The sequence below is a fragment of the Morganella psychrotolerans genome, assembly GCF_001676155.1.
GTDB classification, from domain to species: Bacteria; Pseudomonadota; Gammaproteobacteria; order Enterobacterales; family Enterobacteriaceae; genus Morganella; species Morganella psychrotolerans.
On the sequence record NZ_LZEW01000003.1, the window covers coordinates 1 to 57,671 of the forward strand.

44 protein-coding genes and 7 pseudogenes (1 of these 51 running past the window's edge) are annotated in these 57,671 nt (G+C 47.8%); 18 read left to right on the plus strand and 33 right to left on the minus strand.

Features of this window, described 5'->3' with window-relative positions; all coding sequences use genetic code 11:
- Nucleotides 1–373: 373 nt before the first annotated feature.
- The 4 genes and pseudogenes from hemG to pepQ form a co-directional block, all read right to left on the minus strand.
- Nucleotides 374–899, minus strand: a pseudogene (gene hemG, locus AYY16_RS08740) (menaquinone-dependent protoporphyrinogen IX dehydrogenase).
- 12 nt (nucleotides 900–911) lie between these two features.
- Nucleotides 912–2,364: pseudogene (trkH, locus tag AYY16_RS08745) on the minus strand (Trk system potassium transporter TrkH).
- Nucleotides 2,365–2,383: 19 nt separating this feature from the next.
- Nucleotides 2,384–3,010: an IMPACT family protein gene (locus tag AYY16_RS08750; RefSeq protein ID WP_067365171.1), complete on the minus strand. Its 627-nt coding sequence runs from the start codon at nucleotides 3,008–3,010 to the stop codon at nucleotides 2,384–2,386.
- Nucleotides 3,010–4,344, minus strand: a complete 1,335-nt coding sequence (gene pepQ / locus AYY16_RS08755) for a Xaa-Pro dipeptidase (RefSeq protein WP_067365174.1) — start codon at nucleotides 4,342–4,344, stop codon at nucleotides 3,010–3,012. The genes AYY16_RS08750 and pepQ overlap by 1 nt, the downstream gene beginning before the upstream one ends.
- A gap of 299 nt (nucleotides 4,345–4,643) precedes the next feature.
- Between pepQ and fadB the strand changes: the two genes are divergently transcribed.
- Nucleotides 4,644–6,821, plus strand: a complete 2,178-nt coding sequence (gene fadB / locus AYY16_RS08760) for a fatty acid oxidation complex subunit alpha FadB (RefSeq protein WP_067365177.1) — start codon at nucleotides 4,644–4,646, stop codon at nucleotides 6,819–6,821.
- A 7-nt stretch (nucleotides 6,822–6,828) separates the two neighbouring features.
- Entirely contained in the window at nucleotides 6,829–7,995 is a 1,167-nt protein-coding gene (fadA, locus tag AYY16_RS08765; RefSeq protein ID WP_067365179.1) for an acetyl-CoA C-acyltransferase FadA, read from the plus strand.
- A 117-nt stretch (nucleotides 7,996–8,112) separates the two neighbouring features.
- Here the strand turns inward: fadA and fre are convergent, their stop codons facing one another.
- The 3 genes and pseudogenes from fre to pepE all read right to left on the minus strand — a co-directional run.
- Nucleotides 8,113–8,814 carry an NAD(P)H-flavin reductase gene (gene fre / locus AYY16_RS08770; protein ID WP_067365182.1) on the minus strand — a complete coding sequence of 234 codons (702 nt, stop codon included), beginning with the start codon at nucleotides 8,812–8,814 and terminating at the stop codon, nucleotides 8,113–8,115.
- A gap of 8 nt (nucleotides 8,815–8,822) precedes the next feature.
- Nucleotides 8,823–10,295: a 4-hydroxy-3-polyprenylbenzoate decarboxylase gene (gene ubiD, locus AYY16_RS08775; protein WP_067365184.1), complete on the minus strand. Its 1,473-nt coding sequence runs from the start codon at nucleotides 10,293–10,295 to the stop codon at nucleotides 8,823–8,825.
- 76 nt (nucleotides 10,296–10,371) lie between these two features.
- A pseudogene (gene pepE / locus AYY16_RS08780) lies at nucleotides 10,372–11,088 on the minus strand (dipeptidase PepE); the annotation flags it as partial.
- A 217-nt stretch (nucleotides 11,089–11,305) separates the two neighbouring features.
- Between pepE and rfaH the strand changes: the two are divergent.
- Nucleotides 11,306–11,797, plus strand: a complete 492-nt coding sequence (gene rfaH, locus AYY16_RS08785; RefSeq protein ID WP_067365295.1) for a transcription/translation regulatory transformer protein RfaH — start codon at nucleotides 11,306–11,308, stop codon at nucleotides 11,795–11,797.
- Nucleotides 11,798–11,873: 76 nt separating this feature from the next.
- On the opposite strand, the gene tatC is transcribed toward rfaH, so the two are convergent.
- From tatC to metE, 11 genes and pseudogenes are all read right to left on the minus strand, one after another.
- Nucleotides 11,874–12,629 carry a Sec-independent protein translocase subunit TatC gene (gene tatC, locus AYY16_RS08790; protein ID WP_067365187.1) on the minus strand — a complete coding sequence of 252 codons (756 nt, stop codon included), beginning with the start codon at nucleotides 12,627–12,629 and terminating at the stop codon, nucleotides 11,874–11,876.
- Between the two features lie 22 nt (nucleotides 12,630–12,651).
- Nucleotides 12,652–13,188 carry a Sec-independent protein translocase protein TatB gene (tatB, locus tag AYY16_RS08795; RefSeq protein WP_067365190.1) on the minus strand — a complete coding sequence of 179 codons (537 nt, stop codon included), beginning with the start codon at nucleotides 13,186–13,188 and terminating at the stop codon, nucleotides 12,652–12,654.
- A gap of 3 nt (nucleotides 13,189–13,191) precedes the next feature.
- A pseudogene (gene tatA, locus AYY16_RS08800) lies at nucleotides 13,192–13,471 on the minus strand (Sec-independent protein translocase subunit TatA).
- Nucleotides 13,472–13,576: 105 nt separating this feature from the next.
- Nucleotides 13,577–15,214 (minus strand): ubiquinone biosynthesis regulatory protein kinase UbiB, encoded by a 1,638-nt coding sequence (gene ubiB, locus AYY16_RS08805; protein WP_067365193.1) that lies wholly within the window; start codon nucleotides 15,212–15,214, stop codon nucleotides 13,577–13,579.
- Nucleotides 15,201–15,875, minus strand: coding sequence for a ubiquinone biosynthesis accessory factor UbiJ (locus AYY16_RS08810; RefSeq protein ID WP_067365196.1), 675 nt, complete (start codon nucleotides 15,873–15,875; stop codon nucleotides 15,201–15,203). Before AYY16_RS08810 ends, ubiB begins: the two co-directional genes overlap by 14 nt.
- Before the next feature lies 1 nt (nucleotide 15,876).
- Nucleotides 15,877–16,632 carry a bifunctional demethylmenaquinone methyltransferase/2-methoxy-6-polyprenyl-1,4-benzoquinol methylase UbiE gene (gene ubiE, locus AYY16_RS08815; protein WP_067365199.1) on the minus strand — a complete coding sequence of 252 codons (756 nt, stop codon included), beginning with the start codon at nucleotides 16,630–16,632 and terminating at the stop codon, nucleotides 15,877–15,879.
- 61 nt (nucleotides 16,633–16,693) lie between these two features.
- Nucleotides 16,694–18,118: a DNA recombination protein RmuC gene (rmuC, locus tag AYY16_RS08820; protein WP_067365202.1), complete on the minus strand. Its 1,425-nt coding sequence runs from the start codon at nucleotides 18,116–18,118 to the stop codon at nucleotides 16,694–16,696.
- Nucleotides 18,119–18,256: 138 nt separating this feature from the next.
- Nucleotides 18,257–18,790, minus strand: coding sequence for a DedA family protein (locus tag AYY16_RS08825; RefSeq protein ID WP_067365205.1), 534 nt, complete (start codon nucleotides 18,788–18,790; stop codon nucleotides 18,257–18,259).
- Between the two features lie 24 nt (nucleotides 18,791–18,814).
- A complete protein-coding gene (locus AYY16_RS08830; protein WP_067365207.1) occupies nucleotides 18,815–19,594 on the minus strand; it encodes a tyrosine-protein phosphatase in 780 nt (259 codons plus the stop codon).
- Nucleotides 19,595–19,909: 315 nt separating this feature from the next.
- Nucleotides 19,910–20,665, minus strand: a complete 756-nt coding sequence (udp, locus tag AYY16_RS08835) for a uridine phosphorylase (protein ID WP_067365298.1) — start codon at nucleotides 20,663–20,665, stop codon at nucleotides 19,910–19,912.
- Between the two features lie 154 nt (nucleotides 20,666–20,819).
- On the minus strand, nucleotides 20,820–23,102 hold the full coding sequence (gene metE, locus AYY16_RS08840; RefSeq protein ID WP_067365210.1) for a 5-methyltetrahydropteroyltriglutamate--homocysteine S-methyltransferase: 2,283 nt from the start codon (nucleotides 23,100–23,102) through the stop codon (nucleotides 20,820–20,822).
- Nucleotides 23,103–23,211: 109 nt separating this feature from the next.
- On the opposite strand from metE, the gene metR reads away from it, so the two are divergent.
- Nucleotides 23,212–24,174, plus strand: coding sequence for an HTH-type transcriptional regulator MetR (metR, locus tag AYY16_RS08845; protein WP_067365212.1), 963 nt, complete (start codon nucleotides 23,212–23,214; stop codon nucleotides 24,172–24,174).
- On the opposite strand, the gene AYY16_RS19695 is transcribed toward metR, so the two are convergent.
- From AYY16_RS19695 to AYY16_RS08860, 3 genes are all read right to left on the minus strand, one after another.
- Nucleotides 24,059–24,958 carry a carboxylate/amino acid/amine transporter gene (locus AYY16_RS19695; protein ID WP_082970666.1) on the minus strand — a complete coding sequence of 300 codons (900 nt, stop codon included), beginning with the start codon at nucleotides 24,956–24,958 and terminating at the stop codon, nucleotides 24,059–24,061. The genes metR and AYY16_RS19695 overlap by 116 nt on opposite strands.
- Nucleotides 24,959–24,961: 3 nt before the next feature.
- Complete coding sequence (locus tag AYY16_RS08850; RefSeq protein WP_067365215.1) at nucleotides 24,962–26,611, minus strand: Na+/H+ antiporter; 1,650 nt, start codon at nucleotides 26,609–26,611, stop codon at nucleotides 24,962–24,964.
- 347 nt (nucleotides 26,612–26,958) lie between these two features.
- Nucleotides 26,959–28,305: an NCS2 family permease gene (locus AYY16_RS08860; protein WP_067365221.1), complete on the minus strand. Its 1,347-nt coding sequence runs from the start codon at nucleotides 28,303–28,305 to the stop codon at nucleotides 26,959–26,961.
- Between the two features lie 265 nt (nucleotides 28,306–28,570).
- Here AYY16_RS08860 and AYY16_RS08865 point away from each other — a divergent pair, with 265 nt between their 5' ends.
- On the plus strand, nucleotides 28,571–29,404 hold the full coding sequence (locus AYY16_RS08865) for a M15 family metallopeptidase (RefSeq protein WP_235846263.1): 834 nt from the start codon (nucleotides 28,571–28,573) through the stop codon (nucleotides 29,402–29,404).
- Here the strand turns inward: AYY16_RS08865 and AYY16_RS08870 are convergent.
- The gene (locus AYY16_RS08870; RefSeq protein ID WP_067365224.1) at nucleotides 29,385–30,134 is read right to left on the minus strand and encodes a sulfite exporter TauE/SafE family protein; all 750 of its coding nucleotides are present in this window, start codon (nucleotides 30,132–30,134) and stop codon (nucleotides 29,385–29,387) included. The genes AYY16_RS08865 and AYY16_RS08870 overlap by 20 nt on opposite strands.
- A gap of 296 nt (nucleotides 30,135–30,430) precedes the next feature.
- Here AYY16_RS08870 and AYY16_RS08875 point away from each other — a divergent pair, with 296 nt between their 5' ends.
- Nucleotides 30,431–30,988, plus strand: a complete 558-nt coding sequence (locus tag AYY16_RS08875) for a helix-turn-helix domain-containing protein (RefSeq protein ID WP_067365227.1) — start codon at nucleotides 30,431–30,433, stop codon at nucleotides 30,986–30,988.
- A gap of 222 nt (nucleotides 30,989–31,210) precedes the next feature.
- On the opposite strand, the gene ilvN is transcribed toward AYY16_RS08875, so the two are convergent.
- The 3 genes from ilvN to ivbL all read right to left on the minus strand — a co-directional run bounded on the left by ilvN (nucleotide 31,211) and on the right by ivbL (nucleotide 33,418).
- Nucleotides 31,211–31,495: an acetolactate synthase small subunit gene (ilvN, locus tag AYY16_RS08880; protein ID WP_067365304.1), complete on the minus strand. Its 285-nt coding sequence runs from the start codon at nucleotides 31,493–31,495 to the stop codon at nucleotides 31,211–31,213.
- 17 nt (nucleotides 31,496–31,512) lie between these two features.
- On the minus strand, nucleotides 31,513–33,204 hold the full coding sequence (gene ilvB, locus AYY16_RS08885; RefSeq protein ID WP_067365229.1) for an acetolactate synthase large subunit: 1,692 nt from the start codon (nucleotides 33,202–33,204) through the stop codon (nucleotides 31,513–31,515).
- 109 nt (nucleotides 33,205–33,313) lie between these two features.
- Nucleotides 33,314–33,418: an ilvB operon leader peptide IvbL gene (ivbL, locus tag AYY16_RS20230; protein WP_150385191.1), complete on the minus strand. Its 105-nt coding sequence runs from the start codon at nucleotides 33,416–33,418 to the stop codon at nucleotides 33,314–33,316.
- A 1,256-nt stretch (nucleotides 33,419–34,674) separates the two neighbouring features.
- On the opposite strand from ivbL, the gene AYY16_RS08890 reads away from it, so the two are divergent.
- The 3 genes from AYY16_RS08890 to AYY16_RS08900 all read left to right on the plus strand — a co-directional run bounded on the left by AYY16_RS08890 (nucleotide 34,675) and on the right by AYY16_RS08900 (nucleotide 36,602).
- Nucleotides 34,675–35,127: a hypothetical protein gene (locus AYY16_RS08890; RefSeq protein WP_067365232.1), complete on the plus strand. Its 453-nt coding sequence runs from the start codon at nucleotides 34,675–34,677 to the stop codon at nucleotides 35,125–35,127.
- Between the two features lie 361 nt (nucleotides 35,128–35,488).
- Nucleotides 35,489–35,980: a mobile mystery protein A gene (locus AYY16_RS08895; RefSeq protein WP_067365235.1), complete on the plus strand. Its 492-nt coding sequence runs from the start codon at nucleotides 35,489–35,491 to the stop codon at nucleotides 35,978–35,980.
- Nucleotides 35,981–35,990: 10 nt separating this feature from the next.
- On the plus strand, nucleotides 35,991–36,602 hold the full coding sequence (locus tag AYY16_RS08900) for a mobile mystery protein B (protein ID WP_067365238.1): 612 nt from the start codon (nucleotides 35,991–35,993) through the stop codon (nucleotides 36,600–36,602).
- Between the two features lie 70 nt (nucleotides 36,603–36,672).
- Here the strand turns inward: AYY16_RS08900 and AYY16_RS08905 are convergent, their stop codons facing one another.
- Nucleotides 36,673–37,200 (minus strand): single-stranded DNA-binding protein, encoded by a 528-nt coding sequence (locus AYY16_RS08905; RefSeq protein ID WP_067365240.1) that lies wholly within the window; start codon nucleotides 37,198–37,200, stop codon nucleotides 36,673–36,675.
- A 276-nt stretch (nucleotides 37,201–37,476) separates the two neighbouring features.
- On the opposite strand from AYY16_RS08905, the gene uvrA reads away from it, so the two are divergent.
- Nucleotides 37,477–40,311, plus strand: coding sequence for an excinuclease ABC subunit UvrA (uvrA, locus tag AYY16_RS08910; RefSeq protein ID WP_067365243.1), 2,835 nt, complete (start codon nucleotides 37,477–37,479; stop codon nucleotides 40,309–40,311).
- Nucleotides 40,312–40,454: 143 nt separating this feature from the next.
- The gene (locus AYY16_RS08915) at nucleotides 40,455–40,721 is read left to right on the plus strand and encodes a DksA/TraR family C4-type zinc finger protein (protein WP_067365246.1); all 267 of its coding nucleotides are present in this window, start codon (nucleotides 40,455–40,457) and stop codon (nucleotides 40,719–40,721) included.
- A gap of 49 nt (nucleotides 40,722–40,770) precedes the next feature.
- Here AYY16_RS08915 and AYY16_RS08920 read toward each other — a convergent pair whose 3' ends face one another.
- The 3 genes and pseudogenes from AYY16_RS08920 to dnaB form a co-directional block, all read right to left on the minus strand.
- On the minus strand, nucleotides 40,771–41,967 hold the full coding sequence (locus AYY16_RS08920) for an amino acid aminotransferase (protein ID WP_067365249.1): 1,197 nt from the start codon (nucleotides 41,965–41,967) through the stop codon (nucleotides 40,771–40,773).
- Between the two features lie 54 nt (nucleotides 41,968–42,021).
- Entirely contained in the window at nucleotides 42,022–43,101 is a 1,080-nt protein-coding gene (gene alr / locus AYY16_RS08925; RefSeq protein WP_067365307.1) for an alanine racemase, read from the minus strand.
- Between the two features lie 79 nt (nucleotides 43,102–43,180).
- A pseudogene (dnaB, locus tag AYY16_RS08930) lies at nucleotides 43,181–44,586 on the minus strand (replicative DNA helicase).
- A 256-nt stretch (nucleotides 44,587–44,842) separates the two neighbouring features.
- Here dnaB and AYY16_RS08935 point away from each other — a divergent pair.
- A complete protein-coding gene (locus tag AYY16_RS08935; protein ID WP_067365251.1) occupies nucleotides 44,843–45,826 on the plus strand; it encodes an NADPH:quinone reductase in 984 nt (327 codons plus the stop codon).
- Between the two features lie 195 nt (nucleotides 45,827–46,021).
- Entirely contained in the window at nucleotides 46,022–46,333 is a 312-nt protein-coding gene (locus AYY16_RS08940) for a hypothetical protein (protein WP_067365254.1), read from the plus strand.
- A 47-nt stretch (nucleotides 46,334–46,380) separates the two neighbouring features.
- Here AYY16_RS08940 and dusA read toward each other — a convergent pair whose 3' ends face one another.
- Entirely contained in the window at nucleotides 46,381–47,427 is a 1,047-nt protein-coding gene (dusA, locus tag AYY16_RS08945) for a tRNA dihydrouridine(20/20a) synthase DusA (RefSeq protein ID WP_067365257.1), read from the minus strand.
- Nucleotides 47,428–48,418: 991 nt separating this feature from the next.
- Here dusA and AYY16_RS08950 point away from each other — a divergent pair.
- Nucleotides 48,419–50,677, plus strand: coding sequence for an autotransporter domain-containing protein (locus AYY16_RS08950; RefSeq protein WP_067365260.1), 2,259 nt, complete (start codon nucleotides 48,419–48,421; stop codon nucleotides 50,675–50,677).
- Nucleotides 50,678–50,767: 90 nt separating this feature from the next.
- Here the strand turns inward: AYY16_RS08950 and AYY16_RS08955 are convergent.
- Nucleotides 50,768–51,959, minus strand: a pseudogene (locus tag AYY16_RS08955) (multidrug effflux MFS transporter).
- A gap of 898 nt (nucleotides 51,960–52,857) precedes the next feature.
- Here AYY16_RS08955 and AYY16_RS08960 point away from each other — a divergent pair.
- The 3 genes from AYY16_RS08960 to zur all read left to right on the plus strand — a co-directional run bounded on the left by AYY16_RS08960 (nucleotide 52,858) and on the right by zur (nucleotide 54,115).
- Entirely contained in the window at nucleotides 52,858–53,004 is a 147-nt protein-coding gene (locus AYY16_RS08960) for a helix-turn-helix domain-containing protein (RefSeq protein WP_235843677.1), read from the plus strand.
- A gap of 51 nt (nucleotides 53,005–53,055) precedes the next feature.
- Entirely contained in the window at nucleotides 53,056–53,388 is a 333-nt protein-coding gene (locus tag AYY16_RS08965; protein ID WP_067365263.1) for a helix-turn-helix domain-containing protein, read from the plus strand.
- 283 nt (nucleotides 53,389–53,671) lie between these two features.
- Nucleotides 53,672–54,115: a zinc uptake transcriptional repressor Zur gene (gene zur / locus AYY16_RS08970; protein ID WP_235846265.1), complete on the plus strand. Its 444-nt coding sequence runs from the start codon at nucleotides 53,672–53,674 to the stop codon at nucleotides 54,113–54,115.
- Between the two features lie 83 nt (nucleotides 54,116–54,198).
- Here the strand turns inward: zur and lexA are convergent, their stop codons facing one another.
- Together lexA and AYY16_RS08980 are read right to left on the minus strand one after the other, a co-directional pair.
- Complete coding sequence (gene lexA, locus AYY16_RS08975; protein WP_067365269.1) at nucleotides 54,199–54,813, minus strand: transcriptional repressor LexA; 615 nt, start codon at nucleotides 54,811–54,813, stop codon at nucleotides 54,199–54,201.
- Between the two features lie 117 nt (nucleotides 54,814–54,930).
- Nucleotides 54,931–55,302, minus strand: coding sequence for a diacylglycerol kinase (locus tag AYY16_RS08980; protein ID WP_067365313.1), 372 nt, complete (start codon nucleotides 55,300–55,302; stop codon nucleotides 54,931–54,933).
- A gap of 138 nt (nucleotides 55,303–55,440) precedes the next feature.
- Between AYY16_RS08980 and plsB the strand changes: the two are divergent.
- Nucleotides 55,441–57,671, plus strand: a pseudogene (gene plsB, locus AYY16_RS08985) (glycerol-3-phosphate 1-O-acyltransferase PlsB); it runs 287 nt beyond the window's last position.

Here is a 57,671-nt window from a genome sequence, read left to right on the forward strand (position 1 = left end):
CGAAGCTGCTGTTTTGGTCACTCTTCAAGACTTCTCAAAAATAATATTTTGCGATATGTCCTGTGAGTGCCCACACAGATTGTCTGATAAATTGTTAAAGAGCGTTGCAAACACACGCTGCCGTTGCCGGTCTTCTGCGTTGTTGCGAGGCTGCGTATATTACGCTTTTCACCTCTGAAGTCAAGCATTTGTTTTTCAACTTCCTGCTGTTCTTCTCACTGTCGGCGCGCTTGTCAGCGTGTTGTTCCGTGTCAGTGAGGGCGCATTATAGGGAGTTTCTGTCTGACCGCAAGGAGTAATTTCAATTTTTTTTCTGTTTGCAGAGAAATCACCCAATCCGGTTGTATTCCGGGCAAAAATACCGGGTTCTGGTTTAAATATGAGCAAACTCAGTTGCAAAGGCCTCAACCTGATCCCAATCTGTATACTCGATTTCTTTTGTAGTATCCGTTTCCCCTTTTGTCATCTTCATTATAAGACGGATCATTACGCGATCTAGCCAGCGATAACGGGGGTACAGCAGTGCTCCGGCAAATACAGCACTGACTGTCGGCTTCCATGGAGTCGCTTCCAGGAACTTGCGAACATACAGGTTTGTCTGTGGTGTTCGTTTTTCAGGTTTACGCGCTGTCAGATTTACGCCGAAGAATGCTGTTTTCATCTGATTCATTTGCGCAGCATGCAAATTCGCAAACCGGTTCAGAGCACGATTAAAATGTCCGTAACGGATAGATGCACCAACCAGTATCTTTTCATAGGGTGCCAAATTCAGTGCATGTCCTTCCTGTAAGGAGCGGACATCGCACTGCATTCCGGCCTTACGCAGATGTAAGGCAATCTGTGTGACAATTTTTTTTAGTTTGTCCGTCATGACTGGAGTAAAGCAACAAATACGACATGGAAAAACTCCGTTAATCACGCCAGAAGGTTGGCGTCAGCAAAACAAGTAAGGTAAAGACTTCCAAACGACCGAACAACATTGTCACAACGAGGATCCATTTCCCGGCAGGATTCAGTGTTGTGAAGTTTTCGCCTAATGTGCCAAGGCCCGGCCCGAGATTATTCAGTGTGGTCGCAATAGCAGAGAATGCAGAGAATTCATCAACACCTGTTGCGATAAGAAGCAGCATGCTGACAACAAAAACCAGTGCATAGGCCGAAAAAAAAGCCCCAGACTGCTTCAATAATCCGTTCCGGTAACGCCCTTCTGCCAAGCTTAATAGTATAAACAGCATTCGGATGAACCAGCCGCTTCAGTTCACGCGCTCCCTGCAGGAACAAGAGCATAATACGGATAACCTTCAGCCCGCCGCCGGTTGATCCTGCACATCCCCCTACAAAAGCTGCGCACAGAAGTAACATCGGCAAAAATAACGGCCACTTATAGAAGCTGTCTGTTGAGAACCCGGCAGTCGTCGCCATGGAGACTACCTGGAAAAAAGCCTGGTTGAGGGTTTGCCCCTCCGTAGCATAAACACCGAATCGCCATAAAACCAATGCGCAGATCACGACCAGCACAAACTGAATCGAGATAAACATCCTGAACTCAAGATCCCGCCAGTAAACACCCAGGCTTCGCCCGGTCAGTACCGCAAAGTGCAGACCATAGTTACAACCGGAGATCAGCAAGAATATGGCAATAATCGTATTAATTGCGGGACTGTTAAAATACCCGATGCTGGCATCGTGAGTTGAAAAACCGCCGATTGCGATCGTGGAAAAACTGTGTGAGATCGCATCAAAGACATCCATGCCGGCAAACCACAGTGCAATGGCACAAACGATGGTCAGGAAAACATAGATAAGCCAGAGTGTTTTCGCCGTTTCAGCAATTCTCGGCCGCATTTTGTTGTCTTTCAGCGGGCCGGGCATTTCTGCACGGTACAACTGCATCCCCCCGACACCTAAAAGCGGCAAAATAGCCACAGCCAGTACAATGATCCCCATCCCGCCAAGCCATTGCAGCATCTGGCGATAAAACAAAATCGCCTTGGGCAGAGTATCCAGCCCGACCAGCGTGGTCGCTCCCGTTGTGGTCAATCCTGAAAACGATTCAAAAAACGCATCTGTCACAGAAAGATTGGGACGTTCTGAAAATATAAACGGCAGTGCCCCGACACTCCCCAGCACAGTCCAGAAGAGAACAACAATCAGAAAACCTTCTTTCTGTTTTAATTCACTTTTATTATTCCGTGTCGGAATCCAAAGCAGTAACCCGATAATTAATGCTGTCAGAAACGTCTGGCTAAACGCTTTACCGGCGCCATCTTTATAAATAAGTGCCACGATCCCGGGAATGATCATGGTGACAGAGAACATAATGACAAGTAACCCGACAATACGGGTTATGGCACGAAAATGCATGCAGCAGTGTCCTTAGAAATCAATTTCCGGGAATGTCATCAAGACATGTCAGTTCGAGCATTCCCCGGCTCAGGTCACGTAATTTATCACCAACCTCACTCAGTAAGGTAGCGGGAATCGATATCCGTAACGTTACATCTGCACCAAAATCACTGGCAATGACGGTGCCTTCCACCTGGCGGACCAGAAGCTCTATCTGATTAATAAAGCTGTAATCACAGGTTATTTCACATAATATCTGTGGGACTTTCATTTTTGTTATCAATAACTTTAATGATTGCTGGACACCATTCCCGTATGCACGAACCAGCCCGCCCGTTCCCAATTTAATTCCGCCGAAATAGCGGACAACCACCGCCGTAATTTCGCCGATTTCACTACCGAGTAACTGAGCAATAATTGGCTTCCCTGCTGTTCCGGTTGGTTCTCCGTCATCAGAAAAGCCCAGTTTTTGTGAATCATCCGGGCGCCCTGCAACAAATGCCCAGCAATGGTGCCGGGCATCAGGGTACTCATCTTTAACAGACTGAATAAATTGCTTTGCGTCATCCACCCCGTCCGTGTGCTGCAACAGGGTGATAAAACGACTCTTTTTTATTTCTTCAGTAAACATGACCGGCTCAGCCGGGATAAGATACGATTTCATTACGACAGATTCAGATCCCGCGTCATATTTTCCACACTATTGTTATGGATAATAATATTATCTTCAATGCGGATCCCGCCGTATGGCTTAAACATTTCAATACGCTTCCAGTCAAAATGCTGGCTGAATGCACTTTCCCGCCACGGTGCCAGTAACGATTCAATAAAATAGAGCCCCGGTTCAATAGTCAATACCATGCGGGGTTCCAGGATACGGGTGCAGCGCAGGAAAGGATACATCTGTGGGGCTGCCAGGTGCTCACCCTGATCATTTTGCATAAATCCGGCGGCATCATGTACCTGTAAACCGAGAGGATGACCTAAACCGTGAGGTAAAAATGGCGTTGTCACACCTTCACTAACCATAGCCTCTTCAGACATTCCGTTAATAATCTTGTGTTTTTTCAGTAATTTTGCGATTCGGTGATGCATCTGAACATGGTAGTCCGTATAGCGAACCCCTGCTTTAATATTACCGATAAGCCCCTGCTGCTCATTATTAAGGTCATGAACCAACTGCGCAAAATCACTATCCGCCTTAGCCGCATAAGTACGGGTCAAATCCGCTGCATAACCATGATATTCCGCACCGGCATCAATTAAAAAACTGCGGCGCTCACGCGGGGGGCTTTTATTCAGTTTGGTGTAATGTAAAACAGCGGCATTTTCATTGATGGCAACAATATTATCGTAAGGAACATCAGTATCACGATGTCCGGTTGCCATCAGATACGCCATATTAATATCAAATTCACTCAGGTCGGATAAGAACGCCTCGTGCGCGGCCTGATGACCATTCACTGCCATTTTTTGTGCTTCACGCATACAAGCCAGTTCATAATCTGTCTTATATGAACGGTGAAACGCGAAATAATCCAGTACCGCTTTCGGGTTAATATTGTTGTCATTGATACCCAGGGATGCCGCACGCTCAATATTTGGTCCGATATACGCCGTATGGGTTTTATTCAGTGATACCAGGTGTTCTGCGATATCTCCGGCATTCTTCAGATGAATGATCTCTACATCGTTTGTCCAGAATGATGATGGTAATGCTTCAACACTATGCCAATAGTCAACAGGTGAATAAAACCATACTTTTGGTTTGTTCACGCCATCCGTCCACAGCCAGCAATGAGGGACATCCGTTACCGGCACCCATGCTTTAAAATGTACATTACTTTTAAAAGGATAATCACGGTCATCAAGAAATATTCTCAGTGGTTCACCGGAATGAATCAGTAACGAATCCAGTTTCTCACGCGCAAGAATATCCCGCGTACGTTGTAACAGAGTTGCGATGTGCTCACGGTAAAGAGATGCTGGTTTTTCCATGGGAAATGACCTTTTTTCATTATGATAGTGATAAAAGCTTAGCATGATCTCCGTGATCATGGATATGCCGACTATGACACGCCCTGTCAGAGCGTCAATCACTTCGCCCGAATCTTCGGCACATCACGAAAAATTATTGTTCTGTTTCTGTCTGATAAAACATTTACCGTGATCTTTAGCGCAAAAAACCATCATTTCGTTTGCTTTTATTAACAAAAAAAATCACAATTGCCTTAGCTGGTCATACCACATGTTATCTTCATTCTTCCCCGGTAATGATACTGATTAAGGAGAATCGTATGCTCTATCACAGTGAATCAATTAAGATTAGTTGGGAAAAAGAGGGAATTGCAAAACTTGTTTTTGATGCGCAGGATGCGATAAATAAGCTGGATACCCGTACGATTGCTTCATTACATGATGCCGTTGCCTGTCTTGAAAAAACAGAACATCTGAAAGGGCTTATCGTCACCTCATCAAAGGAAAGCTTTATCCTCGGTGCGGATATCACTGAGTTTATTGCGCTGTTTGATGCCCCGGAAGAACAGCTCGCCACCTGGCTGAATTTTGCTAATCAGTTATTTAACCGTCTGGAAGATCTCCCCGTGCCGACTGTTTCCGCACTGCGAAAATTTACACTTGGCGGAGGATGCGAATGTGCACTAACCACTGATTATCGCCTGGCAACAGAAGATTTACGTATCGGTCTGCCGGAAACCAAGCTTGGTATAATGCCGGGTTTCGGCGGATCTGTCCGCCTGCCACGGCTGGTTGGTTGTGATAATGCACTGGAACTCATTACGCAGGGAAAAACAGTTACCGCCTCTGAGGCCCTGAAACTCAGGCTGATTGACGGTATTGTTCCTGATACTGAACTGATAAGCAGTGCGCTGACACTGCTGGAACAGGCAATTTCCGGTTCTCTGAACTGGCACGCCAGGCGCCTGCAAAAAATATCGCCGTTACAACTCAGTCCGGCGGAGCAACAAATGAGCTTCATCCCGGCAAAAGGTCTGGTCCGGCAGAAAGCCGGAAAACACTATCCGGCACCGATGGCAGCAGTGAATGCTATTGAGGCCGGTGCAGGAATGTCCCGTGATGGCGCACTTACCTGTGAAGCGGCACACTTTATTCCTCTGACAAAAACATTAAGCGCGCGGGCACTGGTTTCTCTTTTTCTGAATGAGCAATATGTCAAAGGGATCACCCGCCGGCTGATAACCCGGCACGATGCGCCAAAACAAGCCGCCGTCATCGGTGCGGGGATCATGGGTGGAGGCATCGCTTATCAGTCTGCCTGTAATGGTATTCCTGCAATATTAAAAGATATTCAGCCGGCAGCGCTTCAGGCAGGCGTTGATGAAGCAACAAAACTACTGGAAAAGCAGTGTCAGAAAGGAAAACTGACATTGCCGCAAGCGGCGACGATACGGGCAGCTATCCGTCCTGTTCTGCAATACGACGGGATAAATGAATGCGATATTGTTGTTGAAGCCGTCATTGAAAATATATCCGTCAAACAGCAGGTACTTGCTGACGTTGAGCAGCAGGTCAGTACTGATTGTATTCTTACGTCAAATACATCCTCTATTCCGATAAACACACTGGCTCAGGTACTGAAACGTCCGGAAAATTTCTGCGGTATGCACTTTTTCAACCCGGTGCCAAAAATGCCGTTGGTCGAAGTAATCCGCGGAGAAAAAACATCAGACAGTACCATTGCCGCCGTTGTTCATTACGCCCACAAAATGGGGAAAACACCGGTTGTTGTCGGTGATTGTCCGGGATTTTTTATTAACCGGGTACTTTTTCCGTATCTGAATGCCTTTTCCCGGTTGGTGTCTGACGGTGCTGATATTCAGATAGTTGACCAGGTTATGGAACAGGAATTCGGCTGGCCGATGGGACCTGCGCTGCTGCTGGATGTTGTCGGGCTGGATACGGCAAGTCATGCACAGAAAGTCATGGCTGAAGGCTATCCGGATCGGATGACAGTATCATCACCGGATGTTATCAGCCTTCTGGCAGACCTGAAGCGACTCGGGCAAAAAAATCGTCTCGGGTTTTACCGACATATTGATGACGCTAAAGGACGGCTGCAAAAGCAGCCCGATGAACAGCTTGACTCTATACTCGCCCCTCTCGGGCGCACTCCCCGTACGTTTTCCGCAGACGATATTATTGACCGTCTGATGATCCCGATGGTGAATGAAGTCGTCCGCTGTTATGAAGAAGGTATTATCAACAGTCCGGCTGAAGCTGATTTGGCGCTGGTTTACGGGCTGGGATTCCCGCCGTTCCGGGGAGGTATTTTCCGTTATCTTGACGATACCGGTACGCGGACATTTTGTGAAAAAGCTGATCGCTTCCTGGCGCTCGGACAGCTCTACGCCGCACCTGACAGTTTGCGGGCACATGCTGTCAGTAACACATCCTATTATCCGCAGCCGGGTAGTAATCCGATTGAGAAACAGTGAGGTTTATATGGAAAAAGTCATGATAGTTGATGGTCTCCGCACCTCAATGGGGCGTTCAAAAAACGGAATTTTCCGGCATGTACGGGCAGAAAACCTCTCCGCTGAGGTGATGAATGCCATCATAAACCGCAATAATATCAATGCAGAAGATATCGATGACATTATCTGGGGCTGTGTACAGCAAACGGGGGAACAAGGTTTTAATATCGCCCGCAATGCTGCATTACTGACCGATATCCCGCAACATGTTCCTGCGGTAACAGTTAACCGACTGTGCGGCTCGTCCATGCAGGCACTGCATGATGCCGCACGGCTGATTCAGACTGGTGATGGTCGGTTAGCATTAGCCGGGGGGGTGGAACATATGGGTCATATCCCGATGACGCAGGGTATTGATTATAATCCCGCCTCGGCAATTCATACGGCTAAAGCATCCGGTATTATGGGACTGACAGCCGAAGTTCTGGCACGGCAATTCTCGATAAGCCGGCAGGCTCAGGATGAGTTTGCACTACGCTCACATCAGCGGGCTGCCCAGGCTTTCAGAGAACAAAAATTTTCCCGTGAAATTCATCCGGTATCCGGACATAACCCGGCGGGCATACCAATCGCCGCCGTGCGGGATGAAACCGTCCGCGAAAACAGTAATCTTGCCGAACTCGCCGCACTACGTCCGGTATTCGACCCGGTAAACGGCAGTGTGACGGCTGGTAATTCATCAGCAATCTCTGATGGTGCATCCGTTATGCTGCTTGCCGGTGAGCACTACGCACAAGAACAGGGATTAACACCCCGTGCAGTAGTCAGATCAATGAGCGTTGTCGGTTGTGAACCGGCGCTGATGGGATATGGTCCGGTTCCGGCGACACATCTTGCGCTGAAAAAAGCCGGACTGACACTGGATGATATTGCTGTCATTGAACTGAATGAAGCCTTTTCCGCACAAGCACTTGCCTGTCTGAAAGGACTCGGACTGGCAGAGAACTATGATGACAGAGTTAATCTTCACGGCGGGGCTATTGCACTCGGGCACCCGCTGGGCTGCTCCGGTACACGGATTATCACCTCACTGCTGACGGTCATGGAACAACAGGATGCGCAGTTCGGCCTGGCAACCATGTGTATTGGCTTCGGTCAGGGGATAGCGACCGTAATCGAACGACTCCCCGGCTGACAAGCAGACCGGAAACAAAAACGACCCGCCACAGTACAATGTGGTGAGTCGTTAAAAATATAAAATTCAGTCATTTTCCCGGCGGTTACTACCGCATTTCCGCTGTCAGGAATTTTTTTAAATAAACTCGAAAGCATCACCAAACAAGCGGTTAATATCAGCAGCACGCTCCTGACAAAAACGCTCACGGGCAATTTTTGCCATTTCAAAACGACCGGCAATATAGATATCTTTTCCTGCCAGCGATCCGAAATCATCGAGTACCGCACTGAGTACGGTACCGGTTCGTCCCCGCCATGATTCATCAGGCTGTTCAACAACCGGGATAATTTTCAGGTTAGGGTGTGTCTCTGCCAGAGACTGAAGTTCGCCGAGATCATAGAGATAGACATGTTCTCTTGCACCCCAGTAAAACGTAATATCACGCGCAGGATTTTCTTCCAGTGCCGCCAGCAAAACTGAGCGGGTGTAAGAAAAACCGGTTCCGCCTGCCACCAGCAACATCGGCGCCCGGCTATTTTCGCGAAACCATGCTTTTCCGTGTGGTAAATCGATCGTTACCTGACGGTTATCCAGGATCCTGTCCATTACCGCCATGGCATAAAGGTTAAATTCTGATGCGCCAATGTGCAGTTCGATTTCTTTCTGTGATGACGGTGCAGATGCCATAGAAAACGGGCGCTTATCCCGTTCATCCATGACCACCAGTAAATACTGACCGGCTTTAAATGAATAATCACCATCAGGTAATAATTTTATGCGGTATACCGTATCCGTTATAGATTCAACAGAGGTAACTTTGCAGTTTAGCGTTGCCATGTGCTCCCTCAATTATTGAGAATATTCAATTCATCCCATAAAGCGTCAACCCGTTGTCTGACTTCGTCGGTCATCACAATCGGTTTTCCCCACTCGCGCGAGCTTTCGCCGGGCCATTTATTTGTTGCATCCAACCCCATTTTTGAGCCCAGCCCTGATACCGGCGAAGCAAAATCAAGATAATCAATCGGGGTGTTTTCTATCATGACCGTATCACGCGCCGGGTCCATCCGGGTCGTAATCGCCCAAATTACATCATTCCAGTCGCGGGCATTGATATCATCATCGCAGACTATGACAAACTTAGTGTACATAAATTGCCGTAAATACGACCAAACTCCCATCATTACCCGCTTAGCGTGACCCGCATACTGTTTTTTCATGGTCACAACGGCCAGACGATAAGAACATCCTTCCGGCGGCAGATAGAAATCCACAATTTCAGGGAACTGTTTTTGTAAAATAGGCACCAGCACTTCGTTAAGTGCCACACCTAATGTTGCCGGTTCATCCGGCGGGCGCCCCGTGTAGGTCGAGTGATAGATGGGTGAATCCCGCTGTGTAATATGAGTGACAGTAAAGACCGGAAAATCATCAACTTCATTATAGTAACCCGTATGATCACCATAAGGTCCTTCAGGCGCCATTTCACCGGGTTCAATGTAACCTTCAAGAATGATTTCAGCACCCGCCGGGACTTCCAGATCATTGGAAATACATTTAACCACTTCTGATTTATTACCGCGCAGCAAACCGGCAAAAGCATACTCAGATAATGTATCCGGAACAGGCGTGACCGCACCAAGGATAGTCGCAGGGTCAGCACCCAATGCCACCGCAACAGGAAAACGTTCACCGGGATGCGCCTGACACCATTCCTGAAAATCCAGTGCGCCACCACGATGAGATAACCAGCGCATAATCAGTTTATTTTTCCCCAGCACCTGCTGGCGGTAAATACCGAGATTCTGCCGCTCTTTAAATGGCCCGCGGGTGACTGTCAGCCCCCAGGTAATCAGCGGTGCCGCGTCATCCGGCCAGCAATGCATAACCGGAATCTTTGTCAGGTCAACATCGTCCCCGGTGAACACATTCTCCTGGCAGGGCGCTGAACTCAGGCGTTTGGTCGGCATATTCAGTACCTGCTTAAACTTCGGCAGTTTGTCGATCAAATCCCGAAAACCTTTCGGCGGTTCAGGCTCTTTAAGAAACGCCAGTAATTTCCCGACATCACGCAGTGAATTGATATCCTCCTGCCCCATTCCCATTGCAACCCGCTTCGTCGTTCCGAACAAATTGCAGAGCACCGGCATTGAATACCCTTTCGGATTTTCAAACAGCAAAGCAGGACCACCCGCACGCAGTGTGCGATCCGCAATTTCTGTCATTTCGAGGTAAGGATCGACTTCTGTCCTGATCCGCTTCAGTTCGCCTTGTTTTTCCAGAATGGAGAGAAAATCTCTCAGGTCCCGATATTTCATTGTGTTATCAACCTGTCCGCAGCAGAGGAATGGGCTTCCATTATAGGAATCCCGCACACTGTTACAAGCACGCGAATTACAAACACTTAAATGGTACCCATTCCGTCAGTGCTTTCGTGTCAAATTGTTCAGGAAATGTTTTGTTGTGCTGAAAGATTTTAAACCCTTCATTTTTACCGCTGAAATACTGTAATTCATTGCCGGAAATATGCAGACCACTGCCTTCACGCAGCGCCACAACAATCTCTTGCGGATTGACGGCACAAAATTCAGCAATGCGCTCGTCACGGGTTTCACCCATGTGTCCGCTGATAGCCGCATCAATATAGTGAGGATTAATTTGTACAGGGAATAGCCCCAGAGACGGCATAATCACGCTGTTACGTACCGGCATATCATTTGTGGTTCTGATACTCGGCGTGGCGACATTGCACCCGGCACTCCAGCCGATATACGGAATATTTCGCTCGCGTACTGCACGCTGAATCGGCACAATCAGTCCGTTTTCATGCAGCATCTGATTCAGCAGCCAGGTATTTCCGCCGCTGACCAGAATACATTCTGCATTTTCTATCGCCTGAACAGCTGAATCAAAATGTTCGATACAGGTGACATCAATTCCCAGCGCATCAGACAATTCACGTGCGCGCTGGTCATGATCGCCGCGGATAACCGCATAGGCTATCAATACCGCCGAGCGGATCCCACGGGTATCGATCATCGCTTTGATCCGCTCCTGTGCATAACTAAGCCACTGAGGATTACCGGAAAGCTTGCCATTGCTGAGTAAAAAAAATGTTCATCAATATTACCTTTATTGTTCTGAATTTATAAATCTGCTACGTATTTTGCATATCCATTAAATGACACTATTTTATGGTGAAACGTAATTTGTATAAGGGTAGAAACTCATACTCATTTATCTTAAAGCATCATTTATTGCATAAATAGTAAAACAAATTTGTTATCATCTCAGCTATATATGTACACCATCTGTGTTGGATATGACAATGAAGGATTGGTATTTATTATACTGCAAACGCGGTCAGCTTCCGCGGGCAATGGAACATTTGCAGCGGCAACAGGTGGAATGTCTGACCCCTATGGCCAATATAGAAAAGGTAGTCCGGGGCAAGCGGATCATTGTGAATGAACCATTATTTCCGAATTATCTTTTTATCTCTTTTGAGCCGGAAATTATTCATACAACAACAATTAACTCAACTCGCGGTGTTAATCACTTTGTCCGGTTTGGTACATTACCGGCGGTTGTTCCTGCCTCATTAATTGATGAACTGAAACTTGCTGAATGCATCAATATGTCCGAGCAGGATGTTCCGCAACAGGGCGATATTGTTGAGATAACTGAAGGTATGTTCAAAGGGTTAGAGGCTATTTATCAGGAGCCTGACGGCGAAACCCGTTCTGTTCTTTTGCTGACGCTGATAAGTAAAGAGCTGACAAAAAAAGTGGATAATACCAGCTTTGTGAAGAAAGACTGATTTTACTGTCACTGCGGGCAGAAACAAAAAACCACCATGATGAATGGTGGTTTTTTGTTTTACATCGCTGTTTTAGTTACTCTTCAGCTTCTTCATCCTGTGGTGCTGTTTTATTTCTCGGCGCGTAGAAACGGGCAAAGAAAACACCAACCTCAAACAGAAGATACATCGGAATAGCCAGCAGTGTCTGTGAGAACACATCAGGTGGCGTCAGCAGCATTCCGACAACAAACGCACCAACCAGGATATAAGGGCGCTTCTGTTTTAATGATGCAACGGTTGTAGCACCACTCCAGCACAGCAAAATAATTGCAATCGGTACTTCAAAAGAGATCCCGAATGCCATAAAGAGCGCCATGACGAAACTCAGATAGTTATTAATATCTGTCGCAATGACCACATCGGCAGGTGCTGTGGATGTAAAAAACCCGAATGCCAGCGGGAAAACGACAAAGTAAGCAAACGCCATTCCCATATAGAATAAAACCGTACTAAAAAACAGTAACGGCATTAACAACCGGCGTTCGTGCCGGTACAGTGCCGGTGCAATAAAAGCCCAGACCTGATACAGAATGTACGGCGCTGAGATAAAAATAGAGACCATAATGGTCAGTTTTATCGGCGCGAGGAACGGTGATGCAACATCTGTTGCAATCATGTTCGAGCCTTGCGGCAATTTACTTACCAACGGCGATGATACCAGCTGATAGATATCATTTGAGAAATATGCCAGCGCAACAAAAACAACAAAGACCGCAATCAGAGCGTTGAGAATGCGCTTGCGTAATTCAATTAAATGAGTGATCAGCGGTTGCGTTTCTTCAACAGCCATAACATGCTTTTACCATAATCATTTAATGTTTCTGTGAATCTGACACCGGAGATACAGATAACGGTGTATGTTCCGTTTCATTTACCACCGGAGCCGGAGAAACCGGCACTTGCGCATCAGGTATCTTCGTCAGTGTCACCGGAGCAGGGCTATCCGCAGACGGTTTGTCAGCAGAAGGTGACGGCGCTGAATTAATCGCAGAAAGATCGAGTTCCCTGTCAGCCAGGGCTTCCGGATCAAGCTGTTTTTTCAGAGAATCCACCGGCTCCAGATAAGATCGGCGCAGTGTATCCGCAGCCCCTTTCAGCTCATCCATCGACGCCTTCAATTCAGGTGAAATAATGGTACCGGCCTGCTCTTCCATCTTCTTCAGATTATCCTGCAATTCCTGAAGTTTCAGTTCCTGGGTAAGCTCATTCTGCACATTGGCAGCCATTGAGCGTAAAACACGAACCCAGCCGGCGACTGTTTTCACAGCAACCGGAAGGCGTTCCGGCCCCAGAACAACAAGCCCGATGACCATTACTAAAATCAGTTCACCAAAACCGATGTCAAACACGGGTTATACCTGCTCTTTGTTTTTATTCTCAGACTGTTCAGACGAGTCAGCTTTCTTTTCAGCGATATTTTTTTTGTTCAAAATCAGCGTCTTTACTGGCCGTCGTATTTTCTGTTTTGTCTGTTTTGTCTGTTTTGTTCTGATCTTCATCACCAATGGCTTTTTTAAAGCCCTTGATTGAAGCCCCTAAATCAGAACCCAGTGAACGAAGTTTGTTGGTTCCGAACAGGAGAACAACAATTACAGCAATAATTAACAATTGCCAAATATTAATACCAGCCATTAGTTTTACCTCAATTTGATATGGACTTGCTACCTTCATTATATACAACGACAGGTATATACGGAAATACGCAACACCTGTTGAAACTTTGTTTTAACTCAATCTTTACTTCATTTTACCTGATTGCCACCATCCTGTTACCCAACTCACAGCACCAAAGGACATCAGAACCCAGGGTGCACGCGGAGCGCCGGCAAGATAAAACAGGCTTGCACAGATAAATAAGGTTGCGCCGACACCGAGAGCAAAATTGACTTTCCGTTGTGTCGCCTGCTGTTGTTTCATCTGCTCAGTCAGCCGTTCAACGCCTGACAACAAACGGCGCTGCTGCCTGAGACTGTCATACACCAATTCAGGTAACTCAGGAAGTTTTTCAGCCCAGAAAGGTGCTTTCTCTTTTATCCCTCGGATCACGGCTTTAATGCCAATCTGACTTTTCAGCCATGACTCCAGGAACGGTTTTGCTGTTTTCCACAAATCCAGCTGCGGATAAAGCTGACGTCCCAGACCTTCGACATACAGCAGTGTTTTCTGCAATAAAACCAACTGTGGCTGTACTTCCATATTAAACCGGCGGGCGGTATTAAACAGGTTCAGCAGAACATGTCCGAATGAAATTTCCGCCAGCGGTTTTTCAAAAATCGGTTCACAGACAGTACGGATGGCAAATTCAAAATCTTCAACATTCGTATCCGGCGGAACCCAGCCGGAATCGACATGTAATTCAGCCACTTTCCGGTAATCGCGGTTAAAAAAGGCGATAAAATTTTCAGCCAGATAGCGCTTATCTTCTTTATTCAGTGAGCCGACAATGCCACAGTCGATACCGATATACTGCGGATCGTCCGGATGCTCCCGACTGACAAAAATATTGCCCGGATGCATATCCGCATGGAAAAAACTGTCACGAAATACCTGGGTAAAAAAGACCTGTACGCCACGTTCGGCTAACAGCTTCATATTAGTCCCCTGCGCATTCAGTGCGGCAATATCAGAGACAGGGATCCCGTAGATCCGTTCCATCACCAGCACATTTTCACGGCAGAGATCCGGATACACTTCCGGAATATACAGCATCGGGCTGTTTTCAAAGTTGCGCCGCAGCTGAATCGCATTTGCCGCTTCACGTTGCAGATTCAGTTCATCCAGCAGCGTTTTTTCATATTCACGCACTACTTCTTTCGGGCGCAGGCGCCGTCCGTCCGGTAACAGCGGGATCATCCCTGCCAGCCGGTACATCAGATGAATATCGGCCTGTATAACCGGCAGAATATCAGGGCGGATCACTTTAAGGACGACTGCCTGCCCGTTTTCTTTCAGAACGGCAGTATGCACCTGGGCTATCGAGGCTGATGCCAGAGGAGTGATATCGAAATCATCAAACCAGGTTTCAACCGGCCCTTCCATCGCATCTTCAATTGTTTTCTTTGCCAGCGCACCATCAAAAGGCGACACACGATCCTGCAACTGAGCCAGTTGGTCAGCAATGGCAGGCGGAAACAGATCCCGGCGGGTAGAAAGCATCTGCCCGAATTTGATCCAGACCGGCCCCAGTTCCTGTAATGCAAGGCGCAGGCGTTCACCTAATGCCTTGTCTTTATGCTTATTCGGCATCCAGAAAAGTGAGCGGCGCCAGAGGCGGATAGCCCAACTCAGCCGGTTTTTCGGGACGAGTTCATCCAGACCGTAAGCAAGGAGAGTACGGATAATAAAATAAAGGCGTTTAATCTCACTCGGTCTCATGCCCTGTTCCTGCTCTCTTTTTCAGACGGGAAAGCCGCGCATCAAGTTCTGCGGCGGCTTGTGCCGCTGAGGACACTTCATCACAGAAATGAGCGGCTTCCAGTGCCGACGGTGCTAATGCCCATTCGCGGGTCACCGCACCTGACAGATAATCTTTCTGACGACAAACTGCGTTGCGGATAAACTGCCCGCCTTTCGCGGCAATCTGTGTCAGTGTTTGTGCAACAACATCACCCAGATACGGTGCAAGATAATGTGCAGGGTCCCACTCAGCCATATCCAGCAATGCTGAAAAATGCTGAATAACCTGCATATCTCCGTCAATAGTGACATCACCACTGCGGATCAGCGCTGAAAGCTGTTGTTTATCTCTCAGTTTCAGAAGGGTTACAAACCGGGTTTGCAGCACACAGTCTGCCGAACCTTCCCAACGGGAGATAACATCCAGCTGTTTTTCACTGAAAATCAGTGTGAATTGCATTTCCGGCTCAGTCAGCCGGAGAGCCAGCGTTTTCCCTGTCAGCCGGACACGAGCCTGTTTCAGGACAGCTTCCCGGTAAAGAAGCTGATTCAGTACGGTTTCCAGAAAGCCGGCAATGACAGGATAAAGCGCGTGCGGACTGACGGAAGACGGTGCGTTTTCAGCAAACGTATCAGTCATATCAGAATTTGAACCCTTTATGCAGTGCGACAATACCGCCGGTCATGTTGGTATAGGACACCTGTTCAAAACCGGCATTTTCCATCATCCCTTTCAGCGTGCCCTGATCGGGGTGCATGCGGATAGATTCGGCCAGATAACGATAGCTTTCGGCATCATTTACAACCGCCTGTCCGATGCGCGGCAGAATATGGAATGAGTAGGCGTCATATACTTTGCTCAGCGGCTCAATAACCGGTTTGGAAAATTCCAGCACCAGCAGGCGCCCGCCCGGTTTTAATACGCGGAACATAGAACGCAGTGCTTTATCTTTATCCGTGACATTGCGCAGCCCGAACGAGATGATAATGCAGTTGAAGTAATCATCCGGGAACGGCAGTTCTTCTGCATTGGCCTGAACATAATTGACGTTACCGATAATCCCGTTATTACGCAGTTTTTCGCGGCCCATTTTCAGCATGGAATCATTGATATCCGCGAGAACAACCTGTCCGGTTTCACCGACCATACGGGAGAATTTTGCGGTAAAATCACCGGTTCCCCCGGCCAGATCAAGCACCCGCTGACCACGGCGCACACCACTGGCATCTATGGTAAAACGCTTCCAGATACGATGGATGCCGAAAGACATCAGGTCATTCATCAGGTCATATTTTGCAGCAACAGAATGAAAGACGTTTGCCACCATACCTTCTTTTTCGCTCTTGTTAACAGTGCGAAAACCAAAATCGATTTTATCCCGGGATTGCTCTTCCATTCTTTATATTGCCTGTTTTGCCTGTGCACACGGTTTAATAATCGCAAAAGTGTATCAGCCTTTACCGCAAAACCCTATGCGCATTGTGTTGTTCTGCGAAATTAGCCGGATCTCCGGAGGACGCATACTGCTGCGTTTCCTGCTCTTCACTCAGCCGTGCTTTTTTTACCAGATTTTCATCCAGCGGGCGTTTTACTTCCACTCCCAGTTCACGGAAATTTTCTGCCTGTAGCAGTAGATTCCCCCTGCCGGTGGTCAGTTTTTTCATCGCGTCATGATAGGTGCCCTGTGCTTTATCCAGGGCGCTGCCGATACCCTCCATCTCCTCAACAAACAGCCGGAGTTTGTCATATAACCGGGCAGCACGCTGCGCGATGGCCTGACTGTTTTCATTCTGATGTTCATAGCGCCAGAGATTGGATATTGTCCGCAATGCCACCAGCAGTGTCGACGGGCTGACTAACATAATGTTACTTCTCAGCGCATCATCCAACAGTGTGCTCTCCTGCCCGATCGCTGCCAGAAACGCAGGTTCGACAGGGATAAACATCAGCACATAATCCAGTGAATTTATCCCGTTCAAATCCTGGTACGCTTTGTGGCTCAGCCCGCGAATATGCTGGCGGACAGAGTTAATGTGCTCCGTCAGTGCTGCTCTGCGGGCATCTTCTGTATCACTGTTAAAATAGCGCTCGTAAGCAACCAGCGAGACTTTTGCATCCACAATAACCTGTTTATTCTGCGGCAGATAAATCACCACATCCGGCTGATAACGGTTTTGCTGCTCACTTTTCAGATTTACCTGGGTGGCAAATTCATGACCTTCGCGCAGACCGGAAGCTTCAAGGATACGGGCGAGAATGGTTTCCCCCCAGTTTCCCTGCATTTTATTGTCCCCTTTCAGGGCATTGGTGAGATTCACAGCTTCCTGTGCCATATGCAGATTCAGCTGTTGCAGGCGCTGGATCTCATGAGTCAGCGTATGCCGTTCACGGCTTTCCTGGCTGTAGCTCTCCTGTACCTGACGATTGAAATTATCCAGTTGTTCACGAAAAGGGTGCAGAAGCAGGGAGAGGCTCTGCCGGTTCAGTTCATCTGTCCGGCGGCCGTTTTGTTCAAAAATACGGGCGGCAAGATTTTCAAACTGGGTATTCAGGCGTTGTTCGCTGTTCAGCAGCAGGCGCTGTTTTTCTTCTGCCGCCAGACGGCTCTCTTCCAGCCGGGTGCTCAGTTCACGGATTTCAGCTTCCTGTTGCGCACTGATATTGCGGGCATTTTGTAATGCCTGTTCACTTTGCTCATGTGACTGCTGCCAGTACACAGCCTGACGCCTGGTTTCTTCCAGTACCGCAAGCTGCCCGGTATTTTCATTCAGTATGCGGTTTTTTTCTGCCAGCCGCTGTTGCAGACTGAACCAGACAATACCGCCGCCCAGCAGAACCCCACTTAAAATACCGATAAAACCATAAAGCCACTGAATATCCACGATGGCTGTCTCCTCTGCGTATAACTTACGCCGCTTACGGTAAAATACCACTGTACAGATGTCCACCCTATTTTATCAGGTAGACTATTTTTTCGGCGCGTCACGCAAAAACGGATGTAAACCGATGAAAACGGAGAATTATGTGCCCATCAGTTTTGCTATCCAGTGCAGTCCGAACGCCCCGGGGGCTAATAATCCGAACGCCCAGACCATAGCGGAAAGCAGATTGGCTATCTGAAAATAGCGCTGAGGCATAGCACAAATCCCCGCCACCAGTGGGATCACAGCACGGAGAGGACCAAAAAAACGTCCGATAAATACGCCCCATACACCCCATTTTTCAAAGAACTGATGCCCTTTGACCAGCGTTTGCGGGGATCGGGATATCGGCCACATTTTACGGACACCATCTTTATAATAGTAACCGACGTAATAGGAGATCCAGTCGCCGAAAAACGCACCGGAGGCCGCCATCAGCCAGACTGACCAGAAGCCCAGCCCGCCTTCACCAATCAGTGCGCCGACCCCCAGCAGGATCACGGTTGCCGGAAACAGCAGAGAGAGAAACGCGAGAGATTCACCGAACGCCAGCACAAAAATGACCGGTAACGCCCAGTACTCGTGCTCACGGACAAACGCGGTCACGATAGTAATAATGTCAGTCAGTGTCAGAAAAACCCCCTTTCCCTGCGGGTATTATTCGAGGAAGTGGTTGCGGATTTTATCACGGACCGCCGTTGTCAGACCGATGTCTTTCGCAAGCCAGGTATCAATGCTGCCATAATTCGCGTGAATGCTTTTGAGTGCCGTATTCAGGAAATCAGTCTGAACAGAGTACACATAGGCGAATTTTTCCACCACATCGTCCGGCATGGTTTTTGCGTGTTCAGATAACAGTTCATCGCGGTACGGTGCCAGGGTGTCATTGGTCAGCAGGTAATCTTCCATCACCATGTCAGTATCCGCACCCAGCGCAAACAGTACCAGCGCAGAGCCGACACCTGTTCTGTCTTTACCAACGGCACAGTGCTGCACAATACCGCCTTTTTCCGGCTGACGCAGCATGTTGCCGAGTGCATGGTAAGCGGGGTTGTTCAGTGGCAGCAGCTCATACAGGCGCAGCATAAAGGCTTTCGGATCAAATTCAGTCAATGCGTCGTCACCGAGTTTCTCGAGGTTAGCATCCACTTCTTTTGACATCGGATTTGCCGGGGCGTTAGTGTACAACGCGCCATTCCACAAGCGATCCGGTTTATCCGTGATTTCACCGCGATCACGGTAATCGAGGATCTGAAATAAATTCTGTTCCGTCAGGCGGGTTAAGTCATTGTCACTCAGGCGATCCAAAGCCCCTGCGCGATACAGAAGTCCCGGTTTAATTTTGCTGCCGTCCGGCAGAACTTTGCCACCCAAATCACGGAAATTGATCCCGCCGTCAAGCGGCAGTACCGACGGATGTAGTGTTTGTCTGGTCATTAATTCCTCTTTATACCCTTATTCATTCAAACCGCAGATTCGTTGGCTGCACTCAGCCAGCCAGGTCACATACTGATGTATGCTCCCCGTCTATCTTCCTTTGCCGCCTGCCTGCATCTTGAATGATGTTGGCTATATACCCTTATTCATTCAAACCGCAGGTTCGTTAGCTGCATCCTGAATGACGTTGGCTATACCATTATTATCAGTGTGATCAGAGCAATTACTTTATCAGATTTGCATTATGAAAGATGAATAAAAAACCGCAGCCCCGGAAAGACCGGAGATGCGGCAGATTGACTGAAAGCTGGCTGATTAAATAAGATGACGGGCGGCTGCCACCACGATATCCAGGGTGTTTGCTTCCGTTTTCTTCATCCGCGCTTCATCAGGAATTTCCTGCTGAGTGCGGTTGACGATAACCCCTGCGACCATCCCGGCGCGCAGCCCCTGGCTGGCACACATGGTCAGCAATGTGGCTGATTCCATTTCAAAATTCATCACGCCCATTTCCTGCCACTCTTGCATCGAGCCTTTGAAACGGCGGGTTACACGACCACTGAAGGTGTCATAGCGCTCCTGACCCGGATAGAAGGTATCGGAAGAGGCGGTTACACCAATATGCACAGTTGCGTTTGCGGCTTTCGCGGCATTAACCAGCGCGGTGGTACATTCAAAGTCCGCCACCGCAGGGAATTCCATCGGTGCAAAGTGCAGGCTCGCGCCATCAAGACGCACAGCAGCTGTCGTGACTAGGACATCTCCGACATTAATATTTTCCTGAATCGCCCCGGTGGTGCCGATACGCAGGAAGGTGCGGATCCCCAGTTGCGCCAGTTCTTCCACCGCAATAGAGGTTGAAGGGCCGCCGATACCGGTTGAGCAGACAATCACGGCTTTGCCGTCAATCTCGCCGCGCCATGAGGTAAATTCACGCAGGGAAGCGAGGTGAACAGGGTTGTCCATCAGGCGGGCAATTTTTTCAACCCGGTTAGGATCGCCCGGCACGATAGCCAGTGTTGCACCTTGTAAGTCACCTTTGGTCAAACCTAAATGAAACACATCAGCCATCCTGAACTCCTTATTGAAAAAATGATTATTAAACACACTGTAACGTGCTGTCGCATGTAATTTAGTGATTATTATCACCACTTTGAAATTCAAAAATGAATCAATTACATAAAAACGTGACATAAATCACTAAATTACAGTGTGTAACCTATCATTAAGTATAGTCCGGATTTGCCCGCAGGCGGCGCGCTGCTTCCACCATGTTTGCCAGGGCTTTGCGGGTTTCATCCCAGCCACGGGTTTTCAGACCACAGTCTGGGTTGACCCACAGGCGCTCAACGGCAATTTTATCCGCCGCTTTGCGCAACAATGCTTCCATCCATTCCACTTCCGGGACATTCGGTGAGTGAATGTCATAAACACCCGGTCCAATCTCATTCGGATAGTCAAAATCTTCAAATACTTCCAGCAGTTCCATATCGGAGCGTGATGTTTCGATAGTGATCACATCCGCATCCAGCGCAGCAATTGAGTCCATAATGTCATTGAATTCGCAGTAACACATGTGGGTGTGGATCTGGGTATCATTATCTGCAACTGAGGCATTCAGACGGAATGCATCCACCGCCCACGTCAGATAATCCGCCCATTCTGCGCGGCGCAGCGGCAAGCCTTCGCGCAGTGCCGGTTCGTCGATCTGAATAATGCCGATCCCCGCTTTCTGCAGGTCATCCACTTCATCACGCAGTGCCAGCGCAATCTGTTTGGCGATAGTTTCACGGCTGATATCTTCACGCGGGAATGACCAGCACAGAATGGTGATAGGTCCGGTTAACATGCCTTTTACCGGTTTGCTGGTGAGGGATTGTGCATAAGTCGCCCATTCGACGGTGATTGGCTCCGGACGGCTGATATCACCGATGATTACCGGCGGTTTAACACAGCGGGAGCCATAGCTCTGTACCCAGCCGTTTTGAGTGAAAACGTAGCCGTCGAGATGCTCCCCGAAGTATTCCACCATGTCATTGCGCTCGGCTTCGCCGTGTACCAGCACATCCAGCCCGAGCCGTTCCTGCTCATTAATTGCCTGCTTAATATGTTCTGAGATATTAGTGCGGTAGAACGCTTTATCGATATTCCCTTTTTTGAAATTCAGCCGCAGCCCGCGAATTTCCGTGGTTTGCGGGAAAGAGCCGATGGTAGTTGTCGGCCACAGCGGCAGATTAAAACGACTGCGCTGGGCTTTTGCCCGCGCTTCATAAGGCGCATCACGCTCACTGTCCCGGGCTGTGATGGCTGCCAGACGTGCTGCCACATCCGCATTATGCACACGTTTTGAGTAACGCCGCGCTGTGATTGGCGCACTGTACGTATCCAGTGCGGCAATATCATTCGCTGAACCACTGTTGACTGCGCGGGTCAGCAGTGCCAGTTCCTCACATTTTTGCTGTGCGAATGCAAACCAGCTTTTTACTTCTTCATCTAATTTTGTCTCTTCGCGCAGATCAATCGGGCTGTGCAGCAGAGAGCAGGAGGTGCCGATCCACAAATCCCGCTTGCCGGTGATCGCCTGCACTGAATCATATTTAGCACGGAGATCCGTACGCCATACATTGCGCCCGTTAATCAGTCCCAGAGAGAGCAGCCAGTCTGCCGGTAATGCATTATGGATAGCCTGAATATCATCATTGCCCGCAATAAAATCGACATGCAGCCCCTGCACTGGCAGTTCGCGGATTAGTGGTAAGTGATGACTGACACTGTCAAAATAGGTGGTCAGGAGTAATTTACTGTGTCCCTGTAATGCATCGTATGCCGTACGATAAGCATCCTGCCACTCTTTTGGCAAATCCAGCACCAGTGCGGGTTCATCAACCTGAACCCATTCAATACCGCGCTCTGCCAGTTTTACCAGCACCGTTTTATAGGCTGCTAACAGTGACGGCAGTAATGATAGGCGGTCAAATGATGCACCTTTCACTTTCCCCAACCACAGATAGGTTACCGGTCCGAGCAGTACCGGCTTGATATTAAAGCCCTGCGCCAGTGCTTCATCCACTTCGTCAAACAGTTGCTGCCAACTGACACTGAAGGTTTGCCCGCGCTGAAATTCCGGCACAATATAGTGATAATTGGTGTTAAACCATTTGGTCATTTCTGATGCGGCTGCCGGTTCGCCGGTTGGCGCACGACCACGGGCGATACGGAACAAGGTATCAAGGTCAATCTGACCATCCGCACTTGCATGACGCGGCGGTACATTGCCGAACAGCAGACTGGTACCCAGCACATGGTCATACCATGCGAAATCTCCCACAGGCAATAATTCAACTCCTGCCTCTTTTTGCTGCTGCCAGTGACGCAGACGCAGTTCCCGCCCAGTTTCGTGTAATTCTTCCTGTGAAACTTGTCCTGCCCAATAACTCTCAAGTGCTTTTTTCAGCTCTCTTTTCAAGCCGATACGCGGAAAACCCAGTGTGTGATTATGTGTTGTCATAAAAAAAAATCCCCGTCATTTAGCCATCCAGATGTTTACACATCCATAATCAGCGGGTACTGTATAAGAAACAAGCGCAGATTATTCATTGCTAACCTGAAGGTTTCTCATGATAGAAATAAAACACTTAAAAACGATTCAGGCTCTGAATCAGTCCGGCTCACTGGCGGGTGCAGCAAATGCGCTGCATCAGACACAATCCGCCCTTTCTCATCAGTTCAGTGAACTGGAGCACCGGCTGGGCTTCCGGATTTTTATCCGCAAAACACAGCCTCTGCAATTTACGCCTCAGGGACAGGTACTGTTACAGCTTGCCGGACAGATATTGCCGCTGGTTAAAGATGCTATCCGGGAATGCAATGAACCGGGGCTGAGCGCACTGCGGGTCGCGATTGAGTGCCACAGTTGTATTCAGTGGCTGACACCTGCGCTGGCGAATTTCCGCGAGAACTGGCCGCAGATTAATGTGGATTTCACCTCAGGAGTCAGTTTTGATCCGCAGCCGGAACTGCTCAAACGGGAGCTGGATGTGGTGCTCACCTCTGATATTGATGAGCAGCACAACGGTAAACTGACTTACACGCCGCTGTTTGATTATGAGGTGAAGCTGGTGGTCGCACCGGAGCACCCGCTGGCACAGCGCCTGATTATCCAGCCACAGGATCTGGGAAGTGACACGCTGCTGATATACCCGGTACAGCGCCAGCGCTTTGATATCTGGCGGCGCTTCCTGCAACCGGCGGGCGTGTCTCCGCAGGTAAAAACGGTGGATAACACACTGTTGCTGATTCAGATGGTTGCCGCACGGATGGGGATCGCTGCACTGCCGCACTGGGCGGTAGAGAATTTTGAAAAACAGGGGCTGGTGGTGACAAAAACCTTAGGGGACGGATTGTGGAGCCGGCTGTATGCCGCAAACCGCAGCGGAGAACAGCGCCAGCCGGCTATTGAGTCATTTATTCGTTGTGCGCGTCAGCACGCGGTGGACAATCTGCCTTTTGTAAAGACGGCTTCAGTATCCATACCCGGTGTACCCACAGCGATGCAACAATCAGGCTTGCACCTATGCTGAACGTGAGCCAGTCAGGATGCTGCTGCCATATGGCAAAGTTAACCAATAACCCCGCCGGAACCATCATGTTATTCATGATAGCGAGAGTTCCGGCGTCAACCTGAGTGGCACCGTAGTTCCACATAAAGTAACCGATACCGGATGCGCCGATCCCCAGCCACAGCAGAACACCCCACTGTAACTGTGTTGACGGCATTTTGGCGAAATTCCCAAACAGCAACCAGCCCGCCAGCGCCACCACACACGCGCCGAGATAGAACCACGAAAATGCCGTACGCTGCACCAGCGGATGAACTTCCATCAGCCGTTTATACCCCACCTGCCCGACAGCAAAGAAAATATTCGCCAGCTGAACCAGGATCAGTCCTTTCCAGAATGAATCACTGAGATGATCATAGCGGATAACCGCCGCACCAATCACCGCCAGCAGTGAGCTGAACACATAGCCCCAACGCAGCCCGCGCCGCTCAAGCAGATCGTAAATCAGCGTCACATAGAGTGGAGTCAGTACCGTGAACAGCAGAAATTCAGCGACTGTCAGATAGTTATAGGCATGAAAAACAAACAGATACATAATGCCGAGCTGACATGCGCCCACTGCCATATAGAGCAGAATGACTTTCGGGGCAATGCCGCGCCAGCGCAGAAACGGCAGGAAAATCACTGCCGCCAGCGATACACGGACTAATACAGAGAACCAACTATCAACCTGACCGGCGAGATATTCGCCAATCAGGCTGAATGATGCGGCCCATAAAATGGTGGTAATAATCAGTAACGGCATCGGTTATGTTTCTTTCTCGACAAGCAGGGCTTCCAGTAAATCCAGATCATGCAACAACAGTTGCAGTGTTTCATTACTGATATTACGGGTCGCGCGCTGGTGATACAGTTCCCCGCGCTCCGCACGCAGTGCAGTCAGACGAAAGCGCCGCTCCAGGTCTTCCACCTTCAGGTTATATTCCATTTCATCATCATTGGCTGTTCGCCGCCGCAGATGACCGGCAACCCTCGATGCCACCTCACTGATGGCTTCCGCATCCAGCGCTTCATCAGAACTGGCGGACAAACGCTCTTCCATTTTGCCGATACTGACAATCGCGACTTCTGCCATTGCGGCTCTCGCTACGCGGATTTCATTGGCATCAGCCGCTTTATCGCCGACATGAACACCTTTGAGCAGAAACGGCAGCGAAACCACGCCCATAAACAGTGACAACAAAATGACACCGGCAGCGATAAAGATCATCTGATAACGCGCCGGGAATGGTGTGCCGTCAGGCAGAAACAGCGGAATAGAGAGCACACCGGCAAGAGTTATCGCCCCGCGCACACCGGCAAATGATGCCAGCCACAGCTCACGGGTTGTGTAGTGACTGAAATCCAGCGGTTTGCGTTTTAAGGTCAGGCGGCTGACGGTTTTCATCATCCATAACCAGCAGAAACGCAGCACCAGCAGCGCAAAATAGATAACAATAACAGCGGTAAACAGCATCCAGACTTCAACTGTCGGGTCAAGTTCCGCTTCAATAACAGACACCTGCCAGATCCCCGGCAGTTGCAGCCCGAGCATGATAAAGACCAGTCCGTTAAAGACAAATTCCAGCATGCCCCAGACATTATCTGCCCGCAGGCGCATCGCCAGCGGTGCATTGCGGATAACCCCGGATTTACTGATGGTCATCCCGGCGGCAACCGCAGCGAGGATCCCGGAGAAACCGATATGTTCTGCAATCAGATAAGAGGCGAACGGCAGCAGTAACATAAAGACGATTTGTGTTGCAGGGTCGTCCCCGCTCCAGCGACTCATCAGCCGCAGGGATTTACTGTACAGCCAGGTAACCGCGATCCCCGCCAGTAACCCGCCAATCGCCACTTTAAAGAATTCAATCGTGACGCCGGTGACAGTAAACACCATGGTACCCATGACAATTGCCACGGCAAATTTCAGTGCAACCAGACCGGAGGCGTCATTCATCAGCGCCTCGCCTTCCAGTATCCCCATCATCTGTTTCGGGATACGTCCTTTTCCGACAATGGAAGAAAGTGCCACCGCATCTGTCGGCGACAAGACTGCCGCCAGCGCAAAGGCAGGTATCAGCTCAATCCCCGGCATCAGCCAGTAGATAAGATAGCCAATCCCGATAACCGTTACCAGCACCAGGAACAGCACAAGAATGGAGATTTCCCGCCCTTTCTGCATAAATTCCCGGGTCGGGGTTTTCCAGCCGTCAACAAACAGCAAAGGCGGAATAAGCAGAACAAGGAACAGTTCAGGGTCAAAGGTGACATGCAGCCCAAACTGCGGGAAGGCAAGCAAAGCTCCCATCGCTATCTGAATGATAGGTAACGGAATGCGATACGGGATCATTTTGGTGAGAACACCTGACACCGACACCATCAGAATCAAAATAAGAATCGTAAAGAATATTTCCATATTGCCCTTACTGAACTTAGGGCAATGTGCCCGCTGACTAAAGAAAGATACCTGTATACCCTTATTCATTCAAACCGCAGGTTCGTTGGCGGCATGAAGCCCGCCCGCATTTTGAATGACGTTGGGTATAATAACGACACAAAAAGCCGTAATAAGATGCCAAAGGAGAAAAATATTACCGTCTTCTGTCACTATCATACAAAAAAAACAGCGACGAATGCGTTATTCATCGCTGCTATTTTATCGTCTCATGCCATCAGGGCGGGCAATTAATTAACATTTTAAGATAAATCGTACAAATACAGTGCATCATCACCACCAGTCAACGTTCAGCGGCGGCTTATCACTTATATAGCCCAGCCACCAGCATAAAATGCTACTAATGCAATCGCGATCAGAACAGTGCCGACATTCAGCTTGCGCCATTCCCCGCCGACAATGCGACCAATCACTAATGATGCAAAGCCCAGCATGATCCCGGTCACAATGTTCCCGGTCAGAACAATAAAGACCGCGCACAGTAGCCCGGACATTGCGCCGACGAAATCACCGAAATCCAGTTTGCTGACATTGCTTAACATCAGCAGACCAACATACATCAGTGCCGGTGCGGTTGCATAAGCCGGTACCAGGTAAGAAAGTGGCGAGAGGAACAGGATCAGCAGGAACATGACGCCGACCACGGTCGCCGTCAGCCCGGTGCGACCACCGGCTGCGGCACCGGCAGCTGATTCAATATACACCGCCGCAGGTGCGGCACCGACCATCCCTGCCAGAATGCTGCTGACGGAGTCTGTCGTCAGTGCGCGTCCGCCGCTGATAATCTGATTGTCTTTATCCAGCAGATTCGCCTGACCGGCAACCGCGCGGATTGTCCCGGTTGCATCAAATACCGCTGTCATGACCAGCGCCAGCACGGTCGGCAGAACAACCGGCTGCAAGGCACCTTTAATATCCATGCTGAAGAAGAGAGACAGACCATCATCCCCGAGAGAAGGAAGCTTAAAGAAGCCCTGATATTTAACGGACGGATCAAAAATCAGCCCGATAACGGAAATGGCAATAATCACCAGCAATACCGCACCAGGCACTTTCAGTTTTTCCAGACCAAAAATAACCGCCAGACCCGCCAGCGCCATAATGACCGGAAATGAGGTGAAATCACCCAGGACAACCGGCATGCCGGCAAACGGGTTTTTGATGACTAAATTAATGTTGGTTGCCGCGATCAGCAACAGAAACAGACCGATACCGATCCCAGTACCGTGAGCAATTCCCAGGGGAATATTGCGCAGGATCCAGGTGCGGATGCCGGTCACGGAAATCAGGGTAAACAATATCCCCATCAGGAAAACCGCACCGAGAACAACCGGGATAGAAATATTCTGTCCGATAACCATACTGAATGCAGTAAATGCAGTCAGGGAAATAGCACAGCCGATAGCCATCGGTAAATTAGCCCATAAGCCCATCAGCAGAGAGCCTAATCCCGCGACCAGACAGGTTGCGATAAAAACAGCCGTATGCGGGAAACCCGCCTGACCTAACATCCCCGGTACAACAATAACGGAGTAAACCATCGCCAGAAACGTGGTCATCCCGGCTAATACTTCCCGGCGGACAGTGGTGCCGCGCTCGGTTAATTTAAAGAAACTGTCTAATTTGCACCCACTCTCTGGCTGTGTCGCGGACATGTAATCACCTGTGTTAATGAATTCGTTTCACATCGGCGTAAACGATTGCGTTTTACTGAAAACTGACAGGTGCCGGATAAAAACAGAACCGGACAGACAGAACGCAAACGTTTGGCTTTTAACTGACAAAAAGATGTGATTTTTGAAGCAAACGATTATCTTAGGAAAAATCGCCATAATCAAGGCTCAAACCGGGAATTTTTTCACATAAAACAGCCCTGCGCGATACTATCGTGTTTTCCGGTTACTGACAGCAGGTTTAATAATGAAACTGAGCACGCTATTCTTACCCGCTTTTTTACTGTTTGCAGGACTGAAGACAGCACAGGCGGCAGTCACTCCGCTTAGCCCGGACACCTGCCGCGCCCTGAGTGCGCTCAGTATTATTGCGCCGGACAACCCGGTGCCTTGTAAGCGCCTGGTCAATGTGGATGTGCAATTTATTAATTTTCAGGGCGAAACACAGACCGGAACCATCACTGTGCTGGATGTGACAGCACCCGAAACACAGGCGCTGTTTGCGGATTTGTACCGGAAAAAATTCCCGCTGAATACTGTTCAGCCCATTGATGTCTTCGGCGGAGATGATGAGGCGTCGATGGCGGCAAATAATACCTCTGCGTTTAACGGACGCCGCCAGGTCAACCAGAAAGCCTGGTCAAAACATGCTTACGGCGTGGCAATTGATATCAATCCGCAGCAAAATCCTTACCGCTTCCGGGACAAGAACGGAAAAATAACCCTCAGCCCGCCGGGGTCTGCCGGCGCGCTGAGTAACAGAGAGAATATAAGCAAAGGCAGAATTGAAGCTGTTTTACCGCTGATTTTCAGTCATGGTTTTCTGCGCTGGGGTGGTGAATGGAAAAACCCGGTAGATTTTCAGCATGCCGAGATTGGCAGCTTTACCTTTATTAATCACCTTCTTGCACAACCGCTGCCCGCAGCACAAGCTGAATATGCCGCGTATGCCGCCCGTTACCGCGACTGTTTCAGTAAAAGCCGGGTAACGGATGAACTGCAACGCGCCCGGCAATGTGCTAAAAAAAAATCTGCGATGAACATCTGTTATGCGCCGAACATCAGCGCACCAGATTACTGATAAGCAGAGTCAGCCCCGCCAGCAGGATCACGATATTCAGGAAGCGGAAAAACGCCTCTTTCGGGATACGCATAGTAATATGCCGCCCCAGCACAATACCGGCAATCATCGCGGGCAGAAACATCAGGGCAGTAATGGCGATTTCGCTGTTCCAATAAATCCCCATAATCAGGAAAATAATCACACGGGTTAATGTACTGAAGCCAATCAATGTCGTCTGCGTGATACGAAAGCGGTTTTTATCCTCGATCCTTCCGGCGAAATAGATGGCATACACAAACCCGCCCGCACCGAACAGAGCACTTAAAATTCCCCCGCCTATCCCGAACGGAACAATATATTTCTGCGAATAATGCCGCGCGCCCTTTTTAATAAAGAGGGAATACAGGGCATACAGCACAATAAACCCGCCGAGGAACACCGCCAGCATATCCGGATGCGTTTTCAGTAATATCGCCGCACCTATCAGACTGCCGCCTATCATCAGCGGGACCATCCACTTCAGTTCACTGAAATCCGCTTTGCGCCCGTCGCGGGTGACATTAATCACTGCCGCGCCCAAGTCCATCAGCGCCAGCATCGGCACAATATGAGAGACCGGGATAAAAAAAGCCAGAACCGGGCTGGCTATCAGCGCCGAGCCGAACCCGACCATGCCAAAAACCCAATAACCAAAAAAGAGTGTAATAAAACAAATCAGAAAATCTGCCCATGGCAGGGTGTAGATCATAGTGGGAGTCCGTTTACTGACATACATTTAATTATACCCAACGTCATTCAGGATGCAGGCAGGCGGCAAGGGAAGATAGACGGGGGAGCATACATTAGTATGTGACCCGGCTGGCTTCATGCGGCCAACGAACCTGCAGTTTGAATGAATAAGGGTATATGACCATACCGGATTATTTCATCTGATAAAATCACTATCTGATACATTATCTCCGGACAATCGCGGCTTACCGTCGTATAACAAGTATGCAATACTAACAGGATTATCCTGCTGACTTCATTGGTATCCATTCAATTATGCATAAAACCAGTGCCCATATCGGCCAGAAAGTGAAACTGCTGCGCCAGGCGCGTAACCTGTCGCTTAATGACCTTTCAAAACTCTCCGGCATCTCGAAAGCCGCATTATCCAAACTGGAATCCGGTGATTCCAATCCGCGCATCGATACCCTGGAAGCCATCGCCGTTGCTCTGCGTTTTCCGCTGGGTGATTTGTTTACCGCAAGTAATGAAGGTTATCCCCGCTACGAACAAAACAAAACGTTCAAAGGGGAGTATGCAGAAGATTTTAAATTCCGTGTCGGAATGGGGAATATTTCTGAGATCTGGCACCTGAAAATGATCCGTGGCGCGATTATTAACAGCCCGGCGCACAGTACCGGCACTCACGAACACATCCTTATCCATCAGGGCACACTGATGATGCGCTTTAATGAGGATCTCACTGTCCTGCTGGAACCGGGTGATTTCTATGCCTTTTCCTGTGATATTCCCCACTCCTATATCTGCATGGAAGGGGAACTGAGCGGCACGCTGGTTATGTCCTATTCACATATAGGACAAACTTCACCGTAGTAACATTCTATACCCGACGTCATTCAGGATGCAGGCTGACAGCAGCCCGGGGCCGGGCTGATAACGGGCAAAACGAAAAGTCGCTGTCAATACATCCCTGTAAGCTCAGGCATGCCATCCATGCCGCACATGCTTTTCGTTCCTCTGCCCGTTATCTGCCTTTTATATGGGCATTTATAAAAGGCAGCCAGAGAGTCAAAGGCAGCATCCGGTATTATCACTCTACGGAATGTATTTGCTTAGTTGCTCGAAAATACTGATATCTTCGTTATATTTCACACCCTGCACATCTTCCAGTTTCTCCACCTGACTGACCATCTGGCTCAGACGATCATCGGATTTCACCAACAGCCAGATATGGCTTTCATCCTGTCCCGGCAGAGGCAGACAGAGAATTCCGTCTACGTTGAATGCTCTGCGGGCAAAGAGTCCGCAAATGTGAGTCATGACGCCGGGATGGTTGCGGACAACCAGTTCCAGCGCGATTGGCTGATTATTTTTTTCCATGATTTTATTCTCCGTCATCAGGCACTGACCATATCGATATTGGCATCACCGGGCAATACCATCGGCCACACTTTTTCACAGACATCGATTAATGCGTGGATCAGACACGGGCCGGGGCGGGAAATCGCCGCCTGCAATGCCGCCGTCGGGTCACTCTCTTTGTTCAGATCACAGGTCTGCAACCCGAATCCTTTGGCTATCGTAATAAAATCAGTCTGATACGGATAGGCAGACGCAACGATATGCTCATTAAACATCAGTGTCTGCTGCTGGTGAACCATTCCCAGTGCCTGGTTGTTCATCAGAATAATTTTGATATCCAGATTATGCTCTGCGGCGGTCGCCATCTCCTGAATATTCATCATAATGCTGCCATCCCCGGTAAAGCAGATAATTTTACGGGAAGGCTCTGCCAGTGCAGCACCAATAGCGGCAGGTAATCCGAATCCCATTGTGCCCAGCCCGCCGGAGGTTAACCACTGACGCGGACGGCATAACGGATACGCCTGCGCTACCCACATCTGATGCTGCCCCACATCCGTGGTAATAATGGCATCATTATCAACCGCATCAGCTACGGCGGCGATCAGCCCGAAATGCGATAACGGATCCTCATGATTGACCCGAATCAACGGGAACTCATGTTTTACCTGTGCAATATGATCGTTCCAGTCCTGACGCGGATTAACCTCAATCTGTGGCAACAGCATTACCAGCACCTGCCCGGCATCCGCATTCACCGAGAGATCCGGTTGCTTGATCTTACTTATTTCAGCCCGATCAATATCCACATGAATAATTTTAGCATCCGGACAAAATTGCTCCGCCTTGCCGATAGCGCGATCGTCAAACCGCGCGCCGATCACAATCAGTAAATCAGATTCCTGCAAAATCATATTGGTATAACGCGCGCCGTGCATTCCCAACATACCCAGATACAACGGATGCTGCTGCGGGATGGTTCCCAGACCCATCAGAGTCATGGTGACCGGCAACCCGGCACGCTCTGCAAAGCTCTGCACCATCTGCTGAGATTGCGATGCCACAATGCCGCCGCCGATGTAGAGGATCGGGCGCTTAGCCTGATTAATCATCGCCGCTGCTTCAGAGACTTTTTCTGCATCAAACAACGGCAACGGATCTTTTGGCATAATTGGCGGTAATTCATCAATTTCAATGATGGCTGACTGAACATCTTTCGGTACGTCAACCCACACCGGTCCCGGACGCCCTGATTCTGCTATCCGGAACGCATCAGCAATAATTCCCGGCAAATCCTGTACGTTACGAACCAGATAGTTGTGTTTGGTGATAGGGATGGACATACCGTAAGTGTCCACTTCCTGGAACGCATCAGTGCCTATCATCGGAGAAGAGACTTGTGCTGTGATACAGACCAGCGGAACAGAATCCAGTTTGGCATCGGCAATCGCCGTCATCAGGTTCGTCGCACCCGGCCCGCTGGAAGAAATACACACCGCCGCTTTGCCGCTCGTCCTGGCAATCCCCTGTGCGATAAACCCGGCGCCCTGCTCATGGCGAGCCAGAATATGCCGGATACGGCTTTTCCCCAGTGCATCATACAGTGGCAGCGCCGCTCCCCCCGGGATACCAGACACCGTCGTGATGCCGTGTTGTTCTAACATGCGGATAATTAATTCCGCGCCCGTCATCCGGGTTTTAGCCTGAGTGTCTTGCGAAGCTCCCATAACATCATCCTTCTCTTACAACCGGTTCAGTTTCGCGGAGCCTGATATAAAAAAACCCCGCTCGGTTTACGCCGGCGGGGTTAGTGATCTTCTTGCTGATCCCAGCCCGTTACGGCGCGTTGCCGACCACCACCACTACCACACGCACGACGACAACCGCGTCTGATAGCGCGGTTGTTAGTAGTACATTTTGTGGACGGATGAATGGTTTCACGGGGTATCTCTCAACAGTAATTGTGTATGAATAAATATCGTTGTGTATCTTAAAAAAAACATAAGATCGCAAGCGGTACAAGCCTTTTTTTGATTTATTTTGTAATCCGATACTAAATTGTGATGAACATCACATGCAAATCACTGGCGATAAATTACAAAATAGATAACTAATTGATTTATAATCATATTATAAAAAAACAGACTATTGAGTAACAGATGAAAATAGTATCAATCACACAGAGAAGCAGAGATAAAAAAAGGATATTCAAGCCATTCTCCGGAATAAAACAGGTGTGTTCACAGAAATAGCAGAATGATCGGTTAGTGTTCAGGAAAGATAATCAGCATTCGATCACAAAATCATCTTTAGTGACTAAAAAAATTATATTTTATTACTTTTACTGCTCAGCCTGCTAAAAACAGACGTTTACTCATCCGATGAGAAGAGTAACTTAACCATCATTTATTTGTAATGTTTTTGTTATGCTGAATGGATTTGATTACATTAAAGTTACAATTAACGTCTTAATTGCTCACTTTTTGTGATTAAAGTCACAAAATAAACATACAATGATTGCCGCCATCAACTATTCCAGGTAAAACGGAATCCGACACATGCTCTTTTAAACCTCTTATCATACTTTAATAATAAACAGATACTATAATGCATAATTACCCAATGATTACATTGGGTTTTCTTTTAAAAAAACAAAAAACACCAGATAACACTATATTAAAAATACCCGTTACGATTAAAAACAGGGCTGACAGGACAAAAAAGGTAGTTCAACGGTAGTTACGATATCACAAGTAAAAAGTAAAATAATGCACCCGTTCACCCGGGCTCCTCATGTATTCATCCAACGGCATGAGATATTACCCCTTAATTTATCACCCGATAAGTAAGGGGTATTTTTTTAGCGATCAAAAATTTTAGCTGTCAAAAAACAGAACGAAGCGGGCGCAGCACGATTACGTATGTTCAGATTGTCCTGATATCCCGGCGGCAAAACACTTGTTATATTTTATTCACCCACAAAAAACACCTACGTGATATTACGCAGAAAAACCATACTGATGCTGGTTTCATTAATTCTGAAAAAGAGTCTATTTCATATTTAAATTCATGTGTAACGCATCAGATGATGAAATTCCGGCAGAAAAATACAAAGAATCTACATTAAGACTAATCATTATTTATCTGCCTATATAAAGGAATATATTCATTACTCATTCAGAACAAGGAGCGTTTTCATGTTAAAAGTCTATGTTTGGTTACCGACAAAGAAATCAGCGGGTCATACCTCTATTTCATTCCGTAATAGTTATGTCAGTATCCGCACCACAGAAGGTGCCGGTGTCAGCGACGTAAATATTCAGGCCAGCCATCAGGGCTCGTTTATCGGCGCACTGAAAGAAGATGTCACCGCTGAAGGCGGCCGCCAGCCGCAGGTTATTACTATCAACGAAATCAATACTGAAAAACTCGCATTCTTTATCGCGAATATCAGCAATCATATCCCGCAATATCAGTTCTCACGTTATAACAACGCACACGTTGTCGCTGATTGCTTAACCGTTGCATGTAATTCAGGCTCCGGTGCTGCAGGTCAGTATTCAAAAACGGCCGGTGGCGCACTGGGTAAAGGCGTTTGGACATCAACAGATGTTCTGCGTTATGCAACAGAGCTGTCTCTGAAGGCGTAATGTAATTTGCCTGCGGGCAGGATAGCGTATTAATTAATAAAAACACCCCGTGAATATTATGTATTCCGGGGTGTTTTTTATTAAAAAAATCAAGGGAAAGCCTGACTGATATCTGTTGAAAAGTTAAAACTCTGAGACAATTATTTGCGTATGAATACCGTTGCAGTAAGCTAATAATTGTAATTCAATACAGATACAATTTTATAAAAACGTATCCACATACAATGACAAAATATAATAATTGTAATCTAATATAGATACAATCCATCGAAACTGTATCTATAAATAAATACAAAAATATTGTTTATGTCTTTTTTTTTGATTACAATACAAACAATGAATCAAAATAAGAGAAGATACGATGAATGTGCTCAAACCGATAAACACTGAAAATACGGTTAAACAGACAGTAATCCGGCAGTACAGAGCTACTGCCAACTCATCTCTTGATCACAAATTACCCCGCCCCCCGAAAGAGGGATGGGTGCGGACTATCCGAAAAGCTCTAGGTATGTCCGGTACTCAGCTTGCAGACAGGTTAGGTTTAAGCAGAAACAGAATATCGGTGCTTGAACGGAAAGAAGCGGAAGGCGACGTTACACTGACTCAATTAAGAGAACTCGCAGAACAGCTAAATTGTGACCTTACCTATGCTCTGATCCCCAGAAAACCAATCGAAGAAATCATTGAAGACAGAGCAACCGAAATAGCAATTCAGAGCCTGGATACCAACTCTCAAAATATGTTTTTAGAAGCACAATCTATTGATAAAGAAGCACAAACCCGCCTTATGGAACAGATAAAGAAGGATATCATTGCATCTGGTGGCCGCATTCTCTGGCGTAAATATTAAGGAGTGATTTTTGACCCTGTCAGCCGATAACCCGATAGGAGCGACCCCGCTCTCACCTGATGATATTTCTGGTCTGAAGCACAAACATATCGAAACCCGTGAACAGCTCAATGAGTTAGAAGCTGCCAACATACTTCAGGGTCAGTTTAGGATAAGCCAGCTCAAAAATCTTACCCCTGAAATAATCTTTAATCGTGATTTTATTACCGACCTCCATATCTCACTCTTTGGTGATGTATGGAAATGGGCAGGTAAATTCAGGGTAAGAGAACTAAATATCGGTGTTGCACCTCACAATATTTCTGCCGACTTACACAATTTTCTTGAGGATGCAAAGTGTTGGGCAACATTTCAGCATTTTGATAACCTGGAATTATCAGCCCGTATTCAACACCGCCTGGTTCAGATCCATCCATTCGTGAACGGAAACGGAAGACATTCACGAATTTTTACCGATATCGTCCGAATTTTTGTATTGAAAGAAAAACCAATGAAGTGGGCGAATGCCAAATTGGAAAATATAACAGAAGAGCGCTTTGCCTATATCTCAAGCCTGAGAACAGCAGACGCAGGTGACTTTACTGAGTTTACTAAATACCTCCTAAATCTAGGTAATGAATAATTTTCTATCTGTTAAAAAACAAAAGCCCCGGTAAACCGGGGCCTGTAAAATTATTATTTAAAATAATTCATCAGAACGGAATATCGTCATCGAAATCCATTGGTGGTTCATTGCTCTGTGGTGCAGCCGGTTGCTGCTGAGCCTGCGGGCGCGGAGCACTGCCGCCGCCGCTGAACTGCTGGGATTGCTGCGGCTGCTGTGGTTGTCCCCAGCTTCCGCCCTGCGATGCATTATCACCGCCGCCACTGTTACGTCCGCCCAGCATCTGCATGCTGCCGCCGATATTGACCACAACTTCTGTCGTATAACGTTCCTGGCCGCCCTGATCCTGCCATTTACGGGTCTGGAGTGAACCTTCGATATAAACCTGTGAGCCTTTTTTCAGATATTCGCCGGCGATCTCTGCCAGTTTGCCGAAAATCACCACACGGTGCCATTCGGTTTTTTCTTTCATCTCATTGGTTTGTTTATCACGCCATGATTCTGATGTCGCCAGTGTGATGTTAGTAACCGCACCGCCGTTAGGCATGTAACGCACTTCCGGATCCTGACCCAGGTTCCCGATAAGAATGACTTTGTTGACGCCTCTGCTGGCCATGAAATGCTCCCGATGAAATTGTTTAGAACGTATAAGGATCCAGTTTAACACGTCTGAACCATAATTTTGAACAGCTTCTGTTTTGATGCTGCTCCCATTGCAGATTTGCGACTCCTCTCTGAAATTCACCGCACAAATTGCAATCATCTGACAGGGAAATTCTGCTGAGATTATACACAGATTTCTTCCGGTACTGGATATCCATTCAGTAAATTGTATGTAATAATGTCAGGCTGAATTAATTAGTCGCTATCTGAAACTCCCGGGAAATGGTACATGGATAATATCGATATACGGGGCGCTCGCACCCACAATCTGAAAAACATCAACCTTATTATTCCGCGTGATAAACTGATTGTTATCACGGGGTTATCAGGCTCCGGGAAGTCATCCCTGGCCTTTGATACATTATATGCCGAGGGGCAGCGCCGCTATGTAGAGTCACTCTCCGCTTATGCACGTCAGTTTTTATCACTGATGGAAAAACCGGATGTCGATCACATCGAGGGGCTATCCCCTGCGATTTCTATTGAGCAGAAATCCACATCCCATAACCCGCGTTCCACCGTGGGGACAATTACTGAAATTCATGACTACCTGCGCCTGCTGTTTGCCCGCGTGGGTGAGCCGCGCTGTCCGGATCATGGTGTTCCGCTGGCGGCACAAACCGTCAGTCAGATGGTCGATAATGTCCTGAAATTACCGGAAGGTCAGCGCCTGATGCTGCTGGCGCCGGTCGTTAAAGATCGCAAAGGCGAACACACCAAGCTGCTCGACAGCCTCGCGGCACAGGGATATATCCGCGCGCGGATCGACGGGGAGATTTGCGATCTGTCTGATCCGCCGACACTGGAACTTCAGATCAAACACACCATTGAAGTGGTGGTTGATCGCTTTAAAGTCCGTGATGACCTGGCACAGCGCCTGGCAGAATCATTTGAAACCGCACTGACACTCTCCGGCGGCACCGTTGTAATCGCGGATATGGAAGACAAAACCGCAGAAGAACTGGTGTTCTCAGCAAACTTTGCCTGTCCGGCATGTGGTTACAGCATGAGTGAGCTGGAGCCGCGCCTGTTCTCCTTCAATAACCCGGCCGGTGCTTGTCCGACCTGTGACGGTCTCGGTGTTCAGCAGTTTTTTGACCCTGAACGCGTGGTACAGAACCCGAATTTATCCCTTGGCGGCGGTGCTATCCGTGGCTGGGATCGCCGTAATTTTTATTATTATCAGATGCTGATGTCCCTGGCTTCTCATTATAAGTTTGATATTGAATCGCCTTATTCTGAGCTGCCCGCGAAAGTACAGAAAGCGATCCTGAATGGTTCAGGTCGTGAATCAATTGAATTCAAATATTCAAATGACCGGGGTGATGTCACTGTCCGCCATCATCCGTTTGAAGGTGTGCTGCACAATATGGAGCGCCGTTATAAAGAGACGGAATCCATGGCGGTGCGCGAAGAGCTGGCAAAATATATCAGCAACCGTCCGTGTATTTCCTGCGGCGGGACACGCCTGAAAAAAGAAGCCCGTTTTGTGTTTGTCGAAGACACCACACTGCCGCAGATTTCTGATTTCAGTATCGGGCATTCACTGGAATTCTTTAATAACCTGAAATTCAGCGGGCAGCGCGAGAAAATCGCCGAAAAAATCCTGAAAGAAATTCAGGATCGCCTGAAATTTCTGGTGAATGTCGGGCTGAATTATCTGACACTTTCCCGCTCAGCCGAAACCCTGTCAGGTGGTGAAGCACAGCGTATCCGTCTTGCCAGCCAGATTGGTGCGGGACTGGTCGGCGTCATGTATGTGCTGGATGAGCCGTCAATCGGGCTGCATCAGCGCGATAATGATCGCCTGCTGGAAACCCTGGTGCATTTACGTGACCTCGGTAATACCGTGATTGTTGTTGAGCATGATGAAGATGCTATCCGTGCCGCCGATCATATTATTGATATCGGACCGGGTGCCGGTATTCACGGCGGGGAAGTTGTCGCGCAGGGTTCGCTGGACGATATCATCAATACGCCGGAATCACTGACCGGGAAATTTCTCAGCGGCGAGCGCCGGATTGAAATCCCGGAAAAACGCAATGCGGCAAACCCGGAAAAAATGCTGACCATCACCGGCGCATGCGGGAACAACCTGAAAGACGTCACACTGAATCTGCCGGTCGGGCTGTTCACCTGCATTACCGGGGTTTCCGGCTCGGGTAAATCGACGCTGATTAATGATACCCTGTTCCCGATCGCACAAACTCAGCTTAATGGTGCAACAACGGTTACCCCCGCGCCATTCAAATCGGTGGAAGGTCTGGAGCATTTCGATAAAGTGATCGATATCGACCAGAGCCCTATCGGGCGCACTCCGCGCTCGAACCCGGCGACCTATACCGGTATTTTTACCCCGATCCGCGAACTGTTTTCCGGCGTTCCGGAATCCCGTTCACGCGGTTATACGCCGGGACGGTTCAGTTTTAACGTCAAAGGCGGGCGCTGTGAAGCCTGCCAGGGTGACGGCGTACTGAAAGTGGAAATGCACTTCCTGCCGGATGTGTATGTGCCGTGCGATCAGTGCAAAGGCAAACGCTATAACCGCGAAACCCTGGAAGTGAAATACAAAGGCAAAAGTATTCACGAAGTGCTGGATATGACGATTGAAGAAGCCCGTGAATTCTTTGATGCGGTTCCGGCGCTGGCACGTAAATTACAGACACTGATGGATGTGGGATTATCCTATATCCGCCTGGGTCAGTCCGCGACCACACTCTCCGGCGGTGAAGCGCAGCGCGTGAAACTGGCGCGAGAGTTATCCAAACGCGGCACAGGTCAGACTCTTTATATCCTTGATGAGCCGACAACCGGGCTGCACTTTGCGGATATTCAACAGTTGCTGACCGTACTTCATCAGCTGCGCGACCAGGGAAACAGTATTGTGGTTATTGAACATAACCTCGATGTAATTAAAACCGCAGACTGGATTGTGGACTTAGGTCCGGAAGGCGGCAGCGGCGGCGGCGAGATCCTGATTGCCGGTACGCCGGAAGAGGTTGCAGAATGTGAGCGCTCACACACTGCCCGCTTCCTGAAAACCATCCTGGAAAGAGGCTATTAATCTTTTCTGAGATCTGAACATACCGCAGCCTGTCTGCGGTATTTTTTTTGTCCGCATTCTTTGCTGATTGAATTTTGAGCACCCGGTGGTAATCTTTAAAGATACGCAACACGACTCAATACCGGACAGTAGCGGAGGTAATAATGGCAAGTGGCTGGGCAAATGATTCCGCAGTACAGGAACAAATTGATGCCACACTGGATGATGCCGTTGCGCGGGTGCGCAGCCAGTTAACACACGGAGAAAGTGCGCTGTTTTGTGAAGAGTGCGGTGATGCGATCCCGCCCGCAAGGCGGCAGGCAATCCCGGGTGTGCAGTTATGTGTGACCTGTCAGACGGAGTCTGATAAAAAGCAGGCGGCATACAGCGGATATAACCGCCGTGGCAGCAAAGACAGTCAGTTACGTTGAAAGTGCGCGGAACCGTATTATACCGCGCATAACTATTTTTTGTGCGGAATTAACGGCTGACCGCTGCAAATGCCTGTGCGATCACATCCACATTATGACGATTCACCCCCGCCATACAAACGCGACCAGAGCCGACCAGGTAAACCCCGTGTTGCTCTTTCAGGGCGGTAACCTGCGCCTGACTGAACCCGGTGTAACTGAACATGCCGCGCTGATGCAGAAGATGATCAAAATTTTTCTCCGGCAATGTCCCTTTCAGGGTTTCCACCAGCACAGTACGCATATCGGCTATCCGGCGACGCATAGTTTCCACTTCTGTTAACCACTCCGCTTTCAGTGCCGCATCATTCAGCACTTCAGATACCAGTTTTGCACCATAAGACGGCGCGCTGGAGTAGACCCGGCGGACACCGGCTTTCAGTTGTCCCAGCACACACTCAGCTTCCTGCTGTGTCGGGCAGAGAACGGACAGCCCGCCGACGCGCTCGCCATACAGGGAGAAAATTTTCGAGAAGGAGTTACTGATAAAGCACGGGATACCGGCGGCTGCCATGGCGCGGATAGCATATGCATCTTCTTCAATGCCTGCCCCGAAGCCCTGATAGGCAATGTCCAGGAAAGGGATCAGCCCGCGTTTTTTCACGACACTTGTGACTTTATCCCACTGTTCAGGCGTCAGATCAGACCCGGTCGGGTTATGGCAGCACGGATGCAGTAAAATGATGCTTTTTTCCGGCAATGTTTCAAACGTTGCCAGCATTTCATCAAATTTCACACCTTTGGTCTGCGGATCAAAATACGGGTAATAATGGGTTTTAAATCCGGCACCGGCAAAGATCGCCTGATGGTTTTCCCATGTCGGATCACTGAGCCAGACATCCGATCCCGGAAAATAACGATGCAGAAAATCAGCGCCGATCTTCAGTGCGCCGGATCCGCCCAGGGTTTGGATCGTCACTACCCGTCCTTCACGGATAAGCGGACTCTCATCACCGAGAAGCAGAGCCTGAATAGCGCTGCGATAAGACGCCAGCCCTTCCATCGGCAGATAAAGAGATGCGCCGCTGTCCTGCGCGATATAGCGCTGTTTCGCCTGTGCAATGCTGTTGAGTTGCGGAGTTACCCCGGATTCATCGTAATACAGACCAATACTGAGATTGACCTTATCTTTCCGGGGATCCTGTTTAAAATGCTCGACGAGCGTTAAGATCGGGTCGCCGCCATAGGCGTCTACATGTTCAAACACAAGCGATACTCCTGATAGTTATTTTTCTCACTTCAGACCATATCGCGTCGTATTTTATTCGTCCAGATATTCCATCGCCACGCGCGATGTCAGCTTGGTGATAAGCTCATAGGCGCTGATACCACTGACATCTGCAATATGCTCAACCGGCAGTGAATCTCCCCACAAAATCACCTCATCACCGGCTTTATCACTGCAATCCGGACCTAAGTCGATAGTAATCATGTCCATGGAGACCCGTCCGGCGATCGGTACATTGCGCCCGTTAATCACCACCGGCGTACCTGACGGCGCACTGCGCGGATAGCCGTCACCGTAGCCCACCGCGATCACACCGAGGCAGGTATCGCGTTCGCTGATCCAGGTACCGCCGTAGCCTACCGGTTCGCCCGCTTTGTGTTTGCGGACCGCAATCAGGCGGGATTTCAGCGTCATCACCGGTTTCAGTCCGTATTCTGATGCATCGGTGCCGGTTTTAGGGGAAACACCGTAAAGAATGATCCCGGGGCGCACCCAGTCAAGATGCGCCTGCGGCCAGTAAAGGATCCCACCGGAAGCAGAAATCGATTTTTCACCCGGTTTGCCATCGGCAAAAGCCATAAAGCGGGCAATCTGTGCTTCTGTCGGCTGAGGATCGTCTTCATCTGCCCGGCTGAAGTGGCTGATAAGATTCACCGGCTGCTTCACATTTTTACACTGACAAAGACGCTGATAAAATGCTTCTGCTTCCTCAGGACGCACACCCAGGCGGTGCATCCCGGTATCTATTTTCATCCAGACTTTTACCGGATCGGATAATTCTGCCTGCTCCAGTGCCTGTAATTGTTCTTCAAAATGAACCGCGACTTCCAGACGACTCGCAACAATAACCGGTAAATCTGATGCATCGAAAAAACCTTCCAGCAAAATGATAGGTTTTACAATGCCCCCCGCACGTAGCGCATGTGCTTCACTTAACCGCGCCACGGCAAATGCATCGGCATCAGTGAGTTCACGGGCAATTTCAACTAATCCGTGACCATACGCATTTGCTTTGACCACTGCAACGTGGCGGCTGTCAGGTGCAAGCGCCCGGATCCGCTGCCAGTTGTGGCGCAGCGCACCACGGTCAATGACGGCTGTTGCCGCTTTCATAGGGGTTCCTTGGTTATGTGTGTTTGCTGTTGGTTTTATTGTCCGGGGTAATAATCCGCCTGCACTGGATTCAGGTGGATTATTCATCGTCATAACTCGGTCCTGCATAATTATCAAAGCGCGACCACTGCCCGTTAAATGCCAGACGGACGCTTCCGATAGGACCATTACGCTGCTTACCGATGATAATTTCAGCAACGCCTTTTAAATCACTGTTTTCGTTATAAACTTCATCACGATAGATAAACATAATAAGGTCAGCATCCTGCTCGATAGAACCTGATTCACGTAAGTCTGAGTTCACCGGGCGCTTTTCTGCGCGCTGCTCCAGGCTACGGTTTAACTGAGAGAGTGCAACCACCGGCACCTGTAACTCTTTTGCCAGTGCTTTCAGGGAGCGGGAGATTTCCGCGATTTCCAGGGTTCGGTTATCGGACAGAGACGGCACCCGCATCAGTTGCAGGTAGTCGATCATTATCATACTCAATCCGCCGTGCTCACGGAAAACCCGCCGGGCGCGGGAGCGCACATCGGTCGGCGTCAGGCCGGAAGAGTCATCAATATACATATTGCGCTTTTCAAGCAAAATTCCCATGGTGCTGGAGATCCGCGCCCAATCCTCATCATCAAGCTGTCCGGTACGGATCCGGGTCTGGTCAACGCGGGAAAGAGAAGCAAGCATACGCATCATGATCTGGTTGCCGGGCATCTCAAGGCTGAAAATCAGCACCGGTTTGTCTTCTGTCATCGCCGCATTTTCACATAAGTTCATGGCGAATGTGGTTTTCCCCATAGACGGACGCGCGGCAACAATAATTAAATCAGAAGGTTGCAGGCCGGCTGTTTTTTTATCCAGGTCATGATAACCGGAAGAAACCCCGGTCACACCGTCATGCGGCTGCTGATAAAGCTTTTCAATTCTTTCAACAGTTTCTTCGAGAATAGCGTCGATCCCTTTCGGGCCTTCATTTTTATTGGCACGATTTTCGGCGATCTGAAACACGCGGGATTCCGCCAGATCGAGCAGATCTTCACTGGAGCGCCCCTGCGGATCATACCCGGCGTCGGCTATCTCATTGGCGACTGAAATCATATCGCGGATAACCGCACGTTCGCGGACGATATCAGCATAAGCATTGATATTCGCCGCACTTGGCGTATTTTTCGATAATTCTGCCAAATACGCAAAACCACCGACATTATCCAGCTCGCCACTCGTATCCAGCGCTTCAGACAATGTGATCAGGTCAATCGGGCGGCTCTGCTCCAGCAGGCGCTGCATCTGGCTGAAAATAGTCCGGTGCGGGCGGCTGAAAAAGTCCTCGCTGGTCACACGTTCAGAGACATTATCCCAACGTTCGTTATCCAGCATCAGTCCGCCGAGAACAGACTGCTCAGCCTCCAGGGAATGCGGCGGTAATTTCAGCCTTCCATCTGATGGTCGCGGGGTTTGTCGTTCTTGGTGTCCTTGGGATATCTGGCCATGAAACTCTCTTACTTGTCGATACGTCAGTCGGGGAGAATAGTCTGGTCCCGCAAGGGGGACTGAATGGGCTAGTATAGCCCTCATTTGCCGCCGATTGCACGAAGCTTGAGTAATTTTCAGTGACATGCAATTATGCCAAATACAACAAATCATCTGATTATCTCTTCTGCTTGCTGTTTCCGCGGGATCCCGCAGTCAACCTGCATGTAATCCGCATGTAAGTAGTCAGTTTCTTTTCCGAATGAGGTTCCCTTCATGGCTAAACGTATTGAATTTGATGCTCCCGGCGGTGCTGATGTACTCGTATACCGCGATTTCACCCCGGCAGATCCTGCACCGGGTGACGTTCAGGTAGAAAATAAAGCGATCGGCGTGAATTATATTGATACCTATTTTCGCAGCGGGTTGTATCCGGCTCCGGTTTCACCATCAGGCGTTGGTTCAGAAGCCGCAGGTGTTGTGGTGAAAATTGGTGCCGGTGTTAAGCACATTAAAGTGGGTGATCGCGTGGTATACGGGCAATCTCCCCTTGGTGCATACAGTGAAATTCATAATGTGCCGGAAGAAAAACTGGCTATTCTGCCGGACGGGATAAGCTTTGAAACGGCTGCCGCCTGCTTTATGAAAGGTATGACCGCCTTTTATCTGCTGCGCAAAACCTATGAAGTGAAAGCGGGGGAAATTTTCCTGTTCCATGCCGCCGCCGGTGGTGTGGGTCAAATTGCCTGCCAGTGGGCAAAAGCACTGGGCGCGAAAATGATTGGTACGGTCGGCTCTGAGGAAAAAGCGCAGAAAGCAAAAGCCGCCGGAGCATGGGAAACCATTAATTATAATAAAGAAGATATTACTGAGCGCGTGCTGGCACTGACTAACGGCGAAAAAGTGAGTGTCGTTTATGACTCTGTCGGGAAAGATACCTGGCTGCCCTCTCTCGACTGCCTGAAACGTCGCGGTCTGATGGTCAGCTACGGTAATGCATCCGGTCCGGTAACAGGCGTTGACCTGGGCATTTTAAATAAAAAAGGCTCACTCTACGTGACCCGCCCTTCTGTCTTTGGTTATATCACTAACCGTGAAGAATTAAATGAAGCCAGCAAAGCTATTTTTGACCTGATCCTGAGCGGCAAACTGACTATTTCCATTCCGGTGGATCAGGTTTATCCGCTGAAAGACGCAAAATCAGCCCATCAACGCCTGGAAAGCCGTGCAACAACCGGTTCCAGTATTTTAATTCCGTAATTCTATTATTTGTTAATGAAAAAATACCTTCGCTTATTTATATCGCGAAGGTATTTTAATCATAAGAAATAAATATAATATATTTATAATGAACTGAATTACATATAAAACATATATTGTTATATTAATTGATTAATTTTGAATATGAAATTATCATTATTTATCTATTTAATATCGATTTGAAAGGATATAAAAATGAATAACAATATTGAAAACGTTACTGACTTTATTTATAAAGATGCAAAAATCAACAATGAAGAATTTCAGAAAATCCGTGATGAAGCAGATGAAAAATTTGACGTTTTATTAGAAAAATACGGCAAAAACAATTGCCTGTCTGCATTTCAGAAATCTGCTGATGTTACCGTTCAATTAATGCAGGAAAGTTTTTTCCTTCTGAAGAAAAAAGTAACAACTCCGGAACAGAAAACTGAAGTCAAAGATGCATTTAATGCACAAATGAATTATATCGTTGCTTGTTACAATCGTTTCTTCGACTCCCTGTAATACATATGAATGAACTCTCCGGTCGGAGAGTTCATTCATAATTTATATTATTCTTCATTACCCTTTCGGGTAACAAATGCCAGCGCCGCTTCAATGACTTTCACATCCGCTCCCGCTTTATGTGCATTTTCGCTCAGATGACGCCGCCACTGGCGCGCGCCGGGAATACCCTGGAAAATACCCAGCATATGACGGGTGACATGCCCCAGATACATTCCCTTCGCCAGTTCTTCTTCAATATACGGATACATTGATTCAATCGCCGCGATGGTATCAGTGACCGGCAACGCATCATCAAATAACGCATTATCCACCTGTGCCAGAATCGACGGATTCTGATACGCTTCGCGTCCGACCATTACCCCATCCATATATTGCAGATGAGTTTTTGCGTCTTCTAAGGTTTTAACCCCGCCATTCAGCGCCATTGTCAGGTGCGGAAAATCTTTTTTCAGCTGATAAACCCGCGGATAATCCAGTGGCGGGATCTCGCGGTTCTCTTTCGGGCTGAGCCCGGAGAGCCAGGCTTTGCGGGCATGGATAATAAACATTTCACATCCCCCGCTACCTGCTACTGTGCCGACAAAATCACAGAGAAATTCATAACTGTCCTGATCGTCAATACCAATCCGGGTTTTTACTGTCACCGGGATATCCGCCACATCGCGCATCGCGGCAACACAATCTGCAACCAGCCCGGCATTTCCCATCAGACACGCACCAAACATACCATTTTGCACACGGTCAGAAGGACAACCCACATTGAGGTTGATTTCATCGTATCCGCGCGCCTGCGCAAGCTTCGCACATTCAGCGAGTGCGACCGGGTCACTGCCGCCCAATTGCAGGGCAACCGGATGTTCAGCCTCGTTATACGCCAGATAGTCACCTTTACCGAACAAAATTGCCCCGGTCGTCACCATTTCTGTATATAAAAGGGCATGGCGGCTGAGTTTACGGTGAAAATACCGGCAATGACGATCAGTCCAGTCCAGCATCGGTGCAACGGAAAAGCGGTTAAGGTTCTTATAGCCGCTGACGGCGCGTGGTTGCTGGTTTTCGGTGATTTTTTCTGTTGGCGTATTTTGGTGCATATCGGGTCTTTTTGGTCTGTTTTCTCTTTATCAGGACACCAGTAGGGACACCACAAAATGATGTTCTTAATGAATGATGCAGAGAGCGGTTGCGAAGTAATGGTCGATTATATCACAGAGCATCCACCGCACACGGATCTGTCGCTGACTCATCAAAAAAATGAGCAAATCATCTCGGTTTGATATTTAAATTATTCCGAATTTAACTTATGTTAGATTGATATATATCATAAATAAATTTAAATGCTGCTAATTAATAGTCCCTTCCATAAATATATATTAACAATTTAATTATTTTACTATTTCAGATCTGTACATTATCACTCGCTTTAGCTTTCAGCTTATTTTTAAGCATTAATTAACATTGACGTGTTATGAAAATATACCATTTTAAAACAATTCCATGCTTTTAAAAATTTCGCCCCATTTAACACCCTATATGTGTTAAAAAATAATAGCTTACTCTGTTTCATACTGTAAATTAACATTCACTAAGAAATATCAGCATGAGAATTTTATCCTATTAATATCAATCACCCACTACTTTACAATATATATTTTTAGTATAAATCCTACGTAAATTTAATTATATTGATCAAATAGCCATCAAATTGATATCACCGTCTCTTTATTTAAATAAAAAACACTTAAAAATCAACTGGATTGCCATAATTACTATAGGACAACCAAATCATATAGTGACCTTTATTTTTCACAAAAATAACGCCTAAATATAAAAAATGATTGAACACAAGGTAAGTAAATCTAAATTAATCATCATTTTATGAGTGAGGGAAAAACAATAAACTAAACTGCACCAGACAAACAGACCAACCGGATTAATATTCGTCACACATAAGATAAACAGGGAAATTAACGTATTTTGCGCGCAGAACGGATATATAATCACACCATCATCTAAATATTTATATTTATATTTATAACTCCATAGTCATAGAATGACTTATAATGAGTGAGATAATTTAATAAAATGAAAAAATATATTATTACTACGGCTTCTGCATTGTTATCTATCAGTGCCGTTGCAGCACCATTACCTGAAATAAAAACTACCGGATTACAACCGGGCGACAAAATAGATATCACAGACATTGGTGCAAAACGTTCCGGTGATAACGCACACTCAACATCAAAAGCGATATCTGCTGACGGCAATATTATAGTGGGTGATTACCGGACAGATAGTGATTACGGCTTACCCCATGCATTTTATTACAATGTTGCTGACGGCAAAATGACCGATATTGAAAATTTCCGGACAGACACCGTGGTTATCTCTCATGCGCTGGCAATATCGACAGACGGACAGGTTATAACCGGTACCGTTGAGGGTGATGACGGCGATAGCCGTGCATTTCGTTGGCGCAGCGGTGATACCGAACTGACAGAACTTGGCACATCCCGTGCGGACAACTCCGGTAAATCGTATGCACGGGCAACCAGTGCCGACGGGCGGGTTGTTGTGGGGGAAGCGCAGAGTGACCTCGACGGCTTTTACGGACAGGCATTCCGCCACAATGAAGGGGATGCAAAAATAACCAACCTGGGCACATTGCGGGATGATAATTCCGGAAACTCAAATGCAACTCTCGTTTCCGCTGACGGACGCGTTGTTGCCGGTTATTCTCATGAAAAAGCCAGTAACAGTACATTAATCCAGGCGTTCCGCCATAATGAAGGCGATGCCAGAATGACGGCACTCGGCACATTAAGAGCGGATAATACAGAAAACTCATGGGCACTGGCGATGAGTGCTGACGGTCGTATCATTGTTGGCTCCGCATCCACTGACAATATGGACATACAGGCATTCCGCCATGTTGAAGGCAATGCCAAAATGACCGGGCTTGGAACACTGCGCAATGACAACAGCGGTAATTCAACCGCACGGGCGATAACACCCGACGGTCGGGTCATTGTTGGGAACGCCGCTACAGATAATAATGCAAGCCAGGCGTTTCGCCTGAATGCGGGCGATGCAAAAATGACAGGGCTTGGCTCTTTACGTGCAGATAATACCGGCAATTCCTCTGCCTTAGCTGTGTCCGGTGATGGTCGCATTGTTGTCGGAAGCTCAGAAACCGATCTGGATTCAATCCGCGAGCAGGCGTTTATACATTATGAAAATACCGGGAAAATGGTTAACCTCGGTACATTACGTTCCGACAAACTGGGGCGTTCAGAAGCCAATATTATTTCTGAAGACGGCCGTGTTATCGCCGGATTCGCTGAAACAGATGATAAAACAACTCACGCCGTTCTCTGGAAACTTAAAAAAGAAGACATAATCGATCCCGTCATCAAAATAATAGATAAAGATAAGTCTAAAAAAACGCTGCTGAAAACAGGCCAGACTGCGTTTAATGCTTTAGACCTTTACCAGAGCGCATTATATTCCCTGTCAGACAGTCGCTGCCAGATTGGTGACAGTAATTATTGTGTCGGTGCATTCACTCAATTTGATAATGTCAGCAGTAGCCACAGAACCGCCACCGGTTTATTTGGTTCTTTCCGGTTACCGGCCGAAAACTGGATCACCGGAGTATCAATGAATTTTGCGAATAATACACACCTGGTTGACGGATATGACACACGTGGCAGTAATAACCCGGGAGTCGGTGCATTTATCCGTTACCAGGAGAATAAAAATAACGCCGGATTCAGCGCAGAAATTTCCGGTGCATTTTTAAATCAGGATATTACCATTCAGCGCGAAAAACTGGCCAATACAGAAGCCGGACGGGGTGATTCATCTATAGACGCATACCGGTTTAAATTTACCACCAGTTACGGCATCAATATCAGTGATGAAACCCTGCTGACACCGGTTGCGGCTATCAGCTATCATGATGTTACCCGCAAAGGATATACCGAGAACCACAATGCAGAATTTCCTGCAACCTATGGCCGCATGGGAAATAAAAGCACTGATCTGCAATTAGGACTGGATGCACAGCATATCCTGACACAATACGTCACTCTGAGCGGTGGTACGGGGGCGGATATTAACCTGGATAATAAACGAGATGAATTTACCGGACGTATCGATTATATCGGCGCGTATGCTTTTGATAACGGTGATTCACAAGATGTAAAACCGTACGCCTATGCTGCTGTAAATATCAATATGACGCCAAATTCAACAGTAAGAGCAAATATCGGATGGCATCAGACAGATTACAGTAATGATGCTGCACAAGTTGGTCTGAGTTATTCTTATCATTGGTAACAGTGACTGTATCAGAAATAAAACCCGGAAAAACGCCGGGTTTTATTTTGTGATGAGAAATTCATTAACTTACTGATATTAATGTCTTTGTTAACTACATTCCTTTCTTATCTGTTCATTCTTACTGACCCGGTATGCATTCCACGCCAGCAGTCCGCCACACAGCATAACAATCGCCAGCGCTGATTTTGGCGGTAACGGCGATGCTATTGCGAGGAGGGCGAAAAATGCACCGCCCGCCATCTGAATAAATCCGACTAATGCCGAAGCAACACCGGCGGTCTCTGAATAAGGTTCCAGTGCATAACTGGTTGCCGGACCCATAATAAATGCCAGTCCTGAACATGAAATAACCACAGGTAACATATACACCAGCCAGTGGCGCTGAATATCAGCGGGCATCAGAAATAAACTTATTACCAACGCGGCACAGCCCGCAATCATCATTCCACCACCGGTAAACAGGCAAACAGGACGGCCGGCTTTTTGAATAATACGGTTAGCGACCATACTCACAGCCATGATCCAGAATCCGTTAAAACCAAAGACAACTGAAAATAGCAGCGGACTAAGCCCTGCATCCCCCATTAATACTGTTGGTGCCAGGGAGACATACGTTAAAGCCATTCCCATTGTACCGGCATTTACCAGTGAAAATATTAAAAACCGCTTATTGCATAAAATTGAAATCATAATTTTAAGCGGTTTTTCTTTTGCCTCACCTTTATTTACAGGTCTGGTTTCAGGGAGATATTTGGCTATAAGTACCAGTACTACGACGGCATATAATGTCAGGAATCCGAAAGGTGCTCTCCATCCGTAATATTCAGCTAATATCCCACCCAATAACGGCGCTAATGCAGGAACAATATTTAATGTTCCGTTTAAAAAAACCAAAGGCACGAGCCGCTTCATTGCCGTTAAAACAATCACGGACACTGCTGAATGCAACGACAGACGTACAACAAACAGCAAGTCCCTGTAATAACCGGGAAATAATAAACATCGCGGGTGTGACAGAAAATACCGCTGTCAGAGAGCCGGATATATACAAAATAATACCGATGACAGCCATCGGCCTGCGCCCGAACCGATCAACAAGATAGCCGGTTACCAACTGCCCCAAGCCTAATACAAGAATAAATAAGGATATTGTTGACTGGATCAGTGACTCGCTGCTGCCTAATCCTTTTGCAATCGCAGGGATAGTCGGCAAGTACAGATCGATACCTAATGGTCCGAGCAAAACCATAACAAGTAATAAAGGTAATAGATTTCGCATATAATAAATAATTCGCTAATTCTTTGACAAACATGAAGAATACACTAAATACTACTTTTTTCAACAATTTCACTTTCCGGGTGTTATTACCAATAACTTGGTGAATACGACATTATTACACAGGAATATTATTTTATTTGTTTTTAACAAATATCATTATTACCATAAAATAACACCCACATGATGTACAAATAAAATAACAACCAATCAAGCCAGGATAATTAAATAGAATAACCTGTCAATATTACGTTAATATAACCACCTATTTATAAACAGGTGTATTTATATGTATTTGCTAAAAAAACGAAAAAATAATGAAATTATTTTTATAATTTATGGAAATTTTTTATATTATTTGATCTATCATCGATACTGGTATCCGCTCAATGGATTTAACAAATCTGCTTATAAGCTGTGATGTATCCGGTATTTGTTACTCACCACATCAACCATGATGGCAAAATCTGTCGTAGTAGTTTAATCACCCATTATGTACACATATCCAGCATCAATATCTTTATATTAGGTATAATCCCGAGTAAATATCAGAATATTCCCCTTACCCGTCATTCATGTAAGATGTTAAAACCCATGAATTATCCATAACAACATGAAATAGTTGAGGTTACAGTGTTCATACTTAGTTACGCCCGGGTAGATGTTTATATTTTGTTGATTTTTTGTATATATTACATATTAAAATGGTATCGATTATACTTTTTAAAGACCCCCTTTGAGGAAACAAATCCGTCAAGTTAAATTTCAATATTATTAATGACAACCGTTTATCTAAAATAATTTATGACAACATATGATAAATATGAGTTGGCGATGTTTATTGGCAAAAAAAATAAAGTGTCAGCGTATTTCCCGATGCCTGACAGGAAGAGAACTGTCAATGAAAATTAATATCTCACAGCAACAGCTATCCCGATATGAAACGGGGGCGAGTTTAATTCCGCTTGATAAGCTATTAATGCTCGCTGACGTCCTGAATATTAATGTTAATTATTTTTTTGATGATACCCGTTGTGATGAAGAATAGCCTTTAATTTGACAAACATTAATATGTAATTAACCAGACTGACAGATGATAATGAGTAATAAAACAGATAATAACCTGAACACCAGCATCAGCGAGATGTACAAAATGATCGGCGGACAGATCCGCAAGATACGTAAACTAACCGGTATCACATCAACTGAACTCGCCGGGATGATTGGCGTATCACAACAGCAGATATCCCGCTATGAGAATGGCAGTACCAAAATTTCATTAGATATTATTCTGAGGATCTCCCGGGTATTCAATACCTCGCCCTACTATTTTATAGACGATGGTCTGCTCTTCTTTATTCACCATCACCTGCCGGAGGAGAATACCTTTTTGCACGATACCGGGACCCTACTGCCCGTACCGATAATATAATTCATCCCGAAGCAATAACACTCCACAGTGTTATTGCATCCTTTCATTTGATTATTATTCGTTTTATTGTGTCTGCCCCCTGAAAGCTCAACATAATTTGCCCTGAATCGACAGCAGTTTTTTCGACAAAATAGTACCGGTTCCGGTTATTCTGCCGGAATTCATGCTAGAGTGAGTCGTTTATCTATTTATTGGTTAACGGAAGGCAACGTCATGCAACCTGTTGATATAACATCTTTATTAAAAAAAAGCAGAAGCACTGTGTCAATCACGCAGTGTGCGCATGACCTCTCAGCGTAAAGCTATCTTACAACTGATTGCCGGGCAGCATGGCGCCATCAGTGCGTATGAATTACTGGATTTACTACGGGAAACAGAGCCGCAGGCAAAACCGCCGACCATTTACCGCGGACTGGAATTTCTGCTGGAACAAGGGTTTATCCACAAAATTGAATCAACAAACAGCTTTGTTATGTGTCCGCATTTTGATAAACCCAGCCACACCTCTGTTTTATTTATCTGTGATCGCTGCAATAGTGTGACTGAGCGGGATGGTGAACAGATTGATTCACAAATTAATCTGCTGGCAGATGCCGCGCAGTTTCATATCCGCCATAGTGTGATTGAAGCGCACGGCTATTGCCGACCCTGCTATGATATCGAATCCTGCACACACAGAGATAAATGTCTGCACGACCACGAAGAGCCGCATAAACGCGGGCGCTGAATAACAAAAAACCACAGGTTCCGTCTCCGGCACGCTGTGGTTTTTTAAGCGATTTTGCGTATTAACCAATCCCAATCGCTGAATCAGTTCCAGTCGCTGTTACGGATAACCCCGACAGCCAGACCTTCAACAATAAAGCTTTGTTCCCGTAAATCGACAACAATCGGGCTGAACTCTGCATTTTCAGCGTGAAGCTCAATTTTATTGCCTACTTTCTTAAACCGCTTAACGGTAACTTCATCTTCAATGCGGGCAACCACAACCTGGCCGTTATGCACGTCCTGGGTTTTATGCACCGCAAGTAAATCACCATCCATAATACCGATATCTTTCATTGACATGCCATTCACCCGCAGCAAAAAATCTGCGCTGGGTTTAAAGAGTGACGGGTCAACCTGATAATAGCTTTCGATATGTTCCTGCGCTAACAACGGTTCACCTGCAGCCACGCGGCCAATCAGAGGTAAACCTGCATCGTCTTCTTCTTCCATAAGCAGACGGATCCCCCGGGATGCTCCCGAGATAATTTCAATTACGCCTTTACGCGCCAGTGCTTTCAGATGCTCTTCCGCCGCATTCGGAGAGCGAAAACCCAGGCGGGCCGCAATCTCTGCACGCGTTGGTGGCATGCCCGTCTGCGCAATATGGTCACGTACCAGGTCATATACCTGTTGTTGCCGTGCCGTCAGTGCTTTCATTCCGCCCCCTGTTTGTTTATACAGTCAAGCTGTGAGTATATACAGGTATTTCAGGATTGGGAACCACAACATGAGGGAAATACGCGCACAACTGCATGTTTCATAAAAAATAGTCTGTCACAGGCGCTGAAAATAGCCGATAAACAGCATAATCCAGATAAACAACCCGAGTAATGACGCAACAAACACCGCTGCCGATCCCATATCTTTCGCCCGCCCGGAAAGCGCATGGTATTCTGTACCGATCCTGTCAACAACCGCTTCAATCGCACTGTTAAGCAACTCAATCACCACCACCAGCACCACGGACCCGACCAGTAAAATCCGCTCAATGGCAGAGAAAGATAATGAAAACGCAATAATCACAGCAGGAACAAGTGCCAGCAACTCCTGACGGATAGCTGCTTCATGCTGCCATCCGGCTTTCAGCCCTTTCCAGGAATAACCTGCTGCTTTAATTACACGTATAAAACCGGTATTTTTCTTCATTTTGGTCACTGTTTATTCATTGATTATCTGAAAATTTGCCGCTGATTTTTCACTGCGTTATTATTGGTGTAACACAGACCCGGCTTCGCCTTTCTGGTATGCTGAGCGCGAATTATCAACAAGAGGCTTCATACATTTATGTCACTCTGGCGTAAAATATACTATAACGCATTGAGTTTACCATTGAAATTATTGGTAAAAAGCAAGCCGATCCCGACGGATCCGGTCAACGAACTGGGGCTGGATACACAACATCCGACACTCTATGTTCTCCCTTATCATTCTAAGGCTGACTTACTCACGCTGCGCCGCCAATGCCTCGCACAAGGTCTGCCAGATCCGCTGGAAGATAATACCATTGGTAATACCACATTGCCCGGGTATGTCTTTATCGATGACGGCCCGCGGGTATTCCGTTATTACGCCCTGAATCCGCGTAAAGATTCGGTCAATATTTTCCATGCGTATCTGGATCTGCACCGCAATAATCCGGCGCTGGATATTCAGATGCTGCCGGTTTCTGTGATGTTCGGACGCTCTCCGGGACGCGAAGGACACAACGGCGTACCGCACCTGCGCTTATTAAACGGTATTCAGAAATTTTTTGCCGTTATCTGGCTCGGACGCGACAGCTTTGTGCGCTTTTCTCAGCCGGTTTCCATGGGTGCGATGGCATCAGAGCACGGCACTGACACTATTATTGCTAATAAACTGGCCCGTGTCGCCCGTATTCACTTTTCACGCCAGCGCATGGCGGCAATCGGTCCGAAACTGCCGGTTCGTCAGGAATTATTTAATAAACTGCTGAAATCCAAAGTGATTGAAAAAGCAGTTGAAGACGAAGCAAAAACCAAAAAAAATCACCCCTGAAAAAGCCCGGCAAAACGCAGTATCGATGATGAATGAAGTGGCAGCAAACTTCACTTACGATGCTCTGCGCGTTGCTGACCGGGTGTTGCGCTGGACATGGAACCGCCTGTATCAGGGGCTGAATGTCCATAACGCCGAGCGGGTACGCCAGTTGGCGCAGGATGGTCATGAGATAGTGTATGTTCCCTGCCACCGCAGCCATATGGACTATCTGCTGCTCTCTTATGTGCTTTATCATCAGGGGCTGGTGCCGCCGCATATTGCTGCGGGGATTAACCTCAATTTCTGGCCTGCCGGTCCGATTTTCCGCCGTCTCGGGGCATTCTTTATCCGCCGGAGCTTCAAAGGCAATAAACTCTACTCCACAGTTTTCCGCGAGTACCTGAGTGAATTGTTCTCACGCGGCTACTCGATTGAGTACTTTGTCGAAGGCGGACGCTCACGGACAGGTCGTCTGCTTGAGCCGAAAACCGGCACACTTTCCATGACACTCCAGGCGATGCTGCGCGGTGACTCCCGCCCTATTACCCTGGTACCGGTATATATCGGCTATGAGCATGTGATGGAAGTGGGTACTTACGCAAAAGAGCTGCGTGGTGCCACCAAGCAGAAAGAAGGTTTTATGCAGATGGTGCGCGGACTGCGCAAGCTGCGTAATCTCGGTCAGGGTTATGTGAACTTCGGTCAGCCAATTCCGCTGTCCCAGTATCTGACCCGCCGGGTGCCTGACTGGCGCGACGCGATTGACCCTGTCGAGCCACAGCGCCCGTCCTGGCTGACACCAACAGCAACTGCGCTGGCAGGTAATATTATGGTTAACATCAATAATGCTGCCGCCGCAAATGCCATCAATCTGTGTACCACTGCCCTGCTCGCATCACGTCAGCGCTCACTGACCCGCGAACAGCTGCTTGAACAGCTTGATTGCTATCTGCAACTGCTGCGCAATGTGCCTTACTCACCGGACAGCACCACGCCGGACAAAACGGCAGAAGCACTGCTGGAACACGCATTGCAGATGAATAAGTTTGAGGTTGAGAAAGATAGCCTCGGCGATATCATCGTCCTCCCGCGTGAAACGGCCGTTCTGATGACATATTACCGGAACAACATATTGCATATGCTGGTACTCCCGTCGCTTATCGCCAGTATTCTTATTCATCACCGCCGTATCAGCATTGATACAATCCGTGAACATATCGGCATGATCTATCCACTGCTGAAAGCAGAATTATTTATGCGCTACAGCCGGGAAGAGTTGCCGGATATTCTCGATACCATTATTGATGAGCTGTGCCGTCAGAAGCTTCTCTGTCGTAAAGACGATAACATGCTGGTGATTAACCCGGCACGTATCCGTCCGTTACAACTGCTGGCCGCCGGTGTGCGTGAAACGCTGCAACGTTATGCGATCACACTGTCGCTGCTGAATGCCACACCGGAAATCAGCCGCTCAACACTGGAAAGAGAGAGCCGGACGCTGGCACAGCGCCTGTCTG

Excerpts from the sequence above, each read along its gene's own strand:
- AYY16_RS08890 (WP_067365232.1), top strand. The coding sequence starts at position 34,675 with ATGTTAAAAGTCTATGTTTGGTTACCGACAAAGAAATCAGCGGGTCAT.
- AYY16_RS08875 (WP_067365227.1), top strand. The coding sequence starts at position 30,431 with ATGCATAAAACCAGTGCCCATATCGGCCAGAAAGTGAAACTGCTGCGC.
- AYY16_RS08940 (WP_067365254.1), top strand. The coding sequence starts at position 46,022 with ATGAATAACAATATTGAAAACGTTACTGACTTTATTTATAAAGATGCA.
- AYY16_RS08860 (WP_067365221.1), bottom strand. The coding sequence starts at position 28,305 with ATGTCCGCGACACAGCCAGAGAGTGGGTGCAAATTAGACAGTTTCTTT.
- AYY16_RS08905 (WP_067365240.1), bottom strand. The coding sequence starts at position 37,200 with ATGGCCAGCAGAGGCGTCAACAAAGTCATTCTTATCGGGAACCTGGGT.
- AYY16_RS08870 (WP_067365224.1), bottom strand. The coding sequence starts at position 30,134 with ATGATCTACACCCTGCCATGGGCAGATTTTCTGATTTGTTTTATTACA.
- fre (WP_067365182.1), bottom strand. The coding sequence starts at position 8,814 with ATGGCAACGCTAAACTGCAAAGTTACCTCTGTTGAATCTATAACGGAT.
- udp (WP_067365298.1), bottom strand. The coding sequence starts at position 20,665 with ATGGCTGATGTGTTTCATTTAGGTTTGACCAAAGGTGACTTACAAGGT.
- fadA (WP_067365179.1), top strand. The coding sequence starts at position 6,829 with ATGGAAAAAGTCATGATAGTTGATGGTCTCCGCACCTCAATGGGGCGT.
- fadB (WP_067365177.1), top strand. The coding sequence starts at position 4,644 with ATGCTCTATCACAGTGAATCAATTAAGATTAGTTGGGAAAAAGAGGGA.
- AYY16_RS08965 (WP_067365263.1), top strand. The coding sequence starts at position 53,056 with ATGAGTAATAAAACAGATAATAACCTGAACACCAGCATCAGCGAGATG.
- metR (WP_067365212.1), top strand. The coding sequence starts at position 23,212 with ATGATAGAAATAAAACACTTAAAAACGATTCAGGCTCTGAATCAGTCC.
- uvrA (WP_067365243.1), top strand. The coding sequence starts at position 37,477 with ATGGATAATATCGATATACGGGGCGCTCGCACCCACAATCTGAAAAAC.
- ilvB (WP_067365229.1), bottom strand. The coding sequence starts at position 33,204 with ATGGGAGCTTCGCAAGACACTCAGGCTAAAACCCGGATGACGGGCGCG.
- AYY16_RS08830 (WP_067365207.1), bottom strand. The coding sequence starts at position 19,594 with ATGACCAGACAAACACTACATCCGTCGGTACTGCCGCTTGACGGCGGG.
- tatC (WP_067365187.1), bottom strand. The coding sequence starts at position 12,629 with ATGGCTGTTGAAGAAACGCAACCGCTGATCACTCATTTAATTGAATTA.
- AYY16_RS08850 (WP_067365215.1), bottom strand. The coding sequence starts at position 26,611 with ATGGAAATATTCTTTACGATTCTTATTTTGATTCTGATGGTGTCGGTG.
- AYY16_RS08915 (WP_067365246.1), top strand. The coding sequence starts at position 40,455 with ATGGCAAGTGGCTGGGCAAATGATTCCGCAGTACAGGAACAAATTGAT.
- AYY16_RS08950 (WP_067365260.1), top strand. The coding sequence starts at position 48,419 with ATGAAAAAATATATTATTACTACGGCTTCTGCATTGTTATCTATCAGT.
- AYY16_RS08980 (WP_067365313.1), bottom strand. The coding sequence starts at position 55,302 with ATGAAGAAAAATACCGGTTTTATACGTGTAATTAAAGCAGCAGGTTAT.
- ubiE (WP_067365199.1), bottom strand. The coding sequence starts at position 16,632 with ATGGAAGAGCAATCCCGGGATAAAATCGATTTTGGTTTTCGCACTGTT.
- lexA (WP_067365269.1), bottom strand. The coding sequence starts at position 54,813 with ATGAAAGCACTGACGGCACGGCAACAACAGGTATATGACCTGGTACGT.
- AYY16_RS08810 (WP_067365196.1), bottom strand. The coding sequence starts at position 15,875 with ATGACTGATACGTTTGCTGAAAACGCACCGTCTTCCGTCAGTCCGCAC.
- rfaH (WP_067365295.1), top strand. The coding sequence starts at position 11,306 with ATGAAGGATTGGTATTTATTATACTGCAAACGCGGTCAGCTTCCGCGG.
- dusA (WP_067365257.1), bottom strand. The coding sequence starts at position 47,427 with ATGCACCAAAATACGCCAACAGAAAAAATCACCGAAAACCAGCAACCA.
- AYY16_RS08865 (WP_235846263.1), top strand. The coding sequence starts at position 28,571 with ATGAAACTGAGCACGCTATTCTTACCCGCTTTTTTACTGTTTGCAGGA.
- metE (WP_067365210.1), bottom strand. The coding sequence starts at position 23,102 with ATGACAACACATAATCACACACTGGGTTTTCCGCGTATCGGCTTGAAA.
- AYY16_RS19695 (WP_082970666.1), bottom strand. The coding sequence starts at position 24,958 with ATGCCGTTACTGATTATTACCACCATTTTATGGGCCGCATCATTCAGC.
- ubiD (WP_067365184.1), bottom strand. The coding sequence starts at position 10,295 with ATGAAATATCGGGACCTGAGAGATTTTCTCTCCATTCTGGAAAAACAA.
- alr (WP_067365307.1), bottom strand. The coding sequence starts at position 43,101 with ATGAAAGCGGCAACAGCCGTCATTGACCGTGGTGCGCTGCGCCACAAC.
- AYY16_RS08750 (WP_067365171.1), bottom strand. The coding sequence starts at position 3,010 with ATGAAATCGTATCTTATCCCGGCTGAGCCGGTCATGTTTACTGAAGAA.
- ubiB (WP_067365193.1), bottom strand. The coding sequence starts at position 15,214 with ATGAGACCGAGTGAGATTAAACGCCTTTATTTTATTATCCGTACTCTC.
- pepQ (WP_067365174.1), bottom strand. The coding sequence starts at position 4,344 with ATGGAAAAACCAGCATCTCTTTACCGTGAGCACATCGCAACTCTGTTA.
- AYY16_RS08895 (WP_067365235.1), top strand. The coding sequence starts at position 35,489 with ATGAATGTGCTCAAACCGATAAACACTGAAAATACGGTTAAACAGACA.
- ilvN (WP_067365304.1), bottom strand. The coding sequence starts at position 31,495 with ATGGAAAAAAATAATCAGCCAATCGCGCTGGAACTGGTTGTCCGCAAC.
- zur (WP_235846265.1), top strand. The coding sequence starts at position 53,672 with ATGACCTCTCAGCGTAAAGCTATCTTACAACTGATTGCCGGGCAGCAT.
- AYY16_RS08935 (WP_067365251.1), top strand. The coding sequence starts at position 44,843 with ATGGCTAAACGTATTGAATTTGATGCTCCCGGCGGTGCTGATGTACTC.
- AYY16_RS08960 (WP_235843677.1), top strand. The coding sequence starts at position 52,858 with ATGAAAATTAATATCTCACAGCAACAGCTATCCCGATATGAAACGGGG.